The organism is Streptomyces sp. NPDC093510 (assembly GCF_040683555.1).
In the GTDB taxonomy this organism is placed as follows: Bacteria; Actinomycetota; Actinomycetes; order Streptomycetales; family Streptomycetaceae; genus Streptomyces.
In genome coordinates this window covers 113394-169932 of sequence record NZ_JBFBEE010000016.1, presented here as the reverse complement: position 1 = coordinate 169932, position 56539 = coordinate 113394, and the positions used below count along the sequence as shown (strand labels likewise).

The 56539-nt window shown below is 70.9% G+C and carries 51 protein-coding genes, 1 pseudogene and 1 riboswitch (2 of these 53 only partly in view); of the genes and pseudogenes, 36 read left to right on the top strand and 16 right to left on the bottom strand.

All coding sequences use genetic code 11. From position 1 onward, the window contains the following. The 4 genes from AB0N81_RS26145 to gcvT form a co-directional block, all read right to left on the bottom strand. Positions 1 to 1065 carry the 5' portion of an L-serine ammonia-lyase gene (locus AB0N81_RS26145; protein WP_365362341.1) on the bottom strand. 306 nt of this gene lie to the left of the window's left edge, so the window shows 1065 of its 1371 coding nt (coding positions 1-1065); it begins with the start codon at positions 1063 to 1065; its stop codon lies beyond the left edge, outside the window. Positions 1066 to 1227: 162 nt separating this feature from the next. Continuing rightward, positions 1228 to 2487, bottom strand: coding sequence for a serine hydroxymethyltransferase (gene glyA, locus AB0N81_RS26140; protein WP_365362339.1), 1260 nt, complete (start codon positions 2485 to 2487; stop codon positions 1228 to 1230). A gap of 23 nt (positions 2488 to 2510) precedes the next feature. Then, positions 2511 to 2888 carry a glycine cleavage system protein GcvH gene (gcvH, locus tag AB0N81_RS26135; protein WP_365362337.1) on the bottom strand — a complete coding sequence of 126 codons (378 nt, stop codon included), beginning with the start codon at positions 2886 to 2888 and terminating at the stop codon, positions 2511 to 2513. Between the two features lie 58 nt (positions 2889 to 2946). Then, positions 2947 to 4089 carry a glycine cleavage system aminomethyltransferase GcvT gene (gcvT, locus tag AB0N81_RS26130; protein WP_365362335.1) on the bottom strand — a complete coding sequence of 381 codons (1143 nt, stop codon included), beginning with the start codon at positions 4087 to 4089 and terminating at the stop codon, positions 2947 to 2949. Between the two features lie 150 nt (positions 4090 to 4239). Then, a riboswitch (glycine riboswitch) is annotated at positions 4240 to 4345 on the bottom strand. Between the two features lie 161 nt (positions 4346 to 4506). Here gcvT and AB0N81_RS26125 point away from each other — a divergent pair. The 10 genes from AB0N81_RS26125 to AB0N81_RS26080 all read left to right on the top strand — a co-directional run bounded on the left by AB0N81_RS26125 (position 4507) and on the right by AB0N81_RS26080 (position 15292). Continuing rightward, positions 4507 to 5184: an AAA family ATPase gene (locus AB0N81_RS26125; RefSeq protein WP_365362434.1), complete on the top strand. Its 678-nt coding sequence runs from the start codon at positions 4507 to 4509 to the stop codon at positions 5182 to 5184. Positions 5185 to 5244: 60 nt separating this feature from the next. Further along, positions 5245 to 6033: an enhanced serine sensitivity protein SseB gene (locus tag AB0N81_RS26120; RefSeq protein ID WP_365362333.1), complete on the top strand. Its 789-nt coding sequence runs from the start codon at positions 5245 to 5247 to the stop codon at positions 6031 to 6033. Positions 6034 to 6097: 64 nt separating this feature from the next. Then, entirely contained in the window at positions 6098 to 6865 is a 768-nt protein-coding gene (locus AB0N81_RS26115) for an enhanced serine sensitivity protein SseB C-terminal domain-containing protein (protein WP_365362331.1), read from the top strand. A gap of 319 nt (positions 6866 to 7184) precedes the next feature. Next, positions 7185 to 8189 (top strand): ABC transporter permease, encoded by a 1005-nt coding sequence (locus AB0N81_RS26110; RefSeq protein ID WP_365362329.1) that lies wholly within the window; start codon positions 7185 to 7187, stop codon positions 8187 to 8189. A 102-nt stretch (positions 8190 to 8291) separates the two neighbouring features. Next, positions 8292 to 10046 carry an ABC transporter substrate-binding protein gene (locus AB0N81_RS26105; protein ID WP_365362327.1) on the top strand — a complete coding sequence of 585 codons (1755 nt, stop codon included), beginning with the start codon at positions 8292 to 8294 and terminating at the stop codon, positions 10044 to 10046. A 132-nt stretch (positions 10047 to 10178) separates the two neighbouring features. Continuing rightward, positions 10179 to 11180 (top strand): ABC transporter permease, encoded by a 1002-nt coding sequence (locus AB0N81_RS26100; protein ID WP_365362325.1) that lies wholly within the window; start codon positions 10179 to 10181, stop codon positions 11178 to 11180. Next, positions 11177 to 12274: an ABC transporter ATP-binding protein gene (locus AB0N81_RS26095; protein WP_365362323.1), complete on the top strand. Its 1098-nt coding sequence runs from the start codon at positions 11177 to 11179 to the stop codon at positions 12272 to 12274. Before AB0N81_RS26100 ends, AB0N81_RS26095 begins: the two co-directional genes overlap by 4 nt. A 38-nt stretch (positions 12275 to 12312) precedes the next feature. Next, entirely contained in the window at positions 12313 to 13518 is a 1206-nt protein-coding gene (locus AB0N81_RS26090) for a dipeptide ABC transporter ATP-binding protein (protein ID WP_365362432.1), read from the top strand. A 119-nt stretch (positions 13519 to 13637) separates the two neighbouring features. Further along, entirely contained in the window at positions 13638 to 14312 is a 675-nt protein-coding gene (locus AB0N81_RS26085) for a trimeric intracellular cation channel family protein (RefSeq protein ID WP_365362321.1), read from the top strand. Positions 14313 to 14422: 110 nt separating this feature from the next. Next, complete coding sequence (locus tag AB0N81_RS26080) at positions 14423 to 15292, top strand: thioesterase family protein (protein ID WP_365362319.1); 870 nt, start codon at positions 14423 to 14425, stop codon at positions 15290 to 15292. On the opposite strand, the gene AB0N81_RS26075 is transcribed toward AB0N81_RS26080, so the two are convergent. Next, positions 15289 to 16137, bottom strand: coding sequence for an alpha/beta fold hydrolase (locus tag AB0N81_RS26075; protein ID WP_365362317.1), 849 nt, complete (start codon positions 16135 to 16137; stop codon positions 15289 to 15291). The two genes, AB0N81_RS26080 and AB0N81_RS26075, sit on opposite strands and share 4 nt — an antisense overlap. A gap of 70 nt (positions 16138 to 16207) precedes the next feature. After that, positions 16208 to 16837, bottom strand: a complete 630-nt coding sequence (locus AB0N81_RS26070; RefSeq protein WP_365362315.1) for a TetR family transcriptional regulator — start codon at positions 16835 to 16837, stop codon at positions 16208 to 16210. A 109-nt stretch (positions 16838 to 16946) separates the two neighbouring features. Here AB0N81_RS26070 and AB0N81_RS26065 point away from each other — a divergent pair, with 109 nt between their 5' ends. The 3 genes from AB0N81_RS26065 (at position 16947) to AB0N81_RS26055 (ending at position 18744) form a co-directional block, all read left to right on the top strand. Further along, on the top strand, positions 16947 to 17099 hold the full coding sequence (locus AB0N81_RS26065) for a hypothetical protein (RefSeq protein WP_365362313.1): 153 nt from the start codon (positions 16947 to 16949) through the stop codon (positions 17097 to 17099). A gap of 208 nt (positions 17100 to 17307) precedes the next feature. Next, a complete protein-coding gene (locus AB0N81_RS26060; RefSeq protein ID WP_365362430.1) occupies positions 17308 to 17526 on the top strand; it encodes a DUF4190 domain-containing protein in 219 nt (72 codons plus the stop codon). Positions 17527 to 17574: 48 nt separating this feature from the next. Beyond that, positions 17575 to 18744, top strand: coding sequence for a cysteine desulfurase family protein (locus AB0N81_RS26055; protein WP_365362311.1), 1170 nt, complete (start codon positions 17575 to 17577; stop codon positions 18742 to 18744). Here the strand turns inward: AB0N81_RS26055 and AB0N81_RS26050 are convergent. Continuing rightward, positions 18741 to 19475, bottom strand: coding sequence for an N-acetylmuramoyl-L-alanine amidase (locus tag AB0N81_RS26050; protein ID WP_365362309.1), 735 nt, complete (start codon positions 19473 to 19475; stop codon positions 18741 to 18743). The genes AB0N81_RS26055 and AB0N81_RS26050 overlap by 4 nt on opposite strands. A 61-nt stretch (positions 19476 to 19536) precedes the next feature. Here AB0N81_RS26050 and mnmA point away from each other — a divergent pair, with 61 nt between their 5' ends. Further along, entirely contained in the window at positions 19537 to 20691 is a 1155-nt protein-coding gene (gene mnmA / locus AB0N81_RS26045) for a tRNA 2-thiouridine(34) synthase MnmA (protein ID WP_365362307.1), read from the top strand. Here the strand turns inward: mnmA and AB0N81_RS26040 are convergent. Both AB0N81_RS26040 and AB0N81_RS26035 read right to left on the bottom strand, forming a co-directional pair. Then, entirely contained in the window at positions 20688 to 20873 is a 186-nt protein-coding gene (locus AB0N81_RS26040; RefSeq protein WP_365362305.1) for a DUF397 domain-containing protein, read from the bottom strand. The genes mnmA and AB0N81_RS26040 overlap by 4 nt on opposite strands. Positions 20874 to 20885: 12 nt before the next feature. Beyond that, positions 20886 to 21737, bottom strand: coding sequence for a helix-turn-helix transcriptional regulator (locus AB0N81_RS26035; RefSeq protein ID WP_365362303.1), 852 nt, complete (start codon positions 21735 to 21737; stop codon positions 20886 to 20888). A gap of 271 nt (positions 21738 to 22008) precedes the next feature. On the opposite strand from AB0N81_RS26035, the gene AB0N81_RS26030 reads away from it, so the two are divergent. Together AB0N81_RS26030 and AB0N81_RS26025 are read left to right on the top strand one after the other, a co-directional pair. Beyond that, positions 22009 to 22509, top strand: a complete 501-nt coding sequence (locus tag AB0N81_RS26030; protein ID WP_365362301.1) for an ATP-binding protein — start codon at positions 22009 to 22011, stop codon at positions 22507 to 22509. Between the two features lie 181 nt (positions 22510 to 22690). After that, the gene (locus AB0N81_RS26025) at positions 22691 to 23359 is read left to right on the top strand and encodes a hypothetical protein (RefSeq protein WP_365362428.1); all 669 of its coding nucleotides are present in this window, start codon (positions 22691 to 22693) and stop codon (positions 23357 to 23359) included. Positions 23360 to 23567: 208 nt separating this feature from the next. Here AB0N81_RS26025 and AB0N81_RS26020 read toward each other — a convergent pair. From AB0N81_RS26020 to AB0N81_RS26010, 3 genes and pseudogenes are all read right to left on the bottom strand, one after another. Beyond that, a pseudogene (locus tag AB0N81_RS26020) lies at positions 23568 to 23944 on the bottom strand (metallophosphoesterase); the annotation flags it as partial. Positions 23945 to 23983: 39 nt separating this feature from the next. Further along, positions 23984 to 24634, bottom strand: a complete 651-nt coding sequence (locus AB0N81_RS26015; protein WP_365362299.1) for a GNAT family N-acetyltransferase — start codon at positions 24632 to 24634, stop codon at positions 23984 to 23986. A gap of 86 nt (positions 24635 to 24720) precedes the next feature. Then, positions 24721 to 25656 carry an NADP-dependent oxidoreductase gene (locus AB0N81_RS26010; protein WP_365362427.1) on the bottom strand — a complete coding sequence of 312 codons (936 nt, stop codon included), beginning with the start codon at positions 25654 to 25656 and terminating at the stop codon, positions 24721 to 24723. Positions 25657 to 25763: 107 nt separating this feature from the next. On the opposite strand from AB0N81_RS26010, the gene AB0N81_RS26005 reads away from it, so the two are divergent. Then, positions 25764 to 26744, top strand: coding sequence for a helix-turn-helix domain-containing protein (locus tag AB0N81_RS26005; protein WP_365362297.1), 981 nt, complete (start codon positions 25764 to 25766; stop codon positions 26742 to 26744). On the opposite strand, the gene AB0N81_RS26000 is transcribed toward AB0N81_RS26005, so the two are convergent. Then, positions 26728 to 27087: a DUF427 domain-containing protein gene (locus tag AB0N81_RS26000; protein WP_365362295.1), complete on the bottom strand. Its 360-nt coding sequence runs from the start codon at positions 27085 to 27087 to the stop codon at positions 26728 to 26730. The genes AB0N81_RS26005 and AB0N81_RS26000 overlap by 17 nt on opposite strands. A gap of 51 nt (positions 27088 to 27138) precedes the next feature. Between AB0N81_RS26000 and AB0N81_RS25995 the strand changes: the two genes are divergently transcribed. The 9 genes from AB0N81_RS25995 to gatB all read left to right on the top strand — a co-directional run bounded on the left by AB0N81_RS25995 (position 27139) and on the right by gatB (position 37940). Continuing rightward, positions 27139 to 27684: a TIGR00730 family Rossman fold protein gene (locus AB0N81_RS25995; RefSeq protein ID WP_365362293.1), complete on the top strand. Its 546-nt coding sequence runs from the start codon at positions 27139 to 27141 to the stop codon at positions 27682 to 27684. Between the two features lie 7 nt (positions 27685 to 27691). Then, on the top strand, positions 27692 to 28390 hold the full coding sequence (locus tag AB0N81_RS25990; protein ID WP_365362291.1) for an SDR family oxidoreductase: 699 nt from the start codon (positions 27692 to 27694) through the stop codon (positions 28388 to 28390). Further along, positions 28387 to 29400, top strand: coding sequence for a methionine synthase (locus tag AB0N81_RS25985; protein WP_365362289.1), 1014 nt, complete (start codon positions 28387 to 28389; stop codon positions 29398 to 29400). The genes AB0N81_RS25990 and AB0N81_RS25985 overlap by 4 nt, the downstream gene beginning before the upstream one ends. Positions 29401 to 29430: 30 nt before the next feature. Then, positions 29431 to 31614 carry an NAD-dependent DNA ligase LigA gene (gene ligA / locus AB0N81_RS25980; protein WP_365362287.1) on the top strand — a complete coding sequence of 728 codons (2184 nt, stop codon included), beginning with the start codon at positions 29431 to 29433 and terminating at the stop codon, positions 31612 to 31614. Between the two features lie 315 nt (positions 31615 to 31929). Beyond that, a complete protein-coding gene (locus tag AB0N81_RS25975; protein ID WP_365362285.1) occupies positions 31930 to 34260 on the top strand; it encodes a bifunctional diguanylate cyclase/phosphodiesterase in 2331 nt (776 codons plus the stop codon). Positions 34261 to 34377: 117 nt separating this feature from the next. After that, on the top strand, positions 34378 to 34674 hold the full coding sequence (gatC, locus tag AB0N81_RS25970; protein ID WP_362999093.1) for an Asp-tRNA(Asn)/Glu-tRNA(Gln) amidotransferase subunit GatC: 297 nt from the start codon (positions 34378 to 34380) through the stop codon (positions 34672 to 34674). Positions 34675 to 34679: 5 nt separating this feature from the next. Then, positions 34680 to 36173, top strand: coding sequence for an Asp-tRNA(Asn)/Glu-tRNA(Gln) amidotransferase subunit GatA (gene gatA, locus AB0N81_RS25965; protein ID WP_365362283.1), 1494 nt, complete (start codon positions 34680 to 34682; stop codon positions 36171 to 36173). Further along, positions 36170 to 36409 (top strand): hypothetical protein, encoded by a 240-nt coding sequence (locus AB0N81_RS25960; RefSeq protein WP_365362281.1) that lies wholly within the window; start codon positions 36170 to 36172, stop codon positions 36407 to 36409. Before gatA ends, AB0N81_RS25960 begins: the two co-directional genes overlap by 4 nt. A 16-nt stretch (positions 36410 to 36425) precedes the next feature. Then, the gene (gene gatB, locus AB0N81_RS25955; protein ID WP_365362279.1) at positions 36426 to 37940 is read left to right on the top strand and encodes an Asp-tRNA(Asn)/Glu-tRNA(Gln) amidotransferase subunit GatB; all 1515 of its coding nucleotides are present in this window, start codon (positions 36426 to 36428) and stop codon (positions 37938 to 37940) included. A gap of 7 nt (positions 37941 to 37947) precedes the next feature. Here gatB and AB0N81_RS25950 read toward each other — a convergent pair whose 3' ends face one another. Beyond that, entirely contained in the window at positions 37948 to 39162 is a 1215-nt protein-coding gene (locus AB0N81_RS25950) for an SMI1/KNR4 family protein (protein ID WP_365362277.1), read from the bottom strand. 193 nt (positions 39163 to 39355) lie between these two features. Here AB0N81_RS25950 and AB0N81_RS25945 point away from each other — a divergent pair, with 193 nt between their 5' ends. The 7 genes from AB0N81_RS25945 (at position 39356) to AB0N81_RS25915 (ending at position 49135) form a co-directional block, all read left to right on the top strand. Then, positions 39356 to 41491, top strand: coding sequence for a phosphocholine-specific phospholipase C (locus AB0N81_RS25945; RefSeq protein ID WP_365362275.1), 2136 nt, complete (start codon positions 39356 to 39358; stop codon positions 41489 to 41491). Positions 41492 to 41727: 236 nt separating this feature from the next. After that, complete coding sequence (locus AB0N81_RS25940; RefSeq protein ID WP_365362274.1) at positions 41728 to 43989, top strand: MMPL family transporter; 2262 nt, start codon at positions 41728 to 41730, stop codon at positions 43987 to 43989. Next, positions 43958 to 44515 carry a GNAT family protein gene (locus AB0N81_RS25935; protein WP_365362272.1) on the top strand — a complete coding sequence of 186 codons (558 nt, stop codon included), beginning with the start codon at positions 43958 to 43960 and terminating at the stop codon, positions 44513 to 44515. Before AB0N81_RS25940 ends, AB0N81_RS25935 begins: the two co-directional genes overlap by 32 nt. Positions 44516 to 44550: 35 nt before the next feature. Further along, complete coding sequence (locus AB0N81_RS25930; RefSeq protein ID WP_365362270.1) at positions 44551 to 45231, top strand: hypothetical protein; 681 nt, start codon at positions 44551 to 44553, stop codon at positions 45229 to 45231. A gap of 197 nt (positions 45232 to 45428) precedes the next feature. After that, positions 45429 to 45629 carry a hypothetical protein gene (locus AB0N81_RS25925; RefSeq protein WP_365362268.1) on the top strand — a complete coding sequence of 67 codons (201 nt, stop codon included), beginning with the start codon at positions 45429 to 45431 and terminating at the stop codon, positions 45627 to 45629. A 34-nt stretch (positions 45630 to 45663) separates the two neighbouring features. Further along, positions 45664 to 48810 (top strand): AAA family ATPase, encoded by a 3147-nt coding sequence (locus AB0N81_RS25920; RefSeq protein WP_365362266.1) that lies wholly within the window; start codon positions 45664 to 45666, stop codon positions 48808 to 48810. 79 nt (positions 48811 to 48889) lie between these two features. Next, positions 48890 to 49135, top strand: a complete 246-nt coding sequence (locus tag AB0N81_RS25915) for a DUF6191 domain-containing protein (RefSeq protein WP_365362264.1) — start codon at positions 48890 to 48892, stop codon at positions 49133 to 49135. A gap of 1 nt (position 49136) precedes the next feature. On the opposite strand, the gene AB0N81_RS25910 is transcribed toward AB0N81_RS25915, so the two are convergent. After that, the gene (locus tag AB0N81_RS25910) at positions 49137 to 50267 is read right to left on the bottom strand and encodes a PQQ-dependent sugar dehydrogenase (RefSeq protein WP_365362262.1); all 1131 of its coding nucleotides are present in this window, start codon (positions 50265 to 50267) and stop codon (positions 49137 to 49139) included. A 149-nt stretch (positions 50268 to 50416) separates the two neighbouring features. After that, positions 50417 to 51445, bottom strand: coding sequence for an aldo/keto reductase (locus AB0N81_RS25905; RefSeq protein ID WP_365362425.1), 1029 nt, complete (start codon positions 51443 to 51445; stop codon positions 50417 to 50419). 117 nt (positions 51446 to 51562) lie between these two features. Here AB0N81_RS25905 and AB0N81_RS25900 point away from each other — a divergent pair, with 117 nt between their 5' ends. From AB0N81_RS25900 to AB0N81_RS25890, 3 genes are all read left to right on the top strand, one after another. After that, a complete protein-coding gene (locus AB0N81_RS25900; protein ID WP_365362260.1) occupies positions 51563 to 52516 on the top strand; it encodes a 2-hydroxyacid dehydrogenase in 954 nt (317 codons plus the stop codon). A gap of 387 nt (positions 52517 to 52903) precedes the next feature. Then, positions 52904 to 55930, top strand: a complete 3027-nt coding sequence (locus AB0N81_RS25895; RefSeq protein WP_365362423.1) for an EAL domain-containing protein — start codon at positions 52904 to 52906, stop codon at positions 55928 to 55930. A 233-nt stretch (positions 55931 to 56163) separates the two neighbouring features. Further along, a protein-coding gene (locus AB0N81_RS25890; protein WP_365362258.1) for an acetolactate synthase large subunit crosses the window boundary here: on the top strand, positions 56164 to 56539 show its 5' end (the start). The gene runs 1472 nt beyond the window's last position; the window shows 376 of its 1848 coding nt (coding positions 1-376); the start codon lies at positions 56164 to 56166; the stop codon falls past the right edge of the window.

Genomic DNA, 56539 nt, shown 5'->3' with positions numbered 1-56539 from the left:
CGCGCCCGCCGCCATCGAGCAGGCGGAGCCGACCTCGCCCTGGCAGCCGACCTCGGCGCCGGAGATCGAGGCGTTCTCCTTGAAGAGCATGCCGATCGCGCCGGCCGCGAGCAGGAAGCGGACCACGCCGTCCTCATCGGCCCCGGGGATGAAGTTCATGTAGTAGTGCAGGACGGCCGGGATGATGCCCGCGGCGCCGTTGGTCGGGGCGGTCACGACGCGGCCGCCCGCGGCGTTCTCCTCGTTCACGGCCATCGCGTAGAGCGTGATCCACTCCATGGCGCGGGCCTGCGGGTCGCCCTCGGCGCGCAGCTGCCTGGCCGAGTTGGCGGCCCGGCGGCGCACCTTCAGACCGCCCGGCAGGATGCCCTCGCGGGACATGCCGCGGGACACGCACGCCTGCATGACCCGCCAGATGTCGAGCAGACCCTCGCGGATCTCCTCCTCCGTGCGCCATGCCTTCTCGTTCTCCAGCATCATCGCGGAGATGGACAGGCCGGTCTCCTCGGCGAGACGGAGCAGCTCGTCACCGGTGCGGAAGGGGTACTTGAGGACGGTGTCGTCCGGCACGATCGGGTTCTCACCGGCCACAGCGTCCTCGTCGACCACGAAACCGCCGCCTACGGAGTAGTACGTCTTCTCCAGGACGAGGGCGCCCTCACGGTCGTACGCGAAGATCGACATGCCGTTGGCGTGGTACGGCAGCGCCTTGCGGCGGTGCAGGATCAGGTCCTCGTCGAAGTCGAAGTCGATCTCGTGCATGCCGAGGAGGTTGATGCGTCCGCCGCTCTTGATCTCCTCGACCCGGTCGTCGGCCGACTCCACGTTCACCGTGCGGGGCGACTCGCCCTCCAGGCCGAGCAGGACGGCCTTCGGGGTGCCGTGGCCGTGGCCGGTCGCGCCGAGCGAGCCGTACAGCTCCGCCCGTATCGCCGCGGTGTGGGCCATCAGGCCCTCGTTCTTGAGACGGCTCGCGAACATGCGGGCGGCCCGCATCGGGCCGACCGTGTGGGAGCTGGACGGGCCGATGCCGATCGAGAACAGGTCGAAGACCGAGATGGCCACGGAGAACTCCAAAAGGTGGTTGGTAGACGCCGTTGTCTGCCGGGGTGGTGCAGAAAGCAGGGCGTGAGCCGGGCATGAGCACGGGGCACCGCACTCACTGTGTTCACTTCCAGTGTGCGCGGTGCCCCGACGTTTCGTACAAAAGAAAAGCGTACGAAATTGCTACAGGTTGGGGTACAGCGGGTGCTTGTCGGCCAGAGCGGTCACCCGGGCCTTGAGGGCGTCCGCGTCGAAGCCGGGCTTGAGGGCCTCGGCGATGATGTCGGCGACCTCGCGGAAGTCGTCCTCCTGGAATCCGCGCGTGGCGAGCGCCGGGGTGCCGATCCGCAGGCCCGAGGTGACCATCGGGGGGCGCGGGTCGTTCGGGATCGCGTTGCGGTTGACCGTGATGCCGACCTCGTGCAGGCGGTCCTCGGCCTGCTGGCCGTCCAGCTCGGAGTTGCGCAGGTCGACCAGGACCAGGTGCACGTCCGTGCCGCCGGACAGGACGTCGACGCCGACGGCCTTCGCGTCCTCCTGCACCAGGCGCTCGGCCAGGATGCGGGCGCCGTCCAGGGTGCGCTGCTGGCGCTCCTTGAACTCCTCCGAGGCTGCGACCTTGAAGGAGACGGCCTTGGCCGCGATCACGTGCTCCAGCGGGCCGCCCTGGAAGCCGGGGAAGACCGCGGAGTTCAGCTTCTTCGCGAACTCCTTGTCGCGGGCCAGGATGACGCCGCCGCGCGGTCCGCCGAGCGTCTTGTGTGTGGTGGAGGTCACCACGTCCGCGAACGGTACCGGGTTCGGGTGCAGCCCCGCGGCGACGAGCCCGGCGAAGTGCGCCATGTCGACCCACAGCTTCGCGCCGACCTCGTCGGCGATGCGGCGGAACTCGGCGAAGTCCAGGTGGCGCGGGTAGGCGGACCAGCCCGCGATGATCACCTTCGGGTTGTTCTCCTTGGCCAGGCGCTCGACCTCGGCCATGTCGACCAGGCCGGCCTCGTCCACGTGGTAGGCGACCACGTTGAACTGCTTGCCGGAGAAGTTCAGGCGCATGCCGTGGGTGAGGTGGCCGCCGTGCGCCAGGTCGAGGCCGAGGATCGTGTCGCCGGGCTGGGCGATCGCGAAGAGGGCCGCCTGGTTGGCGGAGGCGCCGGAGTGCGGCTGGACGTTGGCGTACTCGGCGCCGAACAGGTCCTTGATGCGGTCGATCGCGATCTGCTCGGTCACGTCCACGTGCTCGCAGCCGCCGTAGTAACGGCGGCCGGGGTAGCCCTCGGCGTACTTGTTGGTGAGGACGGTGCCCTGGGCCTCCATGACGGCGACCGGAGCGAAGTTCTCCGAGGCGATCATTTCGAGGGTGGACTGCTGGCGGTGGAGCTCGGCGTCGACGGCGGCGGCGACGTCCGGGTCCAGCTCGTGGAGAGGGGTGTTCAGAAGCGACATCACACGATCCCTATCGGTATGGGTCAGCCGGCGGTGAAGGCGGTGTACTCATCGGCGGAGAGCAGGTCGTCCGGCTCGTCCGTGATGCGCACCTTGAACAGCCAACCGCCCTCGAACGGGGCGGAGTTGACCAGCGAAGGGTCGTCGACGACCTCCTGGTTGGCGGCGACGACCTCGCCGTTCACCGGGGAGTAGAGGTCGCTGACCGACTTCGTCGACTCCAGCTCGCCGCAGGACTCGCCCGCGATCAGCGTGTCACCGACCTCGGGCAGCTGGGCGAAGACGACGTCACCGAGCGCGTTGGCCGCGTGCTCCGTGATGCCGACCGTCGCCACACCGTCCTCGGTGGCCGACAGCCACTCGTGCTCCTTGCTGTAACGCAGCTGCTGGGGGTTGCTCATGACCTGAATTCTCCTGTACGCGGGTGGGTGCTGCGGAACGGGGAAGATGTGCGGGGGATCACTTCTGGCGCTTGTAGAACGGCAGCGCCACGACCTCGTACGGCTCGTGGGTGCCGCGGATGTCCACGCCGACCCCTTGGGTACCGGGGGCCGCGTGCTCCGCGTCCACGTACGCCATCGCGATCGGCTTGCCCAGCGTCGGGGACGGGGCGCCCGAGGTGACCTCGCCGATGACCTTGCCGTCGGCGACCACGGAGAAGCCCGCGCGCGGCACCCGGCGGCCCTCGGCGATCAGGCCGACCAGCTTGCGGGGCGGGGCGGTCTCGGCGCGCTCGGCGGCGGCGGCCAGGGCCGCGCGCCCCACGAAGGAGTCCGACTGCTCGTTCTGCCAGGTCTTCTCGAACTTGACCACCCGGCCGAGGCCCGCGTCGAACGGCGTAAGCCCGGCGGTCAGCTCGTGCCCGTACAGCGGCATGCCCGCCTCCAGGCGCAGCGTGTCGCGGCAGGAGAGGCCGGCCGGCACCATGCCGACGGGCGTGCCCGCCTCCATCAGCGCGTTCCACAGCTTCTCCGCGTCACCGGGGGAGACGAAGAGCTCGAAGCCGTCCTCGCCGGTGTAGCCCGTGCGGGCGATCAGCGCGGAGACGCCCGCGACGGTGCCGGGCAGGCCCGCGTAGTACTTCAGGTTGTCCAGGTCCGCGTCCGTGACTGACTTCAGGATGCGGGGGGACTCGGGACCCTGGACGGCGAGGAGCGCGTACGCCTCGCGGTCGTCGCGGACCTCGGCGTCGAACTCCTCGACGCGGTTGCTCAGCTCGTTGAGCACGTTCTGGGCGTTGGAGGCGTTGGCGACCACCATGTACTCGGGGGCCTCCGCCTCGCCGAGGCGGTACACGATCAGGTCGTCCAGGATGCCGCCGTCCTCGTCGACGATCATCGTGTAGCGGGCGCGGCCGACACCGATGGAGCCGATGTTGCCGACCAGCGAGAAGTTCAGGAAGTCGACGGCCTCCGGGCCTGTGACCGTGATCTCACCCATGTGCGACAGGTCGAAGAGACCGGCCTTGGTGCGCACGGCGTTGTGCTCGTCGCGCTCACTGGCGTACCGCAGCGGCATGTCCCAGCCCGCGAAGTCGGTCATGGTCGCGCCGAGCGATCGATGCACGGCATCGAGGGCGGTGAGACGGGGGGCAGTGCTCATGAAGGGAACTCCCAGGGCATGACGGGCGAGGTCGATCCTCCCCATCTGTCATCGGAACCTGAGAGGTTCGCCGGGAGTGTCTCGCTGTGCGAGACGTCCGGCTTGCACCTTGGGTGGGACCGCCGGGGGCGGCCCGCTTTTCAGATGTGCCTCGCCCGCGCGGTACGGGGCCTGAGAGATTCAAGGGAGGGACTTGCTCCTTCGGCGCCCCGGTGCGTCAAGCGACGGCCACCGGGAACTCTCCCGCGCGGATTCAAACGGCCGGTATGGAGTTGGCGGGCACATCATTGCACGCGACCCTGTCCAGGGGGACCCGTGGACGGTCACGGGCGCCACGGCCCCGGAATGCCCTTGTGCCGCATTACCTTCTCTTTACACTTGCTGGGGAAGCAGTACGTGACAGCTACGGGGAGGCCGATCACGGTGCGCAGCAGGACCAGTGTCTTTGCCACGACAACAGGGGTGGCGCTGCCCGAGCAGACCGTCGCCCCGGCCGCGGAGAGCTGCGGCCGGCTCCCCATAGCCGTCGTCCGCGACCTGCGGCACCGGGCCGGCCGCAGCCCGCACCGCCTCACCTTCGGCGAGGGCGACCTGGTCGTCGTCTCCGGGCTGCCCGGCGGCGGGAAGTCGACGCTGATGCGGCAGGCCGTCACCAGCCCGCGCATCGACTCCCAGGACACCCGCGACCGCTGGGCCCGCCGCATGCCTGCCCTGCTGCCCTACGCGGCCTACCGCCCCCTGGTCCGCCTCGCGCACTACGCGGGCCTGCGCCGCACCCTGCGCTCCGGCGCGAGCGTCGTCGTGCACGACTGCGGCACCCAGGCGTGGGTGCGCCGCTGGCTCGCCCGCGAGGCCGCCCGCCGCGGCACCGCCCTGCACCTGCTGCTCCTCGACGTCCCCGAGGACACGGCACTCCAGGGCCAGCGCGAGCGCGGCAGAGGCGTCTCCCGGTACGCGTTCACCCGGCACCGCAGGACGGTCGGCCGGCTTGTCGGCGCCACCGAGCGCGGCGACCTGCCGCGCGGCTGCCACTCCGCGGTGCTCCTCGACCGCGCGGCGGCACAGGTGCTGCGGATGATCGCCTTCGACCGCTGAGCCGGCCGGCGTTAGGGTTTCGAGCCGCAGGCAGAGCGGTCGCGAGCAGGGGTTGGACAGATGGACTTTCCGGCGCAGGCACATGCCCATCCGTACGGCGGATGGCCGGGCAACGAACTGGAGGAGGTCCTCGCGGCCTCGCTCGGCGGCGCACCCACGCCGTCGGCGGGCGCCCGGATCGTGGAGGTGCTCGGCCGCAGCCACGTCTGGATCCCGCTGCCGAACGGCGGCGGCCCCGACAGCGGCACCCTGGACCTGCCGACCCTGGAGATCGAGGGCCAGGCGTACGTCCCCGTCTTCAGCTCCGAGCAGCAGTTCCGCCAGGCCGTCGGCGACGCGGCCGACCGGATGGGCTGCACCGTGGCGCCCGCCGTCGAGTTCGCCAGGGGCCTGCCGCCGCAGCTGGGCATCGCGCTGAACCCGGACGGCACCGTCGGCGTCCCGCTGCCGCCGCCCGCCGTCGCCGAGCTCTGCCGGGCCGGCCGCACCCCGCTCGACGGACCCGCCACCGGAGGCCGCGTGCGCCTCTACGAACCGGACTGGCAGCACGATCCGGTGGACTTCCTGGCCGCCGCGGGCCGCGAGTTCGAGGCGACGGGCGTGGTGCTCACGGCGCGCCGCTGCCTGGCCGACATCGAGACGGACGACCCGTCCCTCTTCGTCGGCGTCGAGCTGTCCACCTGGGACGGAAACGCCCGCGAGCTCCCCATGGAGGCCCTCGGCCGCGCCCTCGGCCAGGTCCCGGCGCCGTGGCCGGTGAACCTCGTGCTGCTCGACGTGGCCCAGGACCCGGTGGGCGACTGGCTGCGCGCGCAGGTGCGGCCGTTCTACCACCGGATCGACGCTTAAGCTGGTTGCATTCTCCGGGTCCGTTCCTCGGGCCGTCGAGTTCGTCAAGAAGGAGCGGTTACGGGTGAGTGCGTCGGGCACGACCGGGCAGTTGGAGCAGTTGCTGCGCCAGGTGACGCCGGGGCGTTACGACGCGTACGAGGCACTGCTGCGCGCCCTCGCCGCCGACCAGGTGTGGATGCTGCTCTGGCACGGCCAGGCCGGGTCCCCCGACGCCCAGTACGGGAACATGGAGGTCGACGGCCTCGGCTACGCACCCTGTGTGAGCTCCGCCCAGGAGCTCTCCGCCAGTGGCTGGAACCGCAGCTACGAGGTGGTGCGCGGCATCGACATCGCCCGCACCCTCTACCCCGACCACTACGGCATCTGGCTCAACCCGCACGCGCCCGGCGGCGGCATCGGCGTCCCCTGGCTGGACCTGCGCCGTATCGCCACCGGCCTCGACCTGCTGCCCGCGGGCCCGCTCCGGCTCACCGAGCCGAGCATCGAAATCCCTCAGTTCTACGCCGTGTTGACGCAGAACGCGCACCGCACCCCCGTCGTGCGCTCGCTGCGCCGCGCCTGGGTGCAGCCCGCCCTCGGGGTGCCCTATCTGGCCATCGGACTCGATGTGTACGACACGTCGCCGCCGTCGGTCGACGCGGTGCGCACGATGATGCAGCAGTCCATCCCCGCCGTCCCGGAGGGCCTGCCCGTCTCGACCGTCGCGATGTCCGACGACTACGACCCGGTCGCCATGTGGCTGCGGGCCAACGCCCGTCCGTTCTACGACCGCGAGGCCCAGGCGGCCCCCGCTCAGGCCGGCGGTTACGGCTACCCCGCGCAGTACTGAGCGGCGCGAACCGGCCATCGAGCAGCCACGACAGGCGCGATGTCCGTTCTGATGCGGGTGGGGCCCTATAGGCTCCGGTGACGCCTTCCACCCCAACTGCCCCGTGTTCGCCCCTCGTTCACCCGCGTCCGCATAACGGAACACCTCGATCAGCATCACGGTTGCGCATCCTTTCCCCGTCAAGTCTGGTAACAGATCGCGACGTGGATGAAGACTCCCGCTCCAGGGGCCTTCGTCCCCTGTGTACGACGGACTGATCACGTCGCTACAGCGGCAAGTGCGGGCCGGTCACCACCGGTTGAGAGGGGTCCCTGCCACGATGACGGCACCATTGCATGACACACCTGCGGACGCGGACCCGACCGAGGACGTCGCCCCCGCAGTTGATGCAGGGGTGAAAAAGGTCGAGGGCCGGTCCCTCAAGCAGATCGCCTGGAACCGCCTGAAGCGGGACAAGGTCGCCCTGGCCGGCGGCATCACGGTGCTGTTCCTGGTGCTTGTCGCCATCTTCGCGCCCTTGATCGTGAGCCTGCTGGGCCATCCGCCCAACGACTTCCACCAGGAGGAGCTCGACGAGCTGACCAACCTCCCCAAGGGCGCGCTCGGTGGTGTCAGCGGTGACTTCCTCTTCGGCGTCGAGCCGAACAAGGGCCGCGACATCTTCAGCCGGATCGTCTACGGAGCACGCATCTCGCTGCTCGTGGCCTTCCTGGCGGCCGTGGTCGCCGTCGCCCTCGGCACGCTCTTCGGCATCATCGCCGGCTACTTCGGCGGCTGGGTCGACGCCCTGATCAGCCGTGTGATGGACGTACTGCTCTCGTTCCCGCAGCTGCTCTTCATCATCTCGCTGGTCTCGGTCCTGCCGGACGACCTGCTCGGTCTCACCGGCAGCGGGGTGCGCGTCGGCATCCTCGTGCTGGTCATCGGCTTCTTCGGCTGGCCCTACGTCGGCCGGATCGTGCGCGGTCAGACGCTCTCGCTCCGTGAGCGCGAGTACGTGGAGGCGGCCCGCAGCCTCGGCGGCGGACGGCGCCACATCCTGTTCCGCGAACTGCTGCCCAACCTGGTCGCCCCCATCACCGTCTACGCGACGCTGATGATCCCGACCAACATCCTCACGGAGGCGGCCCTGAGCTTCCTCGGCGCCGGTGTGAAGCCGCCGACGGCCTCCTGGGGCGGCATGCTGCGGGACGCGCTCGAGACGTACGAGCACGACCCGATGTTCATGGTCTTCCCGGGCGTCACGATCTTCATCACCGTGCTGGCCTTCAACCTCTTCGGCGACGGGCTGCGGGACGCGCTCGACCCGAAGGGGACGCGCTAGAAGCGCCCAACCGGCTTGCCCCTGCCGCATGTCAGGTGGCTTTAACCATGGTTCTCCGGCAGCACATGGCCAGGGACCGCGAATCTCGGAGGTTACGAGAAAATGCCCACAGTTTCCTCGAAACGACGGCTCACCAGCGGTGCGGCCCTCGTCGTCGCGGCGCTGGTGACCACCACGGCGTGCGGCGGCGGTGACGGTGGCGACGGCGACTCGAAGGGTGCCGGCTACAACGCCGCGCTCGACAAGGTGGCCAGCCCGTCGAAGAAGAAGGGGGGGACGCTGAAGATGGTCGGCAAGCAGGACCTCGACTCGGCCGACCCCCAGCGCGCCTACTACGGCATGTCCTGGGACTTCATGCGCTTCTACACCCGGCAGCTGGTGTCCTACGACACCAAGCCGGGCAAGGCGGGCACGAAGCTGGTCCCGGACCTCGCCACCTCCACCGCGAAGATCTCCGACGACGGCAAGACCTACACGTACAAGCTGCGTGACGGCCTCACCTGGGAGGACGGCTCCAAGCTGACCTCCAAGGACGTCAAGTACGGCATCGAGCGCTCCTGGGCGACGGACACCATCACCGGTGGCCCGGGGTACATCCGGCACGCGCTCGACCCGGACACGAAGTACAAGGGCCCCTACAAGGACAAGGGCGGCCTGAAGGCGATCGAGACGCCCGACGACCAGACCATCGTCTTCAAGCTCCCCAAGCGCAACGGTGACTTCGAGCAGTTCCTCGCCATGCCCACCGGTTCGCCGGTGAAGGAGGCCAAGGACACCAAGGCGAAGTACACCGCGCGCCCGTTCTCCTCGGGCCCGTACAAGTTCGAGTCGTACAAGTCCGGCAAGAAGATCGTGCTGGTCCGCAACACGGCCTGGAAGAAGTCCTCGGACCCGATCCGCGCCGCGCTGCCCGACAAGATCGACGTGACGATCTCCGCCAACCTGGAGGAGAACGACAAGAAGCTGATGGAGGGCGACTACGACGTCGACCTCAACGGCACGGGCATGACCCAGTCCGGCCGCGTCACCGCCGTCTCGGACCACCGTGGCAACGTCGACAACATGCACACGTCCTTCGTGCGCTACGTCGCTCTGATCCACACGGCGAAGCCCTTCGACAACGTCCACTGCCGCAAGGCCGTCTTCTACGGCACGGACTTCGCGAGCCTGCAGCAGACCCGCGGCGGCAAGGTCGCGGCCGGTGACATCGCCAACAGCACCTTCCCCGAGGCGATCCCCGGCCACAGCGACTACGACCCGTACGGCGTCCTTGCGCGCAAGGGCAAGCCGGACGCGGCCAAGGCCAAGGACGAGCTGAAGAAGTGCAACAAGCCGAACGGCTTCAGTGCCAAGCTGACCGCCCGCAACAACAACCCGGGTGAGGTCGACGCCGCCGAGGCGCTCCAGGCCCAGCTGAAGAAGGTCGGCATCGACGTCAGCGTCGAGTCCCTCGACGGCGCCGACTCCGCCAGCATCACCGGCTCGCCGTCCGTCGTGAAGAAGCGCGGCTACAGCATGCAGATGAGCGGCTGGGGCCCGGACTTCCCGTCCGGCCAGGGCTACGCGCAGCCGCTGTTCGACAGCCGCTTCCTGATCGAGAACGGCAACTACAACGAGTCGCAGATCAAGGACAAGAAGATCGACGCGCTCTTCGACAAGGCGATCGCGGAGACCGACCCGGCCAAGGCCGGCGAGATCTACAAGCAGCTCGACAAGCGGATCCTCGACAACGCCGACTGGATGCCCTTCCTCTACGAGAAGAACATCACCTGGCGCGGATCGCGGCTGACCAACGCCTACATGTCCGACGCCTACAACGGCCGGTACGACTACGTCTCGCTCGGTGTCGTCAAGTAACAGGCGCCGTTTGAAACACAGTTGACCGTTCCACCGCCGCCGAATCCCGCCAGTCCGAAGGGCAGGTGATGGCCCCGGGCGGTGGCCGGGGCCCCTCACAAGGGGGTCCCGGCCACCGCCGGGCCGCGCACAGTGCTTGCTTATCTCATCCGGCGCCTGATCGCCGTCATCATCATGGTGCTGGTCGTACTGCTCGCGACCTTCACCATCTTCTTCATGCTGCCCAAGTGGGCGGGACAGGACATCGCCGTCCTCTTCGCCGGCAAGGCGTCGGGTGCCGAGCAGCTCGAAGGCATCCGCGTCAAACTGGGCCTCAACGATCCCTTGCTGGTCCAGTTCTGGGACTTCATCAAGGGCATCCCGATGGGCCGCGACTACGTCAACGGCAGTGACGTCACGCACTGCCCGGCCCCCTGCTTCGGCTACTCCTTCCGCACCGAGGCGCCGGTGTGGGACACCCTCAAGGACGCCCTGCCCGTCACCGGCGCGCTCGCCGCGGGCGCCTGTGTCCTGTGGCTGGCCGGCGGCGTCATCACCGGCGTGATCTCCGCGCTGCGCCGGGGCACCATCTGGGACCGCGCCGCGATGACCACCGCGCTCGCCGGTGTCTCCCTGCCCGTCTTCTTCACCGGCATGATCGCGATGGGCATCTTCGTCCACGAACTCGGCTGGGTGAAGATCGCGGACAGCCTCAGCACCGACGACTCGATCGACGTCTGGCTCCAGACGATGATCCTGCCGTGGATCGTCCTCGCCTTCCTCAACGCCGCGATGTACGCCCGCCTCACCAGAGCCACCATGCTCGAAGTGCTCGGCGAGGACTACATCCGCACCGCACGCGCCAAGGGGCTCGGCGAGCCCACCGTCATCCGCAAGCACGCGCTGCGCTCCGCGATGACCCCGATCCTCACCGTCTTCGGACTCGACCTCGGCGTCCTGATGGGCGGCGCCGTGCTCACCGAGTCCACGTTCAATCTGCCGGGGCTCGGCCTCGAAGCGGTCAAGGCCATCAGCAGCAAGGACCTGCCCGTCATCCTGGGCGTCACCCTGTGCGCGGCGCTCGCGATCGCCGTGGCCAACCTCGTCGTCGACCTTCTGTACGCCGTCATCGACCCGCGAGTGAGGCTGGGATGACCGAACTGTCCAAGAGCGGAGCCGCGGTGGGTGAGCCCGTCACCGGCTCGCCCGCTCCCTCCGCCTTCCTCGAGGTGCGCGACCTCAAGGTGCACTTCCCGACCGACGACGGCCTGGTCAGGTCCGTCGACGGGCTCAGCTTCCAGCTGGAGAAGGGCAAGACCCTCGGCATCGTGGGCGAGTCCGGCTCCGGCAAGTCGGTCACCTCGCTGGGCATCCTCGGCCTGCACACCGCCGGCCAGTACGGCGCCCGCAAGGCACGGATCTCCGGTGAGATCTGGCTGGACGGCAAGGAGCTGTTGTCCGCCCCGCCGGACGAGGTGCGCAAGCTACGCGGCCGCGAGATGGCGATGATCTTCCAGGACCCGCTCTCCGCGCTGCACCCGTACTACTCCATCGGCAAGCAGATCACCGAGGCGTACCGGGTCCACAACGACGTCGACAAGAAGGCCGCCCGCAAGCGGGCGATCGAGATGCTCGACCGCGTGGGCATTCCGCAGCCGGACAAGCGGGTGGACTCCTACCCGCACGAGTTCTCCGGCGGTATGCGCCAGCGCGCGATGATCGCGATGGCGCTGGTCAACAACCCCGAGCTGCTCATCGCCGACGAGCCGACCACCGCTCTGGACGTGACCGTCCAGGCGCAGATCCTCGACCTCATCCGGGATCTGCAGAAGGAGTTCGGCTCCGCCGTCATCATGATCACGCACGACTTGGGCGTGGTCGCCGAGATGGCGGACGAGCTCCTGGTCATGTATGGCGGCCGGTGCGTCGAGCGCGGCCCCGCGGAGAAGGTCTTCTACGAACCCCAGCACCCCTACACCTGGGGGCTGTTGGGTTCGATGCCCCGCATCGACCGCGAGCAGACCGAGCGGCTCATCCCGGTCAAGGGCTCCCCGCCCAGCCTGATCAACCTGCCGGGCGGCTGCGCCTTCAACCCGCGCTGCCCCTACGCGGACATCCCCAAGGATCAGATCACCCGCCGCGAGCGCCCCGAACTGCGCGAGGTGGCCGCCGGACACCACTCCGCCTGCCACATGTCGCAGGACGAGCGCACCCGGATCTGGACCGAAGAGATTGCGCCGAAGCTGTGAACGATGACGCGAAGAGCCAGGACGTGAAGGGCCAGGAGATGACGATCCCGGCGCAGGCGAAGGGCTCGGCCGAGCCGCTGCTCAAGGTCGACGGCCTGGTGAAGCACTTCCCCATCAAGAAGGGGCTGCTCCAGCGCCAGGTGGCGGCGGTGCAGGCCGTCGACGGCCTCTCCTTCGACGTACGCCCCGGTGAAACGCTCGGCGTGGTCGGCGAGTCCGGCTGCGGCAAGTCGACGATGGGCCGGCTGATCACCCGGCTGCTCGAACCGACCGGCGGCCGCGTCGAGTTCGAGGGCACGGACATCACGCATCTGAACACCGCCCGGATGCGCCCGCTCCGCCGCGACGTCCAGATGATCTTCCAGGACCCGTACTCGTCGCTGAATCCGCGGCACACCATCGGCACGATCGTCGGCGCGCCCTTCAAGCTCCAGGGCGTCAAGCCCGAGGGCGGCGTGAAGAAGACCGTGCAGGAGATGCTGGAGCGGGTCGGGCTCAGCCCGGAGCACTACAACCGCTACCCGCACGAGTTCTCCGGCGGCCAGCGCCAGCGCATCGGCATCGCGCGGGCCCTGGCCCTGCGGCCCAAGCTGGTCGTGGCGGACGAGCCGGTCTCGGCCCTGGACGTCTCCATCCAGGCCCAGGTGGTCAACCTCCTGGACGACCTCCAGGACGAGCTCGGCCTCACGTACGTGATCATCGCGCACGACCTTTCGGTCATCCGGCACGTCTCGGACCGCATCGCGGTGATGTACCTCGGCAAGATCGTTGAGCTGGCGGACCGCAACGACCTCTACTCCACGCCGATGCACCCGTACACCAAGGCGCTGCTCTCCGCGGTCCCGGTGCCCGACCCCAAGCGGCGCGGCGTCAAGAGCGAGCGCATCCTGCTCCGCGGCGACGTCCCCTCGCCGATCGACCCGCCCAGCGGCTGCCGCTTCCACACGCGGTGCTGGAAGGCGACGGAGATCTGCAAGACGAAGGAGCCGCCGCTGACCGCGCTCGCCACCGGGCACCAGGTGGCGTGCCACCACCCGGAGAACGCGGAGGACCAGGCGCCGCAGGACACCAAGCTCCTCGCGGCGGCCAAGGAGGCGATCGAGGTGGTCTCGGTGGCGACCAAGGCGGACGAGACGGCGGCCGCCTCGGAGAAGTCCGCGGAGAAGCCGGCGGAGAAGGCGGCGGAGAAGCCCGCGGAGAAGCCCGCGAAGGTTTCGGGCAAGCAGGACTCGGCCGAGAAGTAGCGGTTACGGGGAGGGAGGGCGTGCGGGAGGCCGCGCGCCCTCCCTCCGCCGTGTGTCACTCCTCGGGTCCGGCAGGGAGGCCGGTCGGGCCGCAGTCAGGACACGGGTAAGAATGGCGCGTGCTCCAGGATCTGTTCACCCCCTCCGTCCAGCACGCGCTCGACATCGTGGGGATCTTCGTCTTCGCGATCTCCGGCGCGCTGCTCGCCGTGCGCAAGAACTTCGACGTCTTCGGCATCGCCGTCCTCGCCGAAGTCACCGCGCTGGGCGGAGGCCTCTTCCGAGACCTGGTCATCGGGGCGGTCCCGCCGGCCGCCTTCACCGACCTCGGCTACTTCATCACGCCGCTGTTCGCGGCCGCGCTGGTCTTCTTCCTGCACCCGGAGGTGGAGCGCACCCAGCTCGCGGTGAACGTCTTCGACGCGGCGGGCCTCGGCCTGTTCTGCGTGGCGGGCACGACCAAGGCGTACGACTACGGCCTCGGGCTCACCGCGTCGGCGACCCTGGGTCTGATGACGGCGGTGGGCGGCGGCGTGCTGCGCGACATCGTCGCCAACGAGGTGCCCTCGCTGGTCCGCTGGGACCGCGACCTGTACGCGGTGCCCGCCATCGTGGGCGCCACGATGGTCGCCCTGTGCATCCACTTCGAGCAGCTGACGGGGTTCACCAGCGGCCTCGCCGCCGTGACCGCGTTCACTCTGCGGCTGCTCGCGATCCGCTACCACTGGCGGGCACCGCGCGCCTGGAACCGCCGGTCCACGGCGATGGAGGCGGAGGTGGAGGAGACGCCGTGAAGCGCTCCGAGACCATGAAAAAAGGCGCTCCGAGACCGTGAAGCGCTCCGACGCCGGGCAGCGCCCGAGAAAAGCTACCGCTCAGTAGTTACATGTTGTACGTTGCTGCCATGGCAACGGCAGCATCCCTTCCCGCATCGGTGCCCGCACGCATCGGCGACAGCGAGTTCGACCGCGACACGGCGGTCACCCGCCGCGAGCCCGGCGTCTACGACACCGAGCTCTCCGCCGGCTGGACGATCATCAGCGCCGTCAACGGCGGTTATCTCCTCGCCGTCATAGGCCGCGCGCTCGCGGACGCCCTGCCGCACGCCGACCCCTTCACCATCTCGGCGCACTACCTCACCGCGTCGAGCCCCGGCCCCGCCGTGATCCGCACCGACGTGGTGCGCGGCGGCAGGTCGCTCTCCACCGGGCAGGCGTCCCTCTTCCAGTACGACGAGGAGGGCCGCGAGGTCGAGCGCATCCGCGTGCTCGCCTCGTACGGAGACCTCGACGCGCTCCCCGACGACGTCCGCACGACGGCCGAGCCGCCCGCCATTCCGCCGCTCGACCAGTGCTTCGGCGCGCAGGACGCGCCGGACCACCGCCCGGTGCCCGGCAGTTCGGCCATCGCCGACCGCCTCTTCCTCAAGCTCGACCCCGCCACGCTCGGCTGGGCGCTCGGGCAGCCGTCCGGCAAGGGCGAGATGCGGGCCTGGTTCGGGCTCGCCGACGGCCGCGACGCGGACCCGCTGTCCCTGCTGCTCGCCGTCGACGCGCTGCCGCCGACCGCCTTCGAGATGGGCCTCACCGGCTGGGTCCCGACCGTGGAGCTGACGGTCCACGTCCGCCACCGCCCCGCCCCCGGCCCGCTGCGCGTCGCGATCACCACGCGGAACCTGGCGGGCGGCTTCCTGGAGGAGGACGCCGAGGTCTGGGACAGCGAGGACCGTCTGGTGGCCCAGTCGCGCCAGCTGGCACGGGCCCGGCTGAGCTAGTTCCCGGAGAGGAACCTCGTCAGCTCGCCGGTGAGTTCGGCGGGCGCGTCCTCCTGGACGAGATGCCCCGCGCCCTCGATCAGGCGCAGCTCGGCGCCGGGGACGAGCTTCGCGAGCTCCTCGCCCTTGGCCGCGGGAATCCAGGTGTCCTGGGCGCCCCAGCAGATCAGTACGGGCAGCCGCAGCTCGCCGTACCGGCCCTGGATCTCGTCGGTGAACCGCTGGCCGTTCTGCTCGATCTGCCGGTAGAAGGCGGCTTGCCCCTCTGCCGTGCACCAGGGCTCGACGAGCCGGTCGAGCACGGCCGGACGCAGTCCGCGCCGGCTGGCCGATCCGACGTACTCGCGGACCAGTGCCCGGTGCAGCTCGGGCGGCAGCTGGGCGAACACGTCGGCGTTGGCGCCAAGGAGTCGGTACGTGGGGGAGCCCCAGGGGGCGAGCGCTACCGGGTCGACGAGGGCGAGACGTTCGTAACGGGCGCCGTGCAGCAGGTGTGCGCGCAGGGCGACGCAGCCGCCGAAGTCGTGCGCCACGACGGCCGGCCGGTCCAGGCCCCAGTGGCCGAGGAGTTCGGTGAGGACCCGGCCCTGCGCGGCGAGCGACACGTCCTGCCCGGCCCGCATCTCCGAGGCGCCGTACCCCGGCAGGTCCCACACGTACACGCGGTGGCCGCCGGAGAGCGCGCGGGCGATGCCGCGCCAGACGTACGACGAGAACGGCGTGCCGTGGACGAGGACGACGGGCGGGGCGTCGGCGGGGCCGAGGGCCGCCCAGCGGACGGTGCCGGTGGAGCTTTCGAAGGTCTGGTCGAGTGTCCAGGGGTCACGGTCCGGGGTGGCTGTCATGACCGTAAGGCTAGTAGCTCCTTACGGGGGAGTCGAGGGGTGTGTCAGCGGGGTGTGTCAGCGGGGTGTGTCAGCGGTCGTCGCGCCAGTGGCGGCGGCCCAGGCCCACCAGGCGCAGCTGCCGTCGGGCGACGTCGGCCGCCTGAGCCTCCGCCGCCGTCCCGGGTCCTGCGTCCAGGAACGCCGACGCGGTCATGACCATGTGGTCGACGTACATTCCGGCCAGCATCAGGAGATCGTCCTCGGTCCACTCCGACGTCGGCGCCTCCTGGGTGAACTGCTCCGCCACCTCCCGCGCGAACAGGGAGAGTTGGGCCCCGATCGCGTCCCGCACCGCCCGTACGCCGCCGTGCCGCTCGCGGGCGATGAAGCGGACGTGCGCGGGGTGCGTTCGGACGTAACCCGCTATCAGCTCGACCGTGCCCGCGATGCGTTCCTCGCCGTCGCCGGTGGCCGCCAGCATCGCGGTGAGCGTGGTGTGCAGGCTGCCGAACGCCTCCTCGACCAGGGCCACGCCCAGGTCGGCGGTGTCGCGGAAGTGCCGGTAGAAGGCGGTGGGCGCGACGCCCACGGCGCGCGTGACCTCGCGCAGGCCCAGGCTGCTGAGGCTCTGCTCGTCGAGCAGCTGGAGCGCCGCGTCGAGGAGTGCCTGCCGGGTCTTCTGCTTCTGGGCCTGCCGGACGCCGAGAGTGTGACTCATGCCATGCAGTTAACAACTGTTCTCCGAGTTTTGAAAGCCGGACACGGAGTACTCTGTAAGTCAGTGAACAGTTGTTACCACAAGCGTTCACCGAACCGAGAGGGATCACATGCTGTTCGTCGTCGCCGCTCTCATGCTGCTGGGTGTCGCCATGGGTTCCGTGGCGCACGCCCCGCTTCCGGTCACCCTCGTCGCCGCCGCCGTCATCGGCGTGTGGCTCGCGGTCTTCGCCCTTCGTGAGCGCCACGCGCGGCACCGCTGAGCCATCGCCCGGCGCCGCACACCCGCTCCGTACGACACCTCCACCTGTCAGGAGTCGCACCATGGACAGCACCGCAACCCGCACCCGCCCCGAGAACACGGCCCCGGCCCGCGCCGAGGAGCAGGCCCGCATCGAGGCCGAGGCCCGCGCCGAGGCCGAGGCCCGCGCCGAGGAGCCCCGCCCCACCGGGCGCCGGGACACCGAAGGCATGGCTGTGGCCTCCTTCGTCCTCGGACTGCTCGGACTGCTCGTCCTGAACCTCGTCCTCGGGCCCATCGCGATCGTCCTCGCGAGCATCGCCCTGTGGCGCGGCACCCCCCGCAGGGGTCGCGCGCTGCTCGGACTCGGGCTCGGCGTGGCCGACCTCGTCGTCCTCGCCGCGCTCGTCTCGATGGACGACACCGTGTCCTGGGGTATCGCAGGCTGATACCGCCGGGGCGGAGGGCGCCGCACGGCTCGTAGAATCGTGCGCACCATGGCCTACCTCGACCACGCAGCGACCACTCCGATGCTCCCGGAGGCGATCGCGGCGATGACCGCGCAGATCGCCGTCACCGGCAACGCCTCCTCGCTGCACGCGGCGGGGCGCCGAGCGCGACGCACCGTCGAGGAGGCCCGCGAGACGCTCGCCGAGTCACTCGGCGCCCGCCCCAGCGAGACCGTCTTCACCTCCGGCGGCACCGAGGCCGACAACCTCGCCGTGAAGGGCCTGTACTGGGCCCGCCGCGACGCGGAACCGGGCCGCACCCGCGTCCTGTCCAGCCCCGTCGAGCACCACGCCGTCCTCGACGCCGTGCACTGGCTCGGCGAACACGAGGGCGCCACCGTCGAGTACCTGCCCGTCGACCGGCACGGCCGCGTCCACCCCGACGCGCTGCGCGAGGCCATCGAGCGCGACCCCGACGACGTCGCCCTGGCCACCGTCATGTGGGCCAACAACGAGATCGGCACCATCCAGCCGATCCGCGAACTGGCCGATGTCGCCCAGGAGTTCGGCATCCCGCTGCACGCCGACGCCGTCCAGGCCTACGGTCAGATCCCCGTCGACTTCGCCGCCTCCGGGCTCGCCGCGATGACCGTTTCCAGTCACAAGATCGGCGGGCCCTACGGCATCGGCGCGCTGCTCCTCGGCCGCGAGTACAGCCCCGTGCCCGTCCTGCACGGCGGCGGCCAGGAGCGGCACGTGCGCTCGGGGACGCTGGACGTGCCCGCCATCGCCGCGTTCGCCGTCGCGGGCGAGCACGCCGCCGCGCACCGCGAGCGGTTCGCCGCCGGGATCGGGGCGCTCCGCGACGACCTGGTGACCGCCGTCCGCTCCGAGGTCCCCGAGGCGATCCTCGGCGGCGACCCCTCCCCGGCGGGCCGGCTGCCCGCCAACGCGCACTTCACCTTCCCCGGCTGCGAGGGCGACTCCCTCCTGCTGCTCCTGGACGCACAGGGCATCGAGTGCTCCACCGGCTCCGCCTGCACGGCCGGCATCGCCCAGCCCAGCCACGTCCTGCTCGCCACCGGCACCGACCCCGACCTGGCCCGCGGCACCCTGCGCTTCTCGCTCGGCCATACGTCGACGAAGGCGGACGTCGACGCGGTGGCGGCGGCGATCGGCCCGGCGGTGGAGCGGGCGCGGACGGCGGGACTCAGCTAGCCCTTCTTCTCCGTCTCCGGTTTCTCCGTCTCCGGTTTCTCCGTCTCCGGTCTCTCCGTCTTCGGCCTCTCCGGTCTGTCCCGCTCGGCCCGCACCAGGCGCAGATACCGGTCCCAGTCCCAGTGCGGGCCCGGGTCCGTGTGGTCCGTGCCCGGCACCTCCACGTGGCCCACGATGTGCTCGCGGTCCACCGGGATGTCGTACCGCCTGCAGATCCCGGCGGTGAGCCGCGCCGACGCCGCGTACATCGGTGCGGTGAACGACGACTTCTTGTCGACGAAGCCCTCGTGCTCGATGCCGATGCTGCGTTCGTTGTAGCTCTTGTTGCCCGCGTGGAACGCCACGTCCAGCTCGCGGATCATCTGCGCGATGTGCCCGTCCTTGCGGACCACGTAGTGCGCGGCGGCGCCGTGCCCCGGGTCCTTGAAGACGCGCAGCGCCGTCTGGTACCCGCCCTGGACGACGTGGATGACGACGCGGTCGATGCCGTAGTCGTCGGGGCGGTCCGCGCGGCGCCAGTTGTAGTCCGAGGCGGCTATCCACTGCACGCCCGGGGTGTCGACCTCACCCTCCTTGCGCTTCTTGACCACGCCGGGCAGCCGCCACCACAGCCTGCCGAGCTCGTCCCCGGCGAGCACGGCGGTGCCGACGGCCGCCGCGGCGCCGCCGATCAGCAGGGTGCGCCGGTTGATTCCCCGGCGCCCCGGCTTCTCCTGCTCTGCGTCCCCCATATGATCGTCAACGCTTACTCAGGGGCGTCCGGTTCCCATCGCCCCGTACCCTGTTAGAGCTATGACTTTGACCGAGACCCCGCAGCCTCAGACCTCGCAGCGTTCCCAGCGCCCCCTCCGCGTCCTGGCCGCCATGTCCGGAGGCGTGGACTCCGCCGTCGCCGCCGCCCGCGCCGCCGAGGCCGGGCACGACGTGACCGGAGTGCACCTCGCGCTCTCGGCGAACCCGCAGTCGTTCCGCACGGGCGCGCGGGGCTGCTGCACCATCGAGGACTCGCGCGACGCCCGCCGCGCCGCCGACGTCATCGGCATCCCGTTCTACGTGTGGGACCTCGCCGAGCGGTTCCGCGAGGACGTGGTCGAGGACTTCATCGCCGAGTACGAGGCGGGCCGCACCCCCAACCCGTGCCTGCGCTGCAACGAGAAGATCAAGTTCGCCGCGCTCCTCGACAAGGCGCTCGCCCTCGGCTTCGACGCGGTCGTCACCGGCCACTACGCGAAGGTGATCGTCCGCGAGGACGGCACGCGCGAGCTGCACCGCGCCTCGGACATGGCCAAGGACCAGAGCTACGTCCTGGGGGTCCTGGACGACCGCCAGCTCGCCCACGCGATGTTCCCCCTGGGTGACACGGTCACCACGAAGGAGGAGATCCGGGCGGAAGCCGAGGAGCGCGGCCTCGCCGTCGCCAAGAAGCCCGACAGCCACGACATCTGCTTCATCGCCGACGGCGACACCCAGGGCTTCCTCGCCTCCCGCCTCGGCAAGGCGGAGGGCGACATCGTGGACGAGTCCGGGGAGGTCCTCGGCACCCACGAAGGGGCGTTCGGCTACACCATCGGCCAGCGCAAGGGCCTCCGCATCGGCACCCCGGCCCCCGACGGCAAGCCGCGCTACGTCCTGGACATCTCCCCGGTGAACAACACGGTGACGGTCGGCCCGGCCGCGGCCCTGGACGTGACGGCCCTGACCGCCATCAAGCCCCGCTGGTGCGGCGTGGCCCCCTCCGGAGCGGGCACCTACACGGCGCAGCTGCGGGCCCACGGCGACGAGACCCCGGTCACCGCCGAGCTGATCGAAGGCTCGGAGCTACGGGTCACCTTCGACGAGCCCGTACGCGGCGTCGCCCCCGGCCAGGCCGTCGTGCTCTACGACGGCACACGCGTGGTCGGCTCGGCGACGATCGCCACTACGGAACGGGCGACGGCGGGCGTCTAAGGGGTCCGCCGCCGCAGGCTCCGTATCAGAGCCTCCAGCGCGGTCCGGTCCGCCGTCAGCACGTCGGCCGGGCTTTCGCTCTCGCGCAGAGCGACGCGGTCACTGCCGGTGGCGGCGACTTCGACGCAGTTGTTGCCCGAAGCCTCGGAGAACGATGACTTGATCCACTTCAACTCGGGCAAAACCAATACCCCTTACAGATCTCTGGCGATTTCGCGGATGGCGTCCCTCGACTCCTGGGGAGTCAACGCTACCTGTTCGACCGCGTCCAAGCGCTTGCGGAAGTTGGCCAGTTGCGTCGGGGAATCGAAGAACACGGCGCCGATCGGTGAATCCACCTGAACCGTGTCCAGGTGAGGGCTGGAGGCGGCGGCGTACAGCACAGAGTCTCCGGCCATGGGGAATGCGCCAACACGAAACGGGATCACCAGAAGCGTTACGTTGTCACGCTCGCTCTCTTCCAGGAGGCGGTTGAGCTGAGCTTTGGCCACACTCGGACCGCCGACCTGCATTCGGAGAGCCGATTCGTGGATCATGCCCAGGTACTGCACGGGTGGGTTCTTCGTGATCACGGTGTGGCGTCCCTGGCGTTGGGCGATGCGTAGTTCGACCTCAAGGCGGGGCATTGCCGGGATGAACAGGTCGAACAGGGCGCGCGCGTGCTCCTCGATCTGGAACATGCCGGGGAGGTGCGCGGTCTGCAGGGTGCGTAGGGACGTCGCGTGATGCTCCAACTCGGCGACATCCAGGAAGTCCGGGGGAATCTTGCCCCGGTACTCGTCCCACCAGCCGGTGCTCCTGCCGCCGGTCATGCTGGCCAAGGTGTCGACCAGCGTCGGGTCGTCGCACTCGTAGATGCTGGCGAGGCGACGCAATCGCTGCTCGCTGATGCCGAAACGGCCTGCCTCCATGTTGGAGATCGTGGTTCGGTCGGTTCCGAGGAGCTCCGCCGCCCTGGGGGCGGACTGCCCGGCCGCTTCTCGGAGCCTGCGCAGTTCGGCGCCGAAGCGACGTTGGCGCACTGTCGGGGTCGGCCGTGGTGCCATGCATTTTCTCCTTGTTCGCGCTCATAGTGCCGACCACGGGCATGGGCGTCCACCCGTTCGCGTTTTTCAACTCGTTGAAGTGAATCCGGTCTCACGGGTTGTAAGCCGTGCTCTATGGTGTGACTCAGGCCACTGCCCGGGCCCCGCGCCCAGCGGAAGCGCACTGATGTCCGCGCATCGGCAGGCACACCGCCCCGTGCGGCGCCCGGCACCCGTGGCTGACGTTCACGTCCCCGCTCCCAGGAGCGCCCCGCACCAATGGAGGTGCCGCGTGAGTTCACCCCTCGACGTGCAGCCCGAGGATTCCTCCTCCGAACCTGCTCCCGACCCCCTTCCCTTCACCGCCCCCTGGGCGTACGAGCTCCACTTCCCCTGCGACCCCCGCAGCCCGGGCATCGCCCGCCTCACCCTCCGCGCGGTCCTCGCGGCGCACCACCTCGCCGAACTCGCCGACCGTGCGGAGCTGTTGACCACGGAGCTCGCGACCAACTCCGTGCGGCACACCAAGGGCCCCGCCTCCGTGCGCCTGCACTGGCTCTGCCCCGTACTGCGGATCAGCGTGTGGGACATGAGCCCGGACCTGCCCTCGCTCGCCCCGCCCCCGCCGGTGGGCGTTCACGCGGACAGCGGCCGGGGCCTGGTGATCCTCGACACCGTGGCCGACCGCTGGGGCGGGTGCGCCATAGGAGAGGAGCCCTACGGGCCGGGCGGCAAGACCATGTGGTTCGAACTGAACCTCCGTCAGGCCCCACCGCCCGCCCTCGTGGCCTGATCGGCACGGCGGCCCGTAGGCGGCCAGGGGAGATGTCAGACCCTCTCGCGGCGGCCTCCGGGCTGTGGCCCCACACCGCCTAGCGGTACGCCGACGTCGTCCACGGACGCCTCGACGGTCAGTAAAGTAAGCATGGTGTGACCGAAGTTGATGGCCAGTCAACGCGTCGGAAGCCGCCGCGCTGGACGACCTGGGAAGCGCCCTGGTGGCATGCGGGCGTTTCAGGGAGGCGATCGACGCCCACAGCGCCGCGTTCGAGCTCTGCCACGAGATCGACGACCAGTACGGCATGGCCGGCGGGATGGGTCTTCTCGGCCATGCCCTCGACACGGCGCATCGATACGAGGAGGCCGCGCGCTTTTACGGCACAGCCGTGAACCTCTCTACCGTGCGCTCGGCGACCAGCGGAGGGAGGCGACAGTGCTGGGAGGGCTCGGCGGCGCCCTCAGGAAAGTCGGGTCGCCACGGCGAGGCATTCGCCGCCTACACCGCAGGCCTCGACCTTTGCCGTGAGATCGGTGACCGGCTGGGTGAGGCCGAGGCGCTCAACCGGCTCGGGCACGCCTCCATGGCGGTGCGGCGGACCGATGAAGCCGTGGACACCCACAAGATCTGCCGGGAGCGGGGCGAAGGGCGGCTGGAGGCAATGGCGTTGGGGAGCTTCGGCGAAGCACTGGTGAAAGTGTGCAGGCTCCAGGAGGCGGTTGACGCCTACACGGCGGCCGCCAGCCGCTGCCGTGCACTCGGTGACCGGAGCGGTGAGAGCAGGGCGATGAGCGGCCTCAGGCATGCGCAGGAGGCCGTTGCGGCATCAGCGAACGGGGGTGACACACCGACGCCGCCCCGGTAGGGGCGGGTTCGCAGATGCTCGGGCCACGCGGTGTGTCGTCGATGCGCCTGTTGCACACTGCTGCGTCGCAGCGGATCAGTCCCTGGGAGCCGGGGACAATCCGGCCGGTCGCCGGTCGCCGGTCGCCGGTCGCCGGTCGCCGGTCACCACGCATGGTCGGGACCGTCGGGCGGCAGGAGCTGCCGCAACGGCTCCGAGGGCGGGCGGTCCACTCGCGCGGGTAGCCGAGCGAAACCTCGTCGAAACGCACGCCGTCGTGCCACGTCGTGAGGGGGGTGTGCAGATGGCCGTAGACAACGGCATCGGACCCGAACCTCCGGTGCCAGTCCGCCTTCTGCGTGGTGCCGCATCGCTGGGGCGATCGGTCGGCAGTGCCGGGTCGCAGGCCGCGAGCCTGGCCTCAGTGACGGCAAGCCGGGAGCGGCACCACGCCTCTCTGCTCAGGTACGGATCAGGGTGCAGCAGGTGCTCGTCCGAGCAGACGAAGCCAGCCTCGTGGGCGATGACCAGCTCCTCCTGCACCGTCGGGGCGCTGGGCGGGCGAGACGAGTAGTCGTAGAACAGGAACAGCGGAGCGATCACGACGCCTTCATCTGGGCGGCAAGATGATCCGAAAGAAGGGCCCTAGGCCGACGTGAACTTCGCGCTGGTGAGCGGCGCCTGGTACGTCCACCCCAGCGACTCGTACAGGGCGCGTCCCTCGGGCGTGCCCGCGAGGACCGCCGTGCGGGCGCCTTCGGCTGCCGCCGCGTGCTGGAGCGTGCGCATCACCAGACCGCCGAGCCCCCTGCGCCGGTGGGCGGGGGCCGTCTCGACCTGATCGACGACCGCGGTCGCCCCGGTCGGCGCGATCTGCCCGCGTGCCGCGAGGGCGCCGTCGGGCGCGGTGACCAGTACCCGCGTGACCCCGCCGAGGGCCCAGGTGCGCAGCCGGTAGCCCTCCGGCGGCGGCGCGGGCCTCGGCGCGTCCGGCGTCAGCGGCAGCGACATCAGGCACCCCGGCTCCGGATCGGTCCACCAGCGGGGGCCCAGCCACGCGCGTACCACCTCCGGGTCCGCGAACGCCTTGAGCCAGACGCCGCCCCCGGTCACCTGCTCGGCCACCTTGCGGACGGCGTTCTCCTCGACGTCGTCGCCCACCGCCCCGAGGACGTGCCGGGTGACGTGGTCGAGATGGCCCACGTCGATGGTCCAGCCCCACGGCTCGGTGAGCGGCGGCGCGGCCCCGCGGGACACCACCCAGCCCTCCACCCAGGCCCGCACGAGGTCGTTCATGCCATCCCCCTGTAATAGTTGGTAGTCGTTAGAGACTATTACGCTATTGCGGAGACCACAACGGGGCCGAGCCGATCCTGGGTCGGTCAGGCGACGCGGAGCACGATCTTGCCCTGGGTGCGGCCCTGTTCGCCGCGCGCGTGGGCCTTCGCCGCGTCCTCCAGGGGGACGACCGTGTCGATCTCGACGCGGAGCTTCCCCTCGTCGATCAGGCGGGAGACCTCCAGGAGGCCCAGGCGGTCCGGCTCGACGATCGTCCAGCCGGTGTGCACGCCGAGCTCCGCCGCCCGTGCCGGGTCGGGGAGGCCGCCCGGGTCGGGCAGCGTCACCAGGTGGCCGCCGGGGCGGATGATCTCCAGGGAGCGCGCCCCGTACTCGCCGCCCACGCCGTCGAGGACCACGTCCACGTCGCTCACCGCCTCGGTGAAGTCCACGCGCGTGTAGTCGACGACCTCGTCCGCGCCGAGGCCGCGCAGGAAGTCGTGCTTCTCCTCGCGGGCCGTTCCGATCACGTACGCCCCTCGCGCCTTGGCGATCTGCACGGCCAGGTGGCCCACGCCGCCCGCCGCCGCGTGGATCAGCACCCGCTGTCCGGCGCGCAGTCCGGCCGTCTCGACCAGGCCCTGCCATGCGGTGAGCGCGGCGAGCGGCAGCGCGGCCGCCTCGATGTGGGTGATCCCCGCGGGCTTGGGGGCGAAGCGCCGGGCGGGCGCCGCCACGAACTCGGCGTAGCCGCCGGTCTGTTCGGGGAAGCGGGGCATGCCGAACACCGCGTCGCCGGGCTGGTAGAGGGTTACTCCGGGGCCCACTTCCTCGACGACGCCCGATACGTCGTAGCCGAGGATCGGGGTGTCGCCCCAGGTGCCGAAGGCGCCCTCCGCGCGGGTCTTCCAGTCGACCGGGTTGACGCCCGCCGCGTGCACCCGGACCAGGATCTCGGTCAGTCCCGGCTCGGGGCGGTCCACCTCCACGGGGACGAGGTTCTCGGGGGCGCCCCAGGCGCGGGGGCTGACGGCACGCATCTTCATGGTCTTCCGCTTTCTTCAGGAACTGCTCGGGGGACCAAGCGTGCGTCGGTGCCGCCGTCGGCAGTGCTGGCAGTTTGGCCATGATGTGACAGGATTCGGCCATGACTTACGGAGGCAGACGGCATCGGGTGGCGGTCCTCGCCCTGGACGGCGTGTACGCCTTCGAGCTGGGCATCCCGTCCCGGCTCTTCGGCGTCGCCGAGGGCCCCGGGCGCAAGCCGCTCTACGATGTCGTCGTCTGCACGGTGGACGGGCACCCGGTGCGCACGGACTCCGGGTTCACGGTGGCCGTCGAGCACGGCCCGGAGGTCCTGGGGGACGCCGACACCGTGGTGATCCCGCCGACCCGCCGCTTCGACAGGGGGATGGAGGGCGACGAGCTCCCGGAGGGTGCGGTCGCCGCCCTGGGGCGGATCAGGCCCGGCACCCGGATCGTCTCGTTCTGCAACGCCTCGTACATCCTCGCCGCCGTCGGCCTCCTCGACGGGCGCCCCGCGACGACGCACTGGCACGTCGCCGACGACTTCCAGAGGTCATTCCCCAGGATCAAGGTCGACGCGGACGTGCTCTTCGTGGACGACGGCGACGTCCTCACCGCGGCGGGGGTCGCGGCCGGCATCGACCTCTGCCTGCACGTGATACGCCGGGACCACGGCGCCGCCGTCGCCAACCACGTCGCGCGCGTGTGCGTCGTACCGCCGTGGCGCGACGGCGGGCAGGCGCAGTACATCGAGCGGCCCGTCCCCGAGCCCACGCTCGCCACGACGGCCGCCACGCGCGCGTGGGCCCTCGAACGGCTCCAGGAGCCGCTGCCCCTGGGCGAGCTCGCCGCCCACGCGCGCATGAGCCTGCGCACCTTCACGCGCCGCTTCCAGGAGGAGACCGGCATGTCCCCGGGCCGCTGGCTGACCGCCCAGCGCATCGAACTCGCCCGGCAGCTCCTGGAGTCGAGCGACCTGCCCGTGGACGTGGTCGCCCACCGCTCCGGGTTCGGCACCGGCAACTCCCTGCGCCAGCACATGCGTGCCGTGCTGGGCGTCTCACCGGTCGCCTACCGTCGGACGTTCACGGCTGCTCCGTGACCTCTGCGACCTCTGCTTCGTAGAAGACCTCTGCTTCGTAGAAGCAGAAGTGGTCCTTGATCTGGGCCACGTCCGGCTTCGGCTCCGGGTACGCCCACACCGTGTCCGGTGCGCCCGGCAGCGACCAGTAGAGGGCCGTGCCCTTGAACGGGCAGTACGTGTGGGTCTCCGACGGCGTCAGCAGGTCGGTGCGCACATCCTCCGGAGGGAGGTAGTGGCGTACGGGATAGCCCGTCTCGCGCAGCAGCAGCGGCCGGCGGCTCTCCGCCACGACCTGTCCGTCCGACACCACGCGTACGTGGTCCGTGCCCTGCTCGACGGTGATCCGGTGTCCCGCGGTCATGAGATGCCCTCCTCGACGAGTGCCTTCAGCAACGGAACGTACCGTGGGCGCATGAACATCTGCGTCTTCCTCTCCGCCGCCGACCTCGACGAGCGCTACACACGCCCGGCCCGCGAATTCGCCGAACTGCTCGGCAAGGGCGGCCACACGCTGGTGTGGGGCGGCTCCGAGAGCGGCCTGATGAAGGTCGTGGCGGACGGCGTGCACGAGACGGGAGGGCGCCTCGTCGGCGTCTCCGTGGACTTCCTCGCGGCCAGGGCCAGGCAGGTGACCGAGCCGCACGAGATGGTGATCGCGCGCGACCTCGCCGAGCGCAAGGCCCTCCTCCTGGAGAAGGCCGACGCGATCGTCATCATGGTGGGCGGCACCGGCACGCTCGACGAGGCCACCGAGATCCTGGAGCTGAAGAAGCACGGCAAGCACACCAAGCCGGTGGTCCTGCTGAACTCCGCCGGGTTCTACGACGGCCTCAAGGAGCAGTTCCGCCGCATGGAGGACGAGGGTTTCCTGCCCGTCCCGCTGACCGACCTCGTCTTCTTCGCCGAGGAGCCCGTCGGCGCCCTGGCCTACCTGGAGGAATCACAGGGCACCCAGTGATGCGAGCATGGCGGGTATGGCAACACATGTGATCACCGGGGCGGGCTCCGGCATCGGCGCGGCCGTCGCCCGCCGCCTCCACGCACGCGGCGACGACCTCGTCCTGCACGCGCGCGACGCGGGCCGCGCCAAGGAGCTCGCCGCCGAGTTCCCCGGCGCGAGCACCCTCGTAGGAGACCTCTCCGACCCCGACAAGCTGTCCTGGGCCTTCGGGCACCAGTCGCTGCCCTCGCGCGTGGACTCGCTGCTGCACATCGCGGGCGTCGTCGACCTCGGCCCGGTCGGCGAGCTCACTCCGAAGTCGTGGCGGCACCAGCTCAACGTCAACCTCATCGCCCCCGCCGAACTGACCCGCCACCTCCTGCCCCAACTCCGGGCCGCCCAGGGACACGTGGTGTTCGTCAACTCGGGCGCCGGCCTCACCGCCCACGCCGACTGGTCCGCGTACGCGGCCTCCAAGCACGGCCTGAAGGCCCTCGCCGACTCGCTCCGTCAGGAGGAGCACGGCAACGGCGTGCGTGTCACCTCCGTCTACCCCGGCCGCACGGCGAGCGCCATGCAGGTGAAGGTCCACCAGCAGGAGGGCAAGGAGTACGACCCGTCGCGCTTCATCGACCCCGAGTCGGTCGCCACGACGATCGTCATGGCCCTGGACCTGCCGCGCGACGCGGAGGTCAACGATCTGACGGTGCGGCCGGGACGATGAGCGACACCTTCACCTGGGGCCCCGCCACCGGCGTCGGGTCCATGCCCGGCGGGGACGCCCGCGAGGCCGCGAAGACCGTGACCGGCAGCTTCGAGGGGCCCGAGCAGGGCATCCCGTACCTTCCCGAGCTGCCCGCGCGGGGACCAGGCGCCGACATGATCGGCCGCACCGCTGGGCTCCTCGTCGACCTCTACGCGCGCGTGGAGCCCAGCGGCTGGCGCGTCGGAGACCGCCCCGGCCGCGACACCCGCCGCGCCAGGGCCTGGCTCGGCGAGGACCTCGACGCCCTGGAGGAGTTCACCCAGGGGTACGAGGGCCCGCTGAAGGTCCAGGCCGTCGGCCCCTGGACCCTCGCCGCCGCCCTGGAGCTGCGGAACGGCGAGGCCGCGCTCTCCGACCCCGGCGCCTGCCGCGACCTCGCGGGATCGCTCGCCGAGGGCCTGCGCGAGCACCTCGCGGACGTGCGCCGCAGGGTGCCGGGCGCGCAGGTGGTCCTGCAGCTCGACGAGCCCTCGCTCATCGCCGTGCTCCGCGGGCAGGTCAAGACCGCCAGCGAGTACCGCACCCACCGAGCCGTGGACCGGCAGGTCGTCGAGAGCACGCTGCGGGACGTGCTCGGCGTCCGAGGCGAAGGCGCCGCGGTCGTCCACTCCTGCGCGCCCGACGTGCCCTTCGCGCTGCTGCGCCGCGCCGGGGCCGACGCGATCTCGTTCGACTTCTCGTTGCTCACCGACCGTGACGACGAGGCGATCGGTGAGGCGGTCGAGGGCGGCACGAAGCTCTTCGCCGGTGTCGTGCCGGGCGTGGACGGCGGATTGTCAGACCCTGCCGGTAGCGTCATGGGTGTCAGGACGTTCTGGCGCAGGCTGGGGCTGAATCCGGGATCGCTCGCGGAGTCGGTCGTGGTCACTCCGTCGTGCGGACTCGCGGGCTCTTCTCCCGCGTACGCACGCGAGGTGCTCACCCACTGCGTCAAAGCGGCGCGATCGCTCGCGGATAACCCTGAGTAATTGGGTATGACGTAACGGGAGGACGAAACGGTGGCTGTCGAACAGCAAGGCTCTGTGCCCGCCGAGGCACGGGATCAGCATGCCCAGCTGGCCGAACAGATCGAGGAGCACCGCTTCCGGTACTACGTGAAGGACCAACCGGTCGTCAGCGACGCCGAGTTCGACAAACTCCTGCGTTCCCTCGAAGCCCTGGAGGACGAGCACCCGGAGCTGCGCACCCCGGACTCGCCGACCCAGAAGGTCTCCGGGTCGTACGAGACGGAGTTCACCGCGGTGGAGCACCGCGAGCGCATGCTCTCCCTGGACAACGCCTTCGACGACGAGGAACTGGCCGCCTGGGCCGACCGCGTCGCCAAGGAGGCCGGCACCCCGGACTTCCACCTCCTGTGCGAGCTGAAGATCGACGGCCTCGCGGTCAACCTCACGTACGAGGACGGGAAGCTCACCCGCGCCGCCACCAGGGGCGACGGCCGCACCGGCGAGGACATCACGCCGAACGTCCGCACCATCGCGGACATCCCCCAGCGCCTCAAGGGCGAGAACGTCCCCGCCCTCGTGGAGATCCGCGGCGAGGTCTTCTTCCCCATGGAGAAGTTCGAGGAGCTCAACGCCCGCCTGGTCGAGGCGGGCGACAAGCCCTTCGCCAACCCCCGCAACGCGGCGGCGGGTTCGCTGCGCCAGAAGGACCCGCGCGTCACCGCGAGTCGCCCGCTGCACATGGTGGTGCACGGCATCGGCGCCCGCGAGGGCTTCGACATCGACTGCCTCAGCCACGCCTATGACCTGCTGCGGGAGTGGGGCCTGCCCACCGCCAAGCACAACAAGGTGGTGGACGGCCTCGACGGCGTGCGCGACTTCATCACGTACTTCGGAGAGCACCGCCACTCCGTGGAGCACGAGATCGACGGCGTCGTCGTCAAGCTCGACGAGATCCCGCTCCAGGGCCGCCTCGGCTCCACCTCGCGCGCCCCGCGCTGGGCCATCGCCTGGAAGTACGCGCCCGAGGAGGTCAACACCAAGCTCATCAACATCCGCGTCGGCGTCGGCCGCACCGGCCGCGTCACGCCGTACGCCCAGGTGGAGCCCGTCACCGTCGCGGGCTCCGAGGTCGAGTTCGCGACCCTGCACAACCAGGAAGTGGTGAAGAAGAAGGGTGTCTTCATCGGCGACACGGTCGTCATCCGCAAGGCCGGTGACGTCATCCCGGAGATCCTCGGCCCCGTCGCGGACCTGCGGGACGGCACCGAGCGGGAGTTCGTGATGCCCGCCGAGTGCCCCGAGTGCGGCACGGCGCTGCGCCCCATGAAGGAGGGCGACATCGACCTCCGCTGCCCCAACGCCCAGTTGTGCCCGGCCCAGTTGCGTGAACGTCTCTTCTACCTCGCGGGCCGCAAGTCCCTGGACATCGAGAACTTCGGATACGTCGCGGCGGCCGCGCTGACCGGACCGCTGGAGCCCGCCGAGCCCCCGATCCTCGACGAGGGCGACATCTTCGACCTGAAGGTCGAGGAGCTGCTGCCCATCAAGTCGTACGTCCTGGACCAGGACTCCGGCCTGCCCAAGCGCGATCCCAAGACCGGCGAGGAGAAGGTCGTCACCTTCTTCGCCAACCAGCAGGGCGAGGCGAAGAAGAACACCCTCGCCATGCTGGAGAACATCGCGGCGGCCAAGGAACGCCCGCTCGCCCGCGTCCTCACGGGCCTCTCGATCCGGCACGTCGGCCCGGTGGCCGCCGAGGCGCTGGCCCGGGAGTTCCGCTCCATCGACCGCATCGATCAGGCCACCGAGAAGGAGCTGTCCGACGTGGCGGGCGTGGGCCCGACCATCGCGGCCTCCCTCAAACAGTGGTTCGCCGAGGAGTGGCACCGGGAGATCCTGCGCAAGTGGCGGGCTGCCGGGGTGCGCATGGAGGAGGAGTCGAGCGGCGAGGACGAAGGACCGCGCCCGCTCGCCGGCCTCACGGTGGTCGTCACCGGAACGCTGGAGCACCACACCCGGGATGGCGCGAAAGAGGCGCTGCAGAGCCAGGGCGCAAAGGTGACCGGTTCCGTTTCGAAGAAGACCTCATTCGTCGTCGTGGGCGACAACCCCGGATCCAAGTACGACAAGGCCATGCAGGTGAAGGTTCCGGTTCTCAACGAGGAAGGCTTCGCTGTCCTGCTCGAACAAGGACCGGACGCGGCAAGGGAAGTCGCGCTTCCGACCGAGGAGTAGCGGTTGAAGGCCACCCGTTCGGCGCATACCAGAGGCATACGGGTGGCCGGGTCGCATTCGGGCAACCGTAGCCGACCGCTGCCCGTGGAAGCCTTCTGCGGCCTACTGTTGAGGTGTGCGCCTGCCGTGCCCCGCTGCGAACGGGGCATCACCTGCTCATCAAGAGCTCGGAAGGGGGCATCCCCTGCTCGGCAAGGGTCCGGGAGAACTGCGTCTCCCCGCTCGCGCGGAGCACGGGGACGGTTTTTCGGACGCGGCCGACTCCTTGGCCGAGTCCGCGTGGCGTGGGCACCGCCGGCTGTGAGAGGGACGGGAATGGAACCGACCGAGAGCGCCGCCCCGGACTCACGGCTGCGCGCGCGCATGTGGCGCGCGCCGGGAGCCTGGTTGCGCGGCCGCCGGGATGTGACGACCACCGACCCGGGCACCGCGGCAGGACCCGCGGGCCCCGGCCCCGGAGCGCTGACCACCGCCGTCGAACCACGCGAACGGGCCTGGACCGCCGCACCGGACCGCACCGACAGCCCAGGACCCCTCACCGGCACGGCCGACCCCGCCGAGCAGGACCCCCGCGACCCCTGGCCGCTGCTGCCCGTCATGGTCGTCGCCGGCGCCGCCGTGCTGCTCGGCACCGGCTTCTTCCAGGCCCTCACCGGCCGCCACGCCCTGTTCCCCACCGGCGCCGCGGGCTGGTCGCTCGCCGTCCTCACCGGCCTCATCGTCGGCCACCTGGTCGCCCTCGGCCGCGACCGCTGGTGGGGCGGCACGGGCTCCGGCGGCGCGCTCACCGTCGCCGTCCTCCTGCTCTACGGCTGGGTGCCCGCCGGCATGGTCAGCCTCACCGTCGTCGTCCTGGTCGGCGTCGCGCGCAGGCACCGCTGGCGCCAGGGCCTGCTGCACGGCGCCGTCGACGTCCTCGGCATCGGCGCGGGCGCGCTCGCCCTGGCCGCCTTCGGCACGGCACCGAGCGCCGAATCGCCCTGGCTGCCCGAGACCTGGACCCTCTACACCGCACCCCAAGTCGCCCTGGTCGCCGTCGCGTACCTCGCCGTCACCCGCGTCCTGCTCTGGTACGTCCACGCGCCGCGCACCGGCGCCCTGCCCACCGTCACCCGCACCGCCCTCGTCAGGCAGGGCCTCCTCGGCATCGCCCTGCTCGGCATCGCCCCGCTGATCTGCGTGGTGGCGATCTCCCTGCCGATCCTGCTGCCCCTCTTCGCCATCCCGCTCGTCGCCCTCGACTCCACCCTCTGGATCGCCCGAGCCCGCGCCGAGGAGCAGCTGCGCGACCCGCTCACCGGACTGCCCAACCGGCAGTGGCTCCTGGAGCGGACCTGGACGGCCCTCGACGACGCCGAGCGGCTCGGAGCGCGATCCGCGTTAATGCTCATCGACATGGACCGCTTCCGGTCGGTCAACGACACCCTCGGCCACCTCGCGGGCGACCGGCTCCTGCTGCAGATCGCGGACCGGCTGCGGCTCGCCCTGCCGCGCGGCGCGGAGGCCGCACGGCTCGGCGGCGACGAGTTCGCCGTCCTGCTGCCGGTCGCCGACTCCACCACGTCGGCCACCCGCGTGGCCCGCCAGCTGGTCGCCGCGCTCGGCTCCCCGCTCGACCTGGACGGTCTGACCCTCGTCCTGGAGGCCAGCGCCGGCCTCGCCGTCTTCCCCGACCACGCGCTCGACGCGGAAGGCCTCCTGCGGCGGGCGGACGTCGCGATGTACCAGGCGAAGCGGGACCGCACCGGCGTCGAGGTGTACGAGTCCAAGCGCGACTCCAACACACCGGACAGGCTCGGCCTCCTCGGCGACCTGCGCAGGGCGCTCGACGCGGGCGACGTCGAACTGCACTACCAGCCCAAGGTCCGCTTCGACGGCAAGGTCGCGGGCCTGGAGGCGCTGGTCCGATGGGTGCACCCCGAGCGCGGCCGGGTGCCGCCCGACGAGTTCATCGCCATCGCCGAGTCGTCCGGCCTCATGCCGCACCTGACGGAGTACGTCCTGGAGACGGCGCTCGCCCAGGTCGCGAAGTGGCAGGCGATGGGACTCAAGGTCCCCGTCGCGGTGAACGTGTCGCCGCGCGACGTCCACACCCCCGGCTTCGCGGGCGCGGTCGCGGCGCGCCTCGCCCGGCACGGCGTCCCGCCGGGCGCGCTGCAGCTGGAGATAACCGAGCACGTCCTCCTGGAGGACCCGCAGCGGGCCGCCGACACATTGGCCGGCCTCACCGGCCACGGGGTCAAGATGTCCCTCGACGACTTCGGCACGGGGTACTCCTCCCTCGTCCACCTGCGCCGCCTCCCGGTCAGCGAGCTGAAGATCGACCGCTCCTTCGTGGCCCGCCTCGCCGTCGACAACGAGGACGCGGAGATCGTCCGCTGCACGGTGGACCTGGCCCACTCCCTCGGACTCCTCGTCGTCGCCGAGGGCGTCGAGGACGACGAGACGTGGGAGCGGCTGCGGGACCTCGGGTGCGACGCGGTCCAGGGCTGGCTCGTCGCCGCGGCGATGCCCGCCGAAGAGGCGACGGCGTGGCTGCGCGCCCGCGGCTCCCGCGGCTGGCGCCGCCCGGTGGACGTCGCGGCGGAGGCGAAGCTCGCGGAGAGCTCCGACGTGGGGCAGTCGTCGGGACACGTGGTGCAGTAAACACAGGGCGGCACAGGGCGTCGCGGAGCGGCGGGGCGGAAACCGTTTAACGGGCACCCCGCACCGACCCATAGGATTGCCCTCACAACCCGCACACTCACCCCTGAGGATCGCCGCATGCCTGGCATCACGCGCGAGGAGGTCGCCCACCTCGCCCGCCTTGCACGTCTGGAGCTGAAGGCCGAGGAGCTCGACCACTTCGCCGGACAGCTCGACGACATCATCGGCGCGGTCGCCCGCGTCTCGGAGGTCGCCGACCAAGACGTACCGCCGACCTCGCACCCGCTGCCGCTGACGAACGTCATGCGCGCGGACGAGGTCCGTCCGTCGCTCACCACCGAGCAGGCGCTCTCTGGCGCCCCGGCCCAGGAGCAGCAGCGTTTCAAGGTGCCGCAGATCCTGGGGGAGGACTGAAGATCATGACGGACATCATCAAGCTCACCGCCGCCGAGATCGCGTCGAGGATCGCCTCCGGCGAGCTCACCGCGGTCGAGGTCACCGAGGCCCACCTGGCCCGCATCGAAGCCGTCGACGAGAAGGTCCACGCCTTCCTGCACGTGGACCGCGAGGGCGCCCTCGCGCAGGCCCGCGCCGTCGACGAGAAGCGCGCCAGGGGCGAGAAGCTCGGCCCGCTGGCCGGCGTCCCGCTCGCGCTCAAGGACATCTTCACCACCGAGGGCGTGCCGACCACGGTCGGCTCGAAGATCCTCGAAGGCTGGATTCCGCCGTACGACGCGACCGTCACCAAGCGCCTGAAGGCCGCCGACGTCGTCATCCTCGGCAAGACCAACATGGACGAGTTCGCCATGGGGTCCTCCACCGAGAACAGCGCGTACGGCCCGACCGGCAACCCCTGGGACCTCACCCGCATCCCCGGCGGCTCCGGCGGCGGCTCCAGCGCCGCCCTCGCCGCCTACGAGGCCCCCCTCGCCATCGGCACCGACACCGGCGGCTCGATCCGCCAGCCCGCGGCCGTCACCGGCACGGTCGGCGTCAAGCCGACCTACGGCGGCGTCTCCCGGTACGGCATGGTCGCGTTCAGCTCCAGCCTCGACCAGGGCGGCCCCTGCGCCCGCACTGTCCTCGACGCCGCACTCCTGCACGAGGCCATCGCCGGGCACGACGAGCTCGACTCGACGTCCATCGACGCCCCGGTCCCGCCGGTCGTCGAGGCCGCGCGCAACGGCTCGGTCCAGGGCATGCGCGTCGGCGTCGTCAAGCAGTTCCGCGGCGAGGGCTACCAGGCCGGTGTCGTCCAGCGCTTCGACGAGTCCGTCGAGATGCTCAAGGGACTCGGCGCCGAGATCGTCGAGCTGGACTGCCCGACGTTCGACCTGGCGCTCTCCGCGTACTACCTGATCGCGCCCTCCGAGTGCTCCTCGAACCTCGCCCGCTTCGACGCCATGCGCTACGGCCTGCGCGTCGGCGACGACGGCACGAGGTCCGCCGAGGACGTCACCGCGCTGACCCGTGAGGCCGGCTTCGGCGACGAGGTCAAGCGCCGCGTCATCCTCGGTACGTACGCGCTCAGCTCCGGCTACTACGACGCGTACTACGGCAGCGCCCAGAAGGTCCGCACGCTCATCACCCGCGAGTTCGAGGCGGCCTTCGAGCAGGTCGACGTGATTGTCTCGCCGACGACGCCGACCACGGCGTTCCCGATCGGCGAGCGCGCCGACGACCCGATGGCGATGTACCTCGCCGACCTGTGCACCATCCCGACCAACCTGGCGGGCAACTCCGCCATGTCGCTGCCCTGCGGCCTCGCGCCGGAGGACGGCCTGCCCGTCGGACTGCAGATCATCGCCCCCGCCATGAAGGACGACCGGCTGTACAAGGTCGGTGCTGCCGTAGAGGCCGCCTTCGTGGAAAAGTGGGGACACCCGCTGCTTGAGGAGGCACCGTCGCTGTGAGTGCACTGAACAAGGCCAAGGGCTTCAAGAAGTCCAAGACCGGCACGTACCTGTCGATCGGCACCACCGCCTTCGGCGCCGTGAGCGTGCTCAAGCAGGCCAAGAAGGCCCGCTATGACCACGACACGCTCCGCCTCGTGGACGCCGTCGTCTCCGCTGCCGCCATCGCCACCGGCGTCGCGCTGCTCGTGCGCGAGCTCAAGCGCCTCGGCGACGACGACGTCCTGCTGGGCTGAGAGGGAAAGTTTCACCGTGACTGTCACTACTGACCTGGTGTCGTACGAGGAAGCCCTCGCGACGTACGACCCCGTCATGGGCCTCGAGGTCCATGTCGAGCTCGGCACCAAGACCAAGATGTTCTGCGGCTGCTCGACCGCGCTCAAGCAGGACGCGAACAGCCAGACCTGCCCCACCTGCCTCGGTCTGCCCGGCGCGCTGCCGGTCGTCAACGAGATCGGTGTCGAGTCCGCGATCAAGATCGGCCTCGCGCTGCACTGCGAGATCGCCGAGTGGTGCCGCTTCGCCCGGAAGAACTACTTCTATCCGGACATGCCGAAGAACTTCCAGACCTCGCAGTACGACGAGCCGATCGCCTTCAACGGCTATCTGGACGTCCAACTGGAGGACGGCGAGATCTTCCGCGTGGAGATCGAGCGCGCCCACATGGAGGAGGACACCGGCAAGTCGACGCACGTCGGTGGCGCGACGGGCCGTATCCACGGCGCCTCGCACTCCCTGCTCGACTACAACCGCGCCGGCATCCCGCTCATCGAGATCGTCACCAAGCCGATCGAGGGCGCCGGTGAGCGCGCTCCCGAGGTCGCCAAGGCGTACGTCGCGGAGCTGCGCGAGCTCATCAAGGCGCTCGGCGTCTCCGAGGCCCGCATGGACAAGGGCCAGATGCGCTGCGACGTGAACCTCTCGCTGCGCCCCAAGGGGCAGCAGGAGTTCGGCACGCGCAGCGAGACGAAGAACGTCAACTCGCTGCGCTCCGTGGAGCGCGCGGCGCGCTTCGAGATCCAGCGTCACGCGGCGGTCCTGAGCTCCGGCGGCACCATCGTGCAGGAGACCCGTCACTTCCACGAGGAGGACGGCTCCACGGCCTCCGGCCGCATCAAGGACAACGCCGAGGACTACCGGTACTTCCCGGAGCCCGACCTCGTCCCCGTCGCCCCGTCCCGTGAGTGGGTCGAGAAGCTGCGGGCCGGTCTGCCCGAGATGCCGCGCGTGCGCCGCAACCGCCTCCGTGAGGAGTGGGGGATCAGCGAGCACGACATGCAGTCGATCCTCAACGCGGGCGCGGTCGAGCCGATCGTCGCCACCGTCGAGGCGGGCGCCGACGCGGCGTCGGCCCGCAAGTGGTGGATGGGCGAGCTGGCCCGCAACGCCAACGAGTCGGGCCTGGCGCTCGAGGAGCTGTCCATCACCCCGGCGCAGGTGGCCCGGGTGACCGAGCTCGTCGCCGCCGGTGACCTGAACGACAAGCTGGCCCGCCAGGTCATCGAGGGTGTCCTGAAGGGCGAGGGCACGCCGGACGAGGTCGTCGAGAAGCGCGGCCTGAAGGTCGTCTCGGACGAGGGCGCGCTGACGGCCGCCGTCGACGAGGCCATCGCCGGCAACCCCGGCGTCGCGGACAAGATCCGCGGCGGCAAGGTCGCGGCCGCCGGCGCGCTGGTCGGCGCGGTCATGAAGGCCACCCGCGGCCAGGCCGACGCGGCCCGCGTCAAGGAGCTGATCCTGGAGAAGCTGGGCGTCAGCGAGGGCTGAGGTTCGCTTAGTCCTGCCGGGTGAGGGCGGCGCTCCCTTCGGGGGTGCCGCCCTCACTCATGCCCAAAGGCGCCGGAAACGGCTCGAAGAACATGTGCTCCAGCGGGTCCTGGTCCTTGCGCAGCCAGGGGAAGCCTTCGGCGGCCGGGCGGCCGCCGCGCAGCCAGTTCAGCAGCGTGGCGGTGAAGTCCGTGTCCAGTGGCGGTCCTTGGTCCGCGTGGCGGGGGTTGACGGCGACGCGCCACCGGTCGGGGTCGTCGCCCTCGGCGCACCAGCCGATCTGGTCCCCGTCGATGGTCGAGGCGACCGGCAGGAAGCCGCCGGGCTCGGGCCATGCGGGCAGCGGGTAGTACTCGGGGTGCGCTTCGCGCAGGATTCGGTAGCCCTCCAGCATCTCCTCGACGTCCTGGACGAGACCGAAGCGCCCGTCCAGGTCCAGGGGAGCGGTCATGTCGAGCCACCAACTCCAGTTCCCCGCGCCGTACGCCTGGGCCAGGGCCACGAAGTCCCCGGGAAGCCGTGTGCCGAGGCGGTCGAAGACCTGCTCCCACGTGCCGTTGCCCAGACGGGGCGTCAGCGGCGGCGGTATCAGCGCGGTGACCGCCGCCAGGCCATCGCCCTCGGTGAGAGCGGCGTGCTGGCGCGCGTCGACGTACGTGCCGCGGGGCGGCGGGGACCAGGGCGCGGCCCCGGCCAGCGGTGCCCAGGTGCGCACGCTCCCGCCGCCGCGGACGGCCGCCGACAGGACGTCCAGGAGCGGGACGTCGTACGACACCCAGGGCTCGGCCTCGCCGACCGCTATGGACGTGGTGAGGAGCACCACCGGCCACTCGTCCGGGTCCTTGGACACCGAGGTGTCCCAGAAGAGGTGGTCGCCCGATGCCGTGGCCGCGAAGGCGAGGAGGCCGCCCTCGTCGGGCAGGAAGCGGCGCCGCTCCCTGGTGAACATGCCTGGTCTGATCGCGGAGTGCCGGTGGGTCTCGACGACCCACGCCCCGTACTCGAACCGCCCGTCGGGGGAGACGCACGGGGTGTGCAGGCGGATGGACTCGGGGCCTTCGCCCACCTCCACCGGTCCGTACACCGACACCAGCGTCTTGTAGTCCCGGGGGAGCGTGACTTCGAGCCAGGTCTCCACCGCGGCCCAGTCGACGGCGGGCGCGACGTCGGCCGGCGGCCCGACCAGCTCCGTGAAGGCGGCGATGCGCTCGGTGAGATCCATGTGTCCGAGGATGACACCGGCCACTGACAACGCCGTCCGCCATGGACCTCCGGGGTGAACACTTGGACGTTCACCCCGACTTCGTCCCGCGGCCTTCACAAGGAAACCGGGCGTCACTAGCGTCCCCGCCGAACAGGTCAATGGATCAGCAGAGAACCATTGGATGTTGGCCAGGACTACTGGGAGGTCGCACGTGACTCCGGAGATTTCGCGCAGACGCCTGATGGCGATCGGCGGCGGCGCGCTCGGCGCCGCCGCCGTCGGCTCTTTCCTGCCGCCTTCGCTGCAGGAGGCGCTCGCGCAGGAGCCGCCGAAGGACGGCGGTCTCGACAAGATCGAGCACGTGGTGATCCTGATGCAGGAGAACCGGTCCTTCGACCACTACTTCGGCTCCCTGCGTGGAGTCCGCGGCTTCGGTGACCGCAACGCCATCCGGCTGCCCGGCGGGAAGACGGTCTTCGAGCAGCCGGCCGCGCTGCGCACGATCCTGCCCTTCCCCGTCCGGCAGGCCGCCGAGACGCAGAAGAAGGACCTCCAGTACATCGGCGCGCTCGACCACTCCTGGAGCGGCGGCGCCAAGGCGTGGCACGACGGGTGGATGGACGGCTGGATCACCGCCAAGACGGCGGCCACCATGGCGTACTACACGCGCGAGGACATCCCGCTGCACTACGAACTCGCCGACACGTTCACCGTCTGCGACGCCTACCACTCGTCCATCCACACCTCCACCAGCCCCAACCGCAACCACCTGTGGAGCGGAAAGACGGGTTACGAGGCGAACGGCAAGCGGGCCGTCGGCAACGACGCGTACAACGAGGGCACGCATCCCGGCTACGGCTGGGGGACGTACGCCGAGCGCCTGGAGAAGGCGGGCGTGAGCTGGCGTACGTACACGGAGTGGGAGAACTTCACCGACAACCAGATCGAGTTCTTCACCACCTTCAAGGCCATCGCCCGCAAGGCCCTGGCCAAGACGGGCCTCACCTTCATGGAGGCCTTCTACGCCAAGGTGCGCGACGCGAAGGACGAGGCCGAGCGCGCCAAGCTGCTCGCCACCCTGGAGGAGGGCGCCGCGACCCTCACCAGGAGCGAGCGGTCGCTCTTCGAACGCGGCCTGCGGCGCGTGCCGACCGGCAAGCTCGCCGAGGAGTTCGCCAAGGACGTCGCGGGCGGCAAGCTCGCGAAGGTCACCTACCTGGTGCCGTCCGCGGTGGACTCCGAGCACCCCAGCGTCTCCTCGCCCATCCACAGCGCGACCATCGTCTACAAGGTGCTCGACGCCCTCGCCTCCCACCCGGACGTCTGGCGCCGCACCGCCGTCTTCATCAACTACGACGAGAACGACGGCTTCTTCGACCACGTCCCGCCGCCCGTGCCCGGCGGCGACTCCGCAGAGGAGAAGGAGGAGCGCTGGGAGGGGAAGCCGACCGGCCTCGGCGCGCGCGTGCCGATGCTCGTCGTCTCCCCGTGGACGGTCGGCGGATACGTCTGCTCCGAAGTCTTCGACCACACCTCCGTAGTGCGCTTCCTGGAGAAGTGGACCGGCGTGCGGGAGCCCAACATCAGCGCCTGGCGCCGCAAGGTCACCGGCGACCTCACCGGCGCCTTCGACTTCCGGCGCGGCCACCGCAGGCCCGACCTCGACCAGCCGGGCGCCATCCCCGGCTTCAGCGGCCGCTGGGCCCCGCAGCCGCCCCTGAAGCAGACGATGCCGGTCCAGGAGCCGGGCACCCGTCGCGCCCGCCCGCTGCCCTATCAGCCCGACGCCGACGTGACGCCCGCCGAGGACGGCGCACTCACGGTGCGGCTGCGCAACGGCGGCAGCTCCAGCGCGCACTTCGCGCTCTACCCGTACGCCGGTGAGTTCACGATCCCGCTCCACCAGGACGTCGTGCGCAAGGGCTCCTGGACCGTGCCGGTGCCGGGGGGCACGTACGCCTTCACCGTCACCGGGCCGAACGGCTTCCGGCGCGAGTTCGAGGGCGCCAAGCCCGGCACGGACGGCAAGGACGGCCGGGGTGCCAAGGACGGCGGCGCGCGGCTCGCCTCGGCGGTCACCCGCCGCGAGCTCCACCTCACCCTGGCCAACCGGGGCCGCCACGACCTCGTCTTCACGGTGAAGCCGCTCGGCTACGTGGACGAGGACGACGTCAGGCGCCGCACGCGGACCGTCCGCGTCAAGGCGCGCAGCAGCCGTACGGTCGCCTGGCACACCGCCGACGAGCACGGGTGGTACGACGTCGAGGTGACCACCGACCGCGACACCGCCTTCCGCCGTCGCCTCATGGGCCACATAGAGAACGGCCGCGCGAGCGTCTCGGGCTGACCGCCCGAGCGTCTCGGGCCGGCCATCGGCGTGCACGGGTGCGCGGAGGTGCCCCTGGTGTCTCCGCGCACGCCTTGTGCTCTTGTGAGCATGGCCACGAAACGGACCAACGATCATCAAGGGCTGTCAAAGTGACTGCGGCGCTCATGTCGCCACTCATGCGTTCTTTGCGGGCTGTCCAGTTGATCGACTGTCGCTCCCGATGAAGATCCACGAACCATTCAGGGAGCCAGTCCGTGGCAGCACTCGCCCGGTGGTGCGTCAGGCACCGACTCGTCGTCGTCCTGCTGTGGCTCCTCACTCTCGGCGGCACAGCGGCGGCCGCCGCCGTCGCCGGATCCGCGTACTCGAACGACTACGAGGTCCCGGGAACCGAGTCGGGCCGCGCGACCCAGCTCCTCAACGAGAACTTCCACGGCCTCGGCGGCGACAGCGACACCGTCGTCTGGCACACCGCTCCCGGCACCACCGTCCGCGCCGCCGACGTCGAGCAGACGATGTCCGGCGCCCTCGACAGAATCGCCGGACTGCCCGCTGTGGCGTCCGTCGTCGGGCCGTACGACGGCAAGGACACCGGCCGGGTCAGCGCGGACGGCCGCACGGCGTACGCCACCGTCACCTTCCGCGAGCAGGCCGACGACATGGACAGGGCCGACGCCCAGGCCGTCGTCGACACCGCGAGGGCCGCAGGCTCCGACCGGCTGCAGGTCGAGCTCGGCGGCACCGCCATCGGGCTCACCGAGTCCAAGAGCGCCCAGGTCGCCGAGATCGTCGGGGTGGCCGTCGCCGCCGTCGTCCTCTTCCTCGCCTTCGGCTCGCTCGCCGCCTCCGCCCTGCCCATCGCCACCGCCCTGGTGTCCGTCGGCACGGCCTACGCGGGCATCGTGCTGCTGGGCCACGTGATGACCGTCGCCGACTTCGCGCCGATGCTCGGCACCCTGATCGGCCTCGGCGTCGGCATCGACTACGCCCTCTTCATCGTCACCCGGCACCGCAAGGGCCTGAAACGCGGCCTGTCCGTGGCCGACGCCGCCGAGCGCGCGGTCGCCACCACCGGGCGCGCCGTCGTCTTCGCGGGCGCCACCGTCTGCATCGCCCTGCTCGGCATGCTCATCCTGCGGCTCGGCTTCCTCAACGGCGTCGCCATCGCCGCCTCGCTGACCGTCGTCCTCACCGTCGCGGCCTCCGTGACCCTGCTGCCCGCGCTCCTCGGCCTGATCGGTCCGCGCGCCCTCAGCCGTCGCGAACGCCGCAGGATCGCCGCCCATGGTCCCGAACCGGAACTGCCGACCGGGCTCGCCGCCCGCTGGGCCGCCTTCGTGGAGCGCCACCCCAGGCTGCTCGGCGCCGTCGCCGTCCTCGTCATGGCCGTGCTCGCGCTGCCCACGCTCGGCCTGCACCTGGGCACCTCCGACCAGGGCAACAACCCGGCCAAGGCCACCACCCGCCAGGCGTACGACCTCTTGGCCGACGGTTTCGGGGCCGGTGTGAACGGGCCGCTCACCCTCGTCAGCGAGGTCTACGGAGCAGGCGACCGGATGGCCGTCGACGACCTCGCCACGACGCTGAGGTCGACCGAAGGTGTCGCCTCCGTGAGCCCGGCGACGTACGGGGACAACGGTCGCGCCGTCTTCCTCACCGTCGTCCCCGACTCCGCGCCCCAGTCCGAGAGGACCAGCGCACTTGTCGACCGACTGCGTGACGACGTCCTTCCCAAGGAGGAGGCCGACAGCTCCCTGGACGTGTCCGTCGGCGGCGTCACCGCGAGCTACGACGACTTCGCGGAGGTCATCGTCGGCAAGCTGCCGCTCTTCGTGGGCGTGGTCATCGGACTCGGCTGTGTCCTGCTCCTGCTGGCCTTCAGGTCCATCGGCATCCCCCTCAAGGCCGCCGCGATGAACGTCGCCGCCGTCGCCTCCGCGTTCGGGGTCGTCGTCGCGATCTTCCAGTGGGGCTGGGGGAGCGAACTGCTGGGACTCGGCAGGGCCGGGCCGATCGAGCCCTTCCTTCCGGTGATCATGGTGTCCGTCCTCTTCGGGCTCTCCATGGACTACCAGGTCTTCCTGGTCAGCCGCATGTACGAGGAGTGGCTGGAGACCGGCGACAACCGGCGAGCCGTCCGCGTCGGCCTCGCCGAGACCAGCCGCGTGATCAACTCCGCGGCAGTGATCATGATTTCGGTCTTCCTCGCCTTCGTCCTCAGCGGCGACCGGGTCATCGCGATGTTCGGCATCGCGCTCGCGGCGGCCGTCGCCCTCGACGCCTTCGTGCTGCGCACGCTGCTCGTGCCGGCCCTGATGCACCTGCTCGGCGGCGCCAACTGGTGGCTGCCGCGCCGGCTGGACCGCCTGCTGCCGCGCATCAGCATCGAGCCGCCCGAATGTCGTTCGAACACGCGTGGCGGACATGCGAAGATCCCCGGACAGCTGGACGTTGCCGAAGACGTGAGTGAGCTGAAGGAGCAGGATGTTCGCGATATCGCTGGCCGAGGGCGCTGAGCTGCGGCCGCTCGAACCGTGGCAGGCGCAGGAGTTCCTCGAGCACGTCGAGCGGGCGCGGGAGTACGCGGGGCCGTGGGTGCCCTTCACCGCCACCGTGCGGGACCTCGAATCCGCGCGGAAGCACCTCCAGACGTACGCGGACAAGCAGGCATCCGACACCGGACGCTTCTACGGCATCTGGCTGGACGGCACCCTCGTCGGCGGCGTCCTCTTCCGGATCTTCGACACGAGCGTCGACGGCTGCGAGATCGGCGTCTGGCTCGAACCGTCGGCGGCCGGGCGTGGCCTGGTCAACAAGGCATCCCGGATTCTCATCGACTGGGCCGTCGACCAGCGCGGCATGCACCGGATCGAGTGGCTGGTGTCCTCCCTCAACGACCGCAGCAAGGCGGCCGCCAAGCGGCTCGGCTTCACCAAGGACGGCGTGCTGCGGGAGAGCTTCCCCTGGCAGGGAGTGCGGCACGACATGGAGGTCTGGTCCGTCCTCGCCCCGGAGTGGCGAGCCGCGCGGGACGCGCGTTAAGAGAGCTCTCAGACTCCGTCCGTACGGTGCGGGGCATGGGTACTAAGACAGATGACGCGGCCGGTGCCAAAGGCACGGCCGGGACCGGGGCCGAGGCCGACGAAGTGACCGGGGCCGGGAAGCCGGACACGGTCGACGTCACGAAGTCCGACGCGGCCGACGCCGCCGGGCCCGAGGAAACCAACCCCGTGGTGGGGGACAAGGACGATGACGCGGCGGACGACGCGACGGCCGATACCGATGCCGATGCCGATGCCGATGCCGATGCCGACGTTGACGCCGACGACGAGGCGGATGCCGACGTGGCTCCCGCCAGGTCCACCGGCGTCGGCCAGGGCGCCGCGGCCGTCGTCTCCGCCGCACTCGGCGTGATCGGCCTCTCCGGAGGCTGGCTCGGCACGATCGCCGGGGCGCGCTCGAACATCATGGGACAGCTGGAGACCAAGCAGTCCGCGAGCGTCTCCGACCAGCTCCAGGCCATGTACGGCGACTCCTGGCAGGCCACCGCGCTGATCGCCGGCTTCTTCGCGGCCGCCGCGCTGGTCGTCGGCTTCTTGGTGCTGGTCAGGCCCGCGTTCGGCGCCCCCGGCAGGGAGCAGGCGCCGTGGATCAAGTCCGTGGCGTGGGCGGGCGTCGCGCTCGGCGTGATCGGACTGATCCTCGCCGTCGCCAAGTACTCCGACCTGCTGCTCGGACTGCCGTCGGCACCTTCCTGAGCCTCCGGTCCGGCGCACGTAAGGCAGGGGCGGGGCAGGGGCTAAGGCCCCTGCCCCGCCCCTCGTCGTACCTAAGGCCCCCCGGCCCCCAAGAGATGCGGCACCCGCCCGATGTGGGCGACCCCCCTGGGAGAAGAAAGTGGAGACATCGCAGGGAACGACCCCGGCGATACCACCGACAACCCGAGGGGCACGAGATGTTCGAGTACGAGATGCACCAGATGCGCGCCGCCGAGCTGAGCCGCGAGGCCGACCGCCACCGCCTGCTCGGCGAGGCCCGCAAGATCCGTGCCGCCGCCCGCCGTTCGGCCCGCCACGAAGCCGAGGGGCGGGTGAGTACGACGCTCTGGAGAAGCCGCTTCACACGGGACAGGCTCCGCTTCACACGGGCCGCCTGAGACGGCCGCTCGAGAGCTCACAGTGCACTGTGCGATGCTCACGGCTGTGGAGACCAGGTCCGTGAGCCCGGTGTTCATCGGCCGCGCCGATGAACTGGGCGTACTGAACGAAGCGCTCGCCCGCGCCACGGGCACCCCGCTCGAAGGAGCCGGGGCCCCCGGCCCGGGCGAGCCGCAGGCGTTGCTGCTCGGCGGCGAGGCGGGGGTCGGCAAGACCCGCCTCGTCGAGGAGTTCGCCGCGGCCGCCGAGGAGCAGGGCGCCGTCGTCGCGGTCGGCGGCTGCGTGGAGATCGGCGCCGACGGCCTGCCGTTCGCCCCCTTCTCCACCGCGCTGCGCTCACTGCGCCGCCGGCTCCCCGACGAACTGGCCGCCGCGGCCGAGGGACAGGAGGAGGAACTCGCCAGGCTGCTGCCCGAACTCGCAGGACCCGCACCGCACGGGCACGCACCCGGCGGCCGGTCCGACGAGGGCACGGCCCGCCTCTTCGAACTCACCGCACGCCTCCTGGAACGCCTCTCCCGCGACCGCACCGTCGTCGTCGCCCTGGAGGACCTGCACTGGGCCGACGCCTCGACCCGACACCTCCTCGCCTATCTCTTCCGCACGCTGCGCGGCGGCCGCCTCGTCCTCCTCGCCACCTACCGCGCCGACGACATCCACCGCCGCCACCCGCTGCGCCCCCTCCTCGCCGAACTGGACCGGCTGCGCACGGTGCGCCGCGTCGAGCTGAGCCGCTTCAGCAAGGACGAAGTCGCCCGCCAGATGGCCGGGATACTCGCCACCGAACCCGAACGGGCCCTGGTCGACGACATATTCGACCGCTCCGACGGCAACGCCTTTTTCGTCGAGGAGCTCGCCGTCGCCTCCCACGGCAACAGCTGCGCGGGCCTCACGGACTCCCTGCGCGACCTGCTCCTCGTCCGCGTGGAGGAGCTGCCCGAGGACACCCAGCGGGTGGCGCGGATCGTCGCCGAGGGCGGCTCCACCGTCGAGTACGAACTGCTCGCCGAGGTCGCCGGACTCGACGAGGACGACCTCATCGAGGCGCTGCGGGCCGCCGTCGGCGCCAACATCCTGCTCGCGTCCCCGGACGGCGACGGCTACCGCTTCCGGCACTCCCTGGTCCGCGAGGCGGTCAGCGACGACTTGCTCCCCGGCGAGCGCTCCCGCATCAACCGCCGCTTCGCCGAGGCCCTGGAGGCCGACCCCTCGCTCGTCGCCGCCGACCAGCGCGCCGCCCGCCTCGCCACCTACTGGTACTACGCGCACGACGCGGCCAAGGCCCTGCCCGCCGTCCTCGGCGCCTCCGTCCAGGCCCGCCACCGGCACGCCTACGCCGAACAACTGCGCCTCCTGGAACGGGCGATGGAACTGTGGGACGACGCCCCCGAGTCCGTACGCGAAGAGCTGCGCCCCGCCGACTACGTGGAGGGCTACCCTCCCCCACTGCCTGAAGGGCGTGGGGGGACCCCCAGCGGCTGCGAGCCCGCCACCGCCCCGCTGCGCTATCTGGACCTGATGGCCGAGGCCACGGTCGCCGGACGCCTCTGCGGCGAACGCGAACGCTCCCTGAAGATCACCAAGCGCGCGCTGCGACTCCTCGAAGGCGAGAACGACCCCCACCGCGCCGCCTGGTTCTGGGTGGCCCGCTCCCGGCTCGTCTCCACCCTCGGCCGCGGCGACGGCTGGACGGAGATCGCCAAGGCCGAGGAGCTGATGCGCGGCCTGCCGCCCTCCGAGGTGCACGCCGACGTCCTCGTCCACCGCGCCTCCTGGGGCATGCTGCACGACCCGGGCCCCGAGACCCTCGCCGCCGCCGAACGCGCCGTCGAGTACGCCCGCATGGTCAAGGCCGACACCATCGAGCTCAACGCCCGCCTCACCCGCGGCGCCCTCCTCATCGAAGCGGGCGACCCCGAGGCGGGCCTCACCGAGATGTACGAGGTCAGGGACCGCGTCGTCCGGGACGCCCTGGTCACCAACCTCAGCCGGGTCCACATCAACCTGCCCTCCTCCCTCGAAGGCGTCGGCCGCTCCGCCGAAGCCGTACGGGTCGGGATGGAGGGCATCGAGTTCTGCCGGAAGTACGGCCTGGTGGACACCGAGGGCTGGGTCTGGGCCAACGTCGCCGAGTCCCTCATCTCCCTCGGCCGCTGGGACGAGGCGGCCGACGCCGTCGCCCGCACCCAACGCTGCGTGCAGAGTTCAAAGCCCCGCGTCTCGGCCGCCGAACGATCCGCGCGCATGGCGCTGTACCGCGGCGAGTACGCCGCTGCCGCCCGCCACATGCACACCGCCCACCAGCACCTCGGCACCCACGATCCGCAGCCGCAGTACCTCCTCGTCCTCATCCGCATCGCCCTCGGTCTCGCCGCCGCCGATGGCCGCATCCTCGACGGCCGCGCCGAGGTCGAACGCGGACTCGCCGACGGCCTCCCCTTCGGCACCTACAAGTACTGCTGGCCCCTGCTGCTCGCCGCCGCCTCGATGGAGGCCGACGCCCGCGGCCTGCCCGCCGCCGAGCAGGGCCGCCCCGCCGCCCTCGCACGCATCCGCGGCGCCACCAAGTCCCTGGCCACCCCCATCCCGCTCTGGCGCGCCTACGACGAATGGACCCGCGCCGAACTCGCGCGCGCCGAGGGCCGCGACCGCCCCGCCGACTGGATCACCGTCGTCACCACCCTCGAACCCCTCGACCGCCCCTACGACCTCGCCCAGGCCCGCCTTCGCCTGGCCGAGTCCCTCCTCGCCCCGGACACCACCGACCGGGACCGCGCCGCGCAACTGCTGCGGGAGGCCGGGGAAGTGGCCGACCGGCTGGGCGCCCGGCCGCTCTCCGACGCCATCACCGGACTGGCCCGGCGCGCCCGCCTCTCCCTGAACCCCGCCGAGACCGCCCGCACCCCCGCCGCCCCGGCCCACCCCGCCGAGGCGCTGGGCCTGACCAGCCGGGAGCGGGACGTCCTGCGGCTCGTCGCGGTGGGCCGCAGCAACCGCCAGATCGCCGAGGAGCTCTTCATCTCCCCGAAGACCGCGAGCGTCCACGTCTCCAACATCCTCGCCAAGCTGTCCGTCACCGGCCGTGGCGAGGCCGCCGCGCTCGCCCACCGGCTACGGCTGTTCCCCACCGCGGACGAAACCGCCGACGAGACCGCCGACGAGCAGGTCGTGCAGCGCTGACCTGCACGTTTCCGCTCAGGGCCCGTTTCGGGCGGCCTCGCTTACGCTTGACTGAGGATCTCTGCCCCTGGGAGGCGCAGTGTTCAACGCGATCGAGGCCCTGTTCGCGCCGGGGCGCAAGCACACCGACGACGAGCAGAAGCGCCTGGAGATGACCCGCGTCGACCTCGCCGACGGTGACCCGGGGCGCGGCCCGATAGACCTGACCTCGGGCAAGGTGGTCGTACGCCCACCCGTCCCGTCGCCCCGCGGTGACGGCGACGAGGACGAAAACGATGCGCCGGACTCCGAGGAGATTCCCCGCCTCGACGAGCCGGGCCGCTGAGCTACTTCACCCGCACCTCGAGGATCTTGTCGTCCCCCTTCTCCGGCGTGCCCCGCGAGTCCGTCTCATTGGTGACCAGCCACAGCTTGTCGCCGCCCGCCGCGACCACCGTGCGCAGACGCCCGTGCTCGCCCTTGAGGAACGCCTGCGGCTCCGGTTCGCCGTCCACGCCCCGCACCGGGACGCGCCACAGCCGCTCACCGCGCAGACCCGCCATCCAGACCGAGCCCTCGGCATAGGCCACACCGCTCGGTGAGGCCTCGGAGGTCTTCCACTGGGCGACCGGGTCCCGGAACCCCTCCTTGCTCTCCTTGCCCTCGACCTCCGGCCAGCCGTAGTTTCCGCCGGCCGTGATCTCGTTCAGCTCGTCCCAGGTGTCCTGGCCGAACTCCGAGGCCCACAGCCGCTTCTGCTCGTCCCAGGCCAGGCCCTGCACATTGCGGTGACCGAGGGAGTAGACGGCGGAGTCGCCGGAGGGATTGCCGGGGGCCGGCTCGCCGTCCGGGGTGAGGCGGAGGATCTTGCCGCCCAGGGACTTCTTGTCCTGCGCGAGGTCCGTCTCACCCGTTTCCCCCGCACCCGCGTACAGCATCTTGTCCGGTCCGAAGGCGATCCGGCCACCGTTGTGGATCATGCCCTTCGGGATGCCCTTGAAGACCGTGTCGGGAGCGCCCAACTGCTCGCCCGAGGGCTTCTTCTCGTCGTACAGCATGCGGGCGATGCGGTTGTCGGACTCCGTCGTGAAGTACGCGTACACCATATGGTCCGATGCGTACGAAGGAGAGAGCGCGAGCCCCATCAGGCCGCCCTCGCCGCCGGGGGAGACGCCCGGCACCGAGCCGAGCTCCGTCTTCTTGCCCGTCTTCCCGTCGACGCGGGTGATCGTCCCCTCGTCGCGCGAGGACACCAGCAGATCACCGCCGGGCAGCGGCGCGAGGCCCCAGGGGGACTTGAGGCCCGTGGCGAGAGTGCGGGTGACCTTCGCGGAGCCCTTCTCGGGCGGGGCCTCGGCGCCCGCCTTTCCGGTGGGGGACTGGCTGGACGTCTCCCGCTTCGGCGGGCTCTCGCGGCGGTCCGGCTCGTCGTCGCCGGACGAGCACCCGGCCGCGAACACGAGGGAGGCAGCGGCCATCACGGCCGTAACAGCAGGTCGTTGCACGATCAGTGTCCCTTCGACGCAGCGCTTCCCCTGTTCATACACCGCTCGCGCCGCTCAGGTTCCCGAACCACCACTACGAGACCGCGGGCCCGGAGCCGTCCCGGTGACGGCGGGGCAGCGGCTCAGTCCCACGACCCCTGCGCGGCAGGCAGCGCCGCGATCTCCGCCAGGTCCGCCTCCGTCAGCCGCACCGCGGCCGCCCCGGCGTTCTCGACCGCCCAGCGCTCCCGCTTGGCACCGGGCACCGGCACCACGTGCCGGCCCTGCGCGAGGACCCACGCCAGCGCGACCTGCGCCGGCGTCGCCCCGTGCCGCTCGGCCACCCGGCGCAGCCCCACCACCAGCGGCTGGTTGGCCGCCATCATCTCGGCGGTGAAGCGCGGGTGGCGGGCCCGCAGGTCGTCCGGTTCGAAACCCTGGCCGGGCTTCAGCGTGCCCGTGAGGAAACCGTTCCCCAGCGGCATCGCGGCGAGCAGCCCGACTCCGCGCGCCACACACCACGGCAGCAGCGCGTCGAGCGCCTCCGGCGACCACACCGACAGCTCGGCCTGCACCGCGCTCACCGGAAAGACCTGCTGCACCCGCTCCAGCTGGCTGATCGTCGCGTCGTGCAGACCCGGCCCCGGCCGCCCCGGCGCAGACCGCCGACGAGCGCGCGCCCCCACCGCGCACAGACCCAGCGCTCGCACCTTCCCCGCGGCCACGAGGTCGGCCATCGCGCCCCAGGTCTCCTCTATGGGCACCTCGGGGTCGGCGCGGTGCAGCTGATAGAGGTCTATGGTCTCCGTCTGCAGCCGCCGCAGCGATGCGTCGCAGGCCCGTCTCACATAGCCGGGGCGGCCGTTGGCGACGATGTGCTGCTCGCCCACGAGCAGCCCGCACTTCGTCGACACGAACGCCTCCGCGCGCCGCTCCCTCAGCACCCTGCCGATCAACAGCTCATTGGTGAAGGGCCCGTACATGTCCGCCGTCTCCAGCAGCAGCCCCCCGCCGCCCCCGGCCGCGCCGACGGCGTCCAGTGCCGCGTGCACGGTGCGCAACGACGCGTCGCCGCGCTGCCGCGAGCCGGTGTACGCCCAGCTCATCGGCATGCAGCCGAGTCCGACGGCGCCCACTTCGAGCGCCCCCGCGCCGATCGTCCTGCGCTCCACCTGGCCGTACCCTCCCACTCCTGGTTCGGAGATCATCCAAACTAACCGCTGCGCCCGCGGCCCCGACCGCTGCCCTCCCGAGCCCCGCGCGCGCCGGCGCGCACTAGCCTCCAGGCCATGACGACAGATGTATGGCTCCCGTTTGACGCGCACGAGATCCAAGGGCTGCCCGAGGCCTCCGAAGCGGGCCTCACCTACCGCTTCTGGGACGGGGGCCCGGAGTTCCCCGCGGACCCGGCCGACTGCGCCTTCTATGCGGTGCCCTATATGAAGGGCACCGAGATCGCCGTACGCCCCTTGCCCGCGATGACGGCCGTGCGCGTCGTACAGACACTGACCGCGGGGATCGACCACGTGGAACCGGGGATCAAGTTCCTCGCGCCCGGCGTACGCCTGTGCAACGCCCGCGGTGTGCACGAGGCGAGCACCGCCGAGCTCGCGCTCACCCTGACCCTCGCCTCGCTGCGCGGCATCCCGCGCTTCGTGGAGGGACAGCGGAAAGAGGAGTGGCGGTCCGGGTTCTATCCGGCGCTCGCGGACAAGTCCGTGCTCATCGTGGGCTACGGATCGATCGGGTCCGCCATCGAGGACAGGCTCACCCCCTTCGAATGCGCGCGGGTGGCGCGCGTCGCGCGCTCTGCCCGTGCCACGGAGCGCGGTCCCGTGCATCCGCTCGCCGACCTGCCCTCCCTGCTGCCCGAAGCGGACGTCGTCATCCTCTCGACGCCGCTCACCGAGACCACCCGCGGGCTGGTGGGCGCCGACTTCCTGGCCCGCATGAAGGACGGCGCGCTGCTCGTGAACGTCGCCCGCGGCCCCGTCGTCGACACCAAGGCGCTCCTCGCCGAACTGGAGTCCGGACGTCTCACCGCCGCCCTCGACGTGACCGATCCGGAACCGCTGCCCGCAGGTCACCCCCTGTGGCACGCTCCAGGGGCATTTGTCAGCCCGCACGTGGGCGGCTCCACGTCGGCGTTCCGGCCCCGCGCCCAGCGTCTGCTGGCCGCACAAGTGGCCAAGTACGTGGCCGGACAGCCGCTCGACAACGTGGTGCTGACAACGGGCAGTTGATCGTCCCGCAGCGATGTGCGCACGCTCCGCGCCCGACCGTGTGCGCCATGTGTTCGCTTTCCCGTCGACAGTCACGGAGCGTAGAGGAGCTATGTCCCTGAGTGACGAGTCTGGTGTATCGTCCCGACAGGGGATGCGCCGTGGACCGTTCGGCGCCGGGGATTGAGACATCAGACTGCGAGGGGGGCGACGGGCGATGTACGGCCTATGGGCGAACGATCCGACGCGACGGGACCGCAGCCGGCGCCTCTGGCGCGCACCGGCCCGCAGACGCAGGCGAGCCGGGAGCCGCACGAGCGGCCGCCGCCGCACGCCCCAGCGCCCCTGTCGGCCCGGCCGACGCGCGCGCCGGGCGGACACGGGGGCGGCGCGGACGAGGGCGGCCCGGTGAGTGCCCGCCCGACCTCGACCCCCGTCCTCGACGGAGGGGTGGTGGCGCTGTCGCCCAGGTTGTCGCTGGTGCGGCGCCCGCTGCCCGGTGGCCGCGGCATCTTCTCCCAGCTGGTGCTCCTGCTGCTCTGCGGGGGGTACGCCACCGGTTCGGCGCTCGGCTGGGGATCGGACCGACTCGCCCTGATCATGGGCGACTTCGGGCTGAGCATCGCGGCCGCGGCAGCCGCGATCTCCTGCTTCCGCTACTCCCGCACCCGCCGCAGCCGCTTTCGACCCGCATGGCTGCTCTTCGCGGTCTCCTCCGCGATGGCGGCCTGTGGGAACGGGGTCTGGGGCTGGTACGAGGTCGTACTCGGGCAGAAAGTACCGCCCGGCCCCGGCCTCGACGACCTCTTCTTCCTCTGCTTCGCCCCGCCGGCCATCATCGGACTGCTCGTGCTCGCCAAGCGCCCGGTGACGAAGGCGGGTTGGGGCTGCCTGGCCCTCGACTCGTGGCTCATCGGGGGCTCGCTCCTCACGCTCACCTGGAGCCTGGCGCTCGCGCACAACACGCAGTTCGAGGGGCAGAGCGCCGTGTACGCCGCGCTCTCCCTCGCCTACCCGCTTCTCGACATCGCGCTGGTCAGCATGGTCCTGGCGCTGCACTTCAGACGGTCGTCCGCCAACCGCTCGGCGGTGAACACCGCGATCGGCGCGCTCGCCCTGACAGTGATGTGCGACGCGCTGTTCACCTCGCCACTGCTGCACACCAGTTACCGCTCCGGCCAGATGCTGGACGCCGGTTGGTTCGCGGGCTCGCTGCTCCTCGCGTACGCCCCATGGGCCGCGCCCTGGCATGTGCACGGAGCGCGCGGGACAGGCCCCGCGCGCGTGCAGTACGACAGCGGGCCAGAGGAGCCGCGGGCCGCGGGCACCCGTCCGATCGCCGGATCGCTGGCCGCCCTCACGCCGTACCTGGCCGCAGCCGTCTGCACGCTGGGCATCCTCTACAACGTACTGAACGGCCGCAGTGTCGACCGCGTCGTGCTCTTCACCGCCGGCACCGTGGTGCTCGCCCTCGTGGTGCGCCAGGGCATCATGCTCCTGGACAACATCACGCTCACCCAGGAACTGGCCCAGAAGGAGAACCACTTCAGGTCCCTGGTCCAGGGCTCCAGCGACGTCATCATGATCGCCGCCCCGAACGGCATCCTGCGGTACGTGAGCCCGGCCGCCGCCGGGGTCTACGGCCGCGACGCCGAAGAGCTCGTCGGCTCCGAACTCGCCTCGCTCATGCACCCGGAGGACCTGGGCCGGGTCGTCCACGAGGTCCGCAGATTCCTCGCGGCCAACCCCGTGGAAGAGCCCACCACCCGCATCGAGTGCCGCTTCAAGTCCGGCGACGGCGACTGGCTGAACGTGGAATCCACCGTCAACCGCCACCAGGGCGGCCTCATCTTCAACAGCAGAGACGTGACCGAACGGGTCCGCCTCCAGGCCCAGTTGCAGCACAACGCCGAACACGACCCGCTCACCGACCTGCCCAACCGCGCCCTGTTCACCCGGCGCGTGAGCCAGGCACTGACCGGCCGCAGAGTGACCGACCGCGGCACGGCCGTGCTCTTCATCGACCTCGACGGCTTCAAGGCCGTCAACGACACCATCGGACACCAGGCCGGGGACGAGCTCCTCATCCAGGCCGCGCGCAGACTTCAGGAGGCGGTGCGTTCGGGCGACACCGCCTCCCGGCTCGGCGGCGATGAGTTCGCGGCCCTCATCGTCGGCGACGGGACCCGGGACCAGGCCGCGAGAGAACGGCACATCTATGAGCTCGCCGACCGGCTGAGAATCACCCTGTCCCAGCCCTACGCCATCGACGGGAACGACGTGCGCGTAGCGGCGTCCATCGGCGTGTCCTTCGCCGAACCAGGCATCGGAGCTGGGGAGTTGCTCCGCAACGCCGACCTCGCGATGTACCGCGCCAAGGCCGCAGGCAAGGGCCGCGTCGAGCTGTACGCACCGCAGATGCAGGCCGACGTCGTCCGCAAGGCGGAGCTCGCCACCCGGCTGCGCGCCGCCCTGCACGACGGTGAGTTCACCCTGCTCCACCAGCCCGTGGTCTCCCTGGACGATGGCCGGATCACAGCGGTCGCGGCGCAGGCCCGCTGGCGCTCGTCGCAGGGCATCCTCTTCACGCCCGCGGAGTTCCTGCGGGTGTCCGAGTCCGGCGAGGCCAAGGACGGCAAGCGTGCGGCGGAGCTCGGCCGCTGGATGTTCGAGGAGGCCGTCGAGCAGGCCGCGGAGCGCTGCAGGGCCGGTCACGCGGTGCCCGTCGCCGTCCGGATGAGCGCGCGCCGCCTGCTGGACCGCTCCATGCCCATGGGCTCCATCGAGGCGCTCCTGACCCGGCACGGCCTGCCCTCCGGAGCGCTCATCATCGAGCTCGCCGACAGCGACCCGCGGGTCTCGTTCGACGAGCTGGAGCGGCGCCTGGCGTCCCTGCGCAGGCTCGGTGTGCGCATCGCGCTCGACGGCTTCGGCAGTGGGTACGCCGCGATCACAGCGCTGCGCCGGCTCCCCATCGACGTGCTGAAGCTGGACCGGGGCCTGATCGAGGGCGTCGTCGAGTCCGCGCGGCTGCACAAGATCACCGCCGGTCTGCTGCGCATCGCGAACGACCTGGGGCTCGTCTCCGTGGCCGACGGCGTCGACCTGCCCGAGCAGGTCGTCGCCCTGCGCGCGATGGGCTGCACGCACGGGCAGGGGATGGCGTTCTCCGGGCCCCTCGACGAGTACCGGCTGCGCCGGGCGCTCTCGACCGGCGACTATCCGGTGCCGCGCGGCCCGGCCGAGCCGGTGCTCGCGGGCGGCCGTCCGGGTGGGTACGGCGGGGTGGCGTCGGCGACGTACGCGGGCGGGTCCTCCGGGCCTTACGCGGGCGGTTCCTCCGGGCCGTTCGCGGGCGGCTCCCCGGGGACGTACGCGAGCGGCCCCTCGCCCTACGCCCGTTCACATAATGAGACCCCCATCCCACCTACTTGACAGGTACTGCGTGCCGGGGGGAGGGTCAATGCCATGCGCACCCGAATTCTCGTACTTGGAAAGCGCGTCGGCTGAAGCTGGGACCGACCGGTCCGAACACCGGATCCCAGCGACCGCACCCGGCGCGCTCCCCTCGCTTGCCTCACGGCACGAGGGGTTTTTTGTTGCACTGGCACCTGCCAAACCCCCGCAAACACCCCGCAAAAACCCTCAGCTTCGAGAAGAGAATGCCGATGACCGAGCAGGCCACCGGGGCCCACCACCCGCAGCCGCGGCCCCGATCCTCAGGACAGCCGTCCGCCCCCGTCGAGCACGTCACGGGTGCGCAGTCCCTGATTCGTTCTCTCGAGGAAGTCGGGGCCGACACGGTGTTCGGCATCCCCGGCGGAGCCATCCTTCCGGCCTACGACCCGATGATGGACTCCACCCGGGTGCGGCACGTCCTGGTCCGTCACGAGCAGGGCGCGGGCCACGCGGCCACCGGGTACGCGCAGGCCACCGGCAAGGTCGGCGTCTGCATGGCGACGAGCGGCCCCGGCGCCACCAACCTGGTCACCCCGATCGCCGACGCCCACATGGACTCCGTCCCGATGGTGGCGATCACCGGCC

What these genes read in the sequence shown, in the direction of transcription:
- AB0N81_RS26015 (WP_365362299.1), bottom strand. Translation starts at nt 24,634, where the DNA reads ATGAACGACCTCGTGCGGGCCTGGGTGGAGGGCTGGGTGGTGTCCCGC.
- AB0N81_RS25920 (WP_365362266.1), top strand. Translation starts at nt 45,664, where the DNA reads ATGCTCACGGCTGTGGAGACCAGGTCCGTGAGCCCGGTGTTCATCGGC.
- AB0N81_RS26095 (WP_365362323.1), top strand. Translation starts at nt 11,177, where the DNA reads ATGACCGAACTGTCCAAGAGCGGAGCCGCGGTGGGTGAGCCCGTCACC.
- AB0N81_RS26075 (WP_365362317.1), bottom strand. Translation starts at nt 16,137, where the DNA reads ATGACAGCCACCCCGGACCGTGACCCCTGGACACTCGACCAGACCTTC.
- AB0N81_RS25930 (WP_365362270.1), top strand. Translation starts at nt 44,551, where the DNA reads ATGGGTACTAAGACAGATGACGCGGCCGGTGCCAAAGGCACGGCCGGG.
- AB0N81_RS25990 (WP_365362291.1), top strand. Translation starts at nt 27,692, where the DNA reads ATGGCGGGTATGGCAACACATGTGATCACCGGGGCGGGCTCCGGCATC.
- AB0N81_RS25950 (WP_365362277.1), bottom strand. Translation starts at nt 39,162, where the DNA reads ATGGATCTCACCGAGCGCATCGCCGCCTTCACGGAGCTGGTCGGGCCG.
- gcvT (WP_365362335.1), bottom strand. Translation starts at nt 4,089, where the DNA reads ATGAGCACTGCCCCCCGTCTCACCGCCCTCGATGCCGTGCATCGATCG.
- AB0N81_RS26060 (WP_365362430.1), top strand. Translation starts at nt 17,308, where the DNA reads ATGGCTGTGGCCTCCTTCGTCCTCGGACTGCTCGGACTGCTCGTCCTG.
- AB0N81_RS25975 (WP_365362285.1), top strand. Translation starts at nt 31,930, where the DNA reads ATGGAACCGACCGAGAGCGCCGCCCCGGACTCACGGCTGCGCGCGCGC.
- AB0N81_RS25935 (WP_365362272.1), top strand. Translation starts at nt 43,958, where the DNA reads ATGTTCGCGATATCGCTGGCCGAGGGCGCTGAGCTGCGGCCGCTCGAA.
- AB0N81_RS26065 (WP_365362313.1), top strand. Translation starts at nt 16,947, where the DNA reads ATGCTGTTCGTCGTCGCCGCTCTCATGCTGCTGGGTGTCGCCATGGGT.
- AB0N81_RS26050 (WP_365362309.1), bottom strand. Translation starts at nt 19,475, where the DNA reads ATGGGGGACGCAGAGCAGGAGAAGCCGGGGCGCCGGGGAATCAACCGG.
- gatC (WP_362999093.1), top strand. Translation starts at nt 34,378, where the DNA reads ATGCCTGGCATCACGCGCGAGGAGGTCGCCCACCTCGCCCGCCTTGCA.
- AB0N81_RS26120 (WP_365362333.1), top strand. Translation starts at nt 5,245, where the DNA reads ATGGACTTTCCGGCGCAGGCACATGCCCATCCGTACGGCGGATGGCCG.
- AB0N81_RS25910 (WP_365362262.1), bottom strand. Translation starts at nt 50,267, where the DNA reads ATGGCCGCTGCCTCCCTCGTGTTCGCGGCCGGGTGCTCGTCCGGCGAC.
- AB0N81_RS25995 (WP_365362293.1), top strand. Translation starts at nt 27,139, where the DNA reads ATGAACATCTGCGTCTTCCTCTCCGCCGCCGACCTCGACGAGCGCTAC.
- AB0N81_RS25985 (WP_365362289.1), top strand. Translation starts at nt 28,387, where the DNA reads ATGAGCGACACCTTCACCTGGGGCCCCGCCACCGGCGTCGGGTCCATG.
- AB0N81_RS25900 (WP_365362260.1), top strand. Translation starts at nt 51,563, where the DNA reads ATGACGACAGATGTATGGCTCCCGTTTGACGCGCACGAGATCCAAGGG.
- gatA (WP_365362283.1), top strand. Translation starts at nt 34,680, where the DNA reads ATGACGGACATCATCAAGCTCACCGCCGCCGAGATCGCGTCGAGGATC.
- AB0N81_RS26005 (WP_365362297.1), top strand. Translation starts at nt 25,764, where the DNA reads ATGACTTACGGAGGCAGACGGCATCGGGTGGCGGTCCTCGCCCTGGAC.
- AB0N81_RS26035 (WP_365362303.1), bottom strand. Translation starts at nt 21,737, where the DNA reads ATGGCACCACGGCCGACCCCGACAGTGCGCCAACGTCGCTTCGGCGCC.
- mnmA (WP_365362307.1), top strand. Translation starts at nt 19,537, where the DNA reads ATGACTTTGACCGAGACCCCGCAGCCTCAGACCTCGCAGCGTTCCCAG.
- AB0N81_RS26090 (WP_365362432.1), top strand. Translation starts at nt 12,313, where the DNA reads ATGACGATCCCGGCGCAGGCGAAGGGCTCGGCCGAGCCGCTGCTCAAG.
- AB0N81_RS26105 (WP_365362327.1), top strand. Translation starts at nt 8,292, where the DNA reads ATGCCCACAGTTTCCTCGAAACGACGGCTCACCAGCGGTGCGGCCCTC.
- AB0N81_RS26070 (WP_365362315.1), bottom strand. Translation starts at nt 16,837, where the DNA reads ATGAGTCACACTCTCGGCGTCCGGCAGGCCCAGAAGCAGAAGACCCGG.
- AB0N81_RS25925 (WP_365362268.1), top strand. Translation starts at nt 45,429, where the DNA reads ATGTTCGAGTACGAGATGCACCAGATGCGCGCCGCCGAGCTGAGCCGC.
- AB0N81_RS26080 (WP_365362319.1), top strand. Translation starts at nt 14,423, where the DNA reads ATGGCAACGGCAGCATCCCTTCCCGCATCGGTGCCCGCACGCATCGGC.
- gcvH (WP_365362337.1), bottom strand. Translation starts at nt 2,888, where the DNA reads ATGAGCAACCCCCAGCAGCTGCGTTACAGCAAGGAGCACGAGTGGCTG.
- AB0N81_RS26055 (WP_365362311.1), top strand. Translation starts at nt 17,575, where the DNA reads ATGGCCTACCTCGACCACGCAGCGACCACTCCGATGCTCCCGGAGGCG.
- glyA (WP_365362339.1), bottom strand. Translation starts at nt 2,487, where the DNA reads ATGTCGCTTCTGAACACCCCTCTCCACGAGCTGGACCCGGACGTCGCC.
- AB0N81_RS26110 (WP_365362329.1), top strand. Translation starts at nt 7,185, where the DNA reads ATGACGGCACCATTGCATGACACACCTGCGGACGCGGACCCGACCGAG.
- AB0N81_RS26010 (WP_365362427.1), bottom strand. Translation starts at nt 25,656, where the DNA reads ATGCGTGCCGTCAGCCCCCGCGCCTGGGGCGCCCCCGAGAACCTCGTC.
- AB0N81_RS26000 (WP_365362295.1), bottom strand. Translation starts at nt 27,087, where the DNA reads ATGACCGCGGGACACCGGATCACCGTCGAGCAGGGCACGGACCACGTA.